Origin of the sequence: Paraburkholderia phytofirmans, assembly GCF_046028095.1 — a bacterium.
In the GTDB taxonomy this organism is placed as follows: Bacteria; Pseudomonadota; Gammaproteobacteria; order Burkholderiales; family Burkholderiaceae; genus Paraburkholderia; species Paraburkholderia phytofirmans_A.
The window spans coordinates 1-57,671 of the sequence record NZ_JAQQDJ010000022.1 but is presented as its reverse complement, the minus strand read 5'-3'; the positions used below and the strand labels follow the sequence as shown (position 1 = coordinate 57,671).

General features: G+C 62.2%; 49 protein-coding genes (1 of these 49 running past the window's edge). 33 read left to right on the top strand and 16 right to left on the bottom strand.

The window, feature by feature from the left end; translation table 11 throughout:
- From PQR54_RS36720 to PQR54_RS36710, 3 genes are all read right to left on the bottom strand, one after another.
- A protein-coding gene (locus tag PQR54_RS36720) for an MFS transporter (RefSeq protein WP_408254599.1) crosses the window boundary here: on the bottom strand, positions 1–24 show its 5' end (the start). Its footprint begins 1,221 nt before the window's first position; the window shows 24 of its 1,245 coding nt (coding positions 1–24); its start codon is at positions 22–24; its stop codon lies off the left edge, out of view.
- Positions 21–596 (bottom strand): flavin reductase, encoded by a 576-nt coding sequence (locus PQR54_RS36715; protein ID WP_408254596.1) that lies wholly within the window; start codon positions 594–596, stop codon positions 21–23. The genes PQR54_RS36720 and PQR54_RS36715 overlap by 4 nt, the downstream gene beginning before the upstream one ends.
- A gap of 194 nt (positions 597–790) precedes the next feature.
- Positions 791–2,182: an LLM class flavin-dependent oxidoreductase gene (locus PQR54_RS36710; protein WP_408254593.1), complete on the bottom strand. Its 1,392-nt coding sequence runs from the start codon at positions 2,180–2,182 to the stop codon at positions 791–793.
- 238 nt (positions 2,183–2,420) lie between these two features.
- On the opposite strand from PQR54_RS36710, the gene PQR54_RS36705 reads away from it, so the two are divergent.
- Positions 2,421–2,990, top strand: a complete 570-nt coding sequence (locus tag PQR54_RS36705; RefSeq protein WP_408254591.1) for a helix-turn-helix domain-containing protein — start codon at positions 2,421–2,423, stop codon at positions 2,988–2,990.
- Positions 2,991–3,127: 137 nt separating this feature from the next.
- Here the strand turns inward: PQR54_RS36705 and PQR54_RS36700 are convergent, their stop codons facing one another.
- Entirely contained in the window at positions 3,128–3,490 is a 363-nt protein-coding gene (locus PQR54_RS36700) for a BON domain-containing protein (RefSeq protein ID WP_408254640.1), read from the bottom strand.
- 315 nt (positions 3,491–3,805) lie between these two features.
- Positions 3,806–5,611, bottom strand: coding sequence for an acyl-CoA dehydrogenase (locus PQR54_RS36695; RefSeq protein ID WP_408254589.1), 1,806 nt, complete (start codon positions 5,609–5,611; stop codon positions 3,806–3,808).
- Between the two features lie 269 nt (positions 5,612–5,880).
- Here PQR54_RS36695 and PQR54_RS36690 point away from each other — a divergent pair, with 269 nt between their 5' ends.
- The 3 genes from PQR54_RS36690 to PQR54_RS36680 all read left to right on the top strand — a co-directional run bounded on the left by PQR54_RS36690 (position 5,881) and on the right by PQR54_RS36680 (position 8,924).
- A complete protein-coding gene (locus PQR54_RS36690; RefSeq protein ID WP_408254586.1) occupies positions 5,881–6,654 on the top strand; it encodes an SDR family oxidoreductase in 774 nt (257 codons plus the stop codon).
- An 86-nt stretch (positions 6,655–6,740) separates the two neighbouring features.
- Positions 6,741–8,438 (top strand): long-chain fatty acid--CoA ligase, encoded by a 1,698-nt coding sequence (locus PQR54_RS36685; RefSeq protein WP_408254583.1) that lies wholly within the window; start codon positions 6,741–6,743, stop codon positions 8,436–8,438.
- Positions 8,439–8,609: 171 nt separating this feature from the next.
- A complete protein-coding gene (locus tag PQR54_RS36680) occupies positions 8,610–8,924 on the top strand; it encodes a hypothetical protein (RefSeq protein WP_408254581.1) in 315 nt (104 codons plus the stop codon).
- A gap of 132 nt (positions 8,925–9,056) precedes the next feature.
- Here the strand turns inward: PQR54_RS36680 and PQR54_RS36675 are convergent, their stop codons facing one another.
- A complete protein-coding gene (locus PQR54_RS36675; RefSeq protein ID WP_408254579.1) occupies positions 9,057–9,968 on the bottom strand; it encodes a LysR family transcriptional regulator in 912 nt (303 codons plus the stop codon).
- 113 nt (positions 9,969–10,081) lie between these two features.
- Between PQR54_RS36675 and PQR54_RS36670 the strand changes: the two genes are divergently transcribed.
- The 10 genes from PQR54_RS36670 (at position 10,082) to PQR54_RS36625 (ending at position 22,368) form a co-directional block, all read left to right on the top strand.
- Positions 10,082–11,218 (top strand): tartrate dehydrogenase, encoded by a 1,137-nt coding sequence (locus tag PQR54_RS36670; protein ID WP_408254577.1) that lies wholly within the window; start codon positions 10,082–10,084, stop codon positions 11,216–11,218.
- 97 nt (positions 11,219–11,315) lie between these two features.
- Entirely contained in the window at positions 11,316–12,611 is a 1,296-nt protein-coding gene (locus tag PQR54_RS36665) for an MFS transporter (protein WP_408254575.1), read from the top strand.
- Positions 12,612–12,741: 130 nt separating this feature from the next.
- Positions 12,742–13,872: a VIT1/CCC1 transporter family protein gene (locus PQR54_RS36660; RefSeq protein ID WP_408254572.1), complete on the top strand. Its 1,131-nt coding sequence runs from the start codon at positions 12,742–12,744 to the stop codon at positions 13,870–13,872.
- 463 nt (positions 13,873–14,335) lie between these two features.
- Positions 14,336–15,514, top strand: coding sequence for a quaternary amine ABC transporter ATP-binding protein (locus PQR54_RS36655; protein WP_121310421.1), 1,179 nt, complete (start codon positions 14,336–14,338; stop codon positions 15,512–15,514).
- The gene (gene choW / locus PQR54_RS36650; protein WP_168790707.1) at positions 15,507–16,409 is read left to right on the top strand and encodes a choline ABC transporter permease subunit; all 903 of its coding nucleotides are present in this window, start codon (positions 15,507–15,509) and stop codon (positions 16,407–16,409) included. Before PQR54_RS36655 ends, choW begins: the two co-directional genes overlap by 8 nt.
- Before the next feature lie 7 nt (positions 16,410–16,416).
- A complete protein-coding gene (locus PQR54_RS36645; protein ID WP_408254568.1) occupies positions 16,417–17,415 on the top strand; it encodes a GlxA family transcriptional regulator in 999 nt (332 codons plus the stop codon).
- 98 nt (positions 17,416–17,513) lie between these two features.
- Positions 17,514–18,449: a choline ABC transporter substrate-binding protein gene (locus PQR54_RS36640; protein WP_408254566.1), complete on the top strand. Its 936-nt coding sequence runs from the start codon at positions 17,514–17,516 to the stop codon at positions 18,447–18,449.
- A gap of 321 nt (positions 18,450–18,770) precedes the next feature.
- Positions 18,771–21,236 (top strand): DUF6531 domain-containing protein, encoded by a 2,466-nt coding sequence (locus PQR54_RS36635; protein ID WP_408254563.1) that lies wholly within the window; start codon positions 18,771–18,773, stop codon positions 21,234–21,236.
- Complete coding sequence (locus PQR54_RS36630) at positions 21,233–21,748, top strand: hypothetical protein (RefSeq protein ID WP_408254560.1); 516 nt, start codon at positions 21,233–21,235, stop codon at positions 21,746–21,748. Before PQR54_RS36635 ends, PQR54_RS36630 begins: the two co-directional genes overlap by 4 nt.
- A gap of 188 nt (positions 21,749–21,936) precedes the next feature.
- A complete protein-coding gene (locus PQR54_RS36625) occupies positions 21,937–22,368 on the top strand; it encodes a hypothetical protein (protein WP_408254557.1) in 432 nt (143 codons plus the stop codon).
- Between the two features lie 94 nt (positions 22,369–22,462).
- Here the strand turns inward: PQR54_RS36625 and PQR54_RS36620 are convergent, their stop codons facing one another.
- A complete protein-coding gene (locus PQR54_RS36620) occupies positions 22,463–23,545 on the bottom strand; it encodes a GlxA family transcriptional regulator (protein WP_408254556.1) in 1,083 nt (360 codons plus the stop codon).
- A 280-nt stretch (positions 23,546–23,825) separates the two neighbouring features.
- Between PQR54_RS36620 and PQR54_RS36615 the strand changes: the two genes are divergently transcribed.
- The 7 genes from PQR54_RS36615 (at position 23,826) to PQR54_RS36585 (ending at position 32,427) form a co-directional block, all read left to right on the top strand.
- Positions 23,826–25,220, top strand: coding sequence for an L-serine ammonia-lyase (locus PQR54_RS36615; protein WP_408254553.1), 1,395 nt, complete (start codon positions 23,826–23,828; stop codon positions 25,218–25,220).
- A 56-nt stretch (positions 25,221–25,276) separates the two neighbouring features.
- Positions 25,277–26,521 (top strand): sarcosine oxidase subunit beta family protein, encoded by a 1,245-nt coding sequence (locus PQR54_RS36610; protein WP_408254550.1) that lies wholly within the window; start codon positions 25,277–25,279, stop codon positions 26,519–26,521.
- A 28-nt stretch (positions 26,522–26,549) separates the two neighbouring features.
- On the top strand, positions 26,550–26,900 hold the full coding sequence (locus PQR54_RS36605) for a sarcosine oxidase subunit delta (protein WP_408254548.1): 351 nt from the start codon (positions 26,550–26,552) through the stop codon (positions 26,898–26,900).
- A complete protein-coding gene (locus PQR54_RS36600) occupies positions 26,897–29,899 on the top strand; it encodes a sarcosine oxidase subunit alpha family protein (RefSeq protein WP_408254545.1) in 3,003 nt (1,000 codons plus the stop codon). The genes PQR54_RS36605 and PQR54_RS36600 overlap by 4 nt, the downstream gene beginning before the upstream one ends.
- Positions 29,889–30,545 (top strand): sarcosine oxidase subunit gamma, encoded by a 657-nt coding sequence (locus tag PQR54_RS36595; protein ID WP_408254542.1) that lies wholly within the window; start codon positions 29,889–29,891, stop codon positions 30,543–30,545. Before PQR54_RS36600 ends, PQR54_RS36595 begins: the two co-directional genes overlap by 11 nt.
- Positions 30,546–30,602: 57 nt before the next feature.
- On the top strand, positions 30,603–30,866 hold the full coding sequence (locus tag PQR54_RS36590; protein ID WP_408254539.1) for a hypothetical protein: 264 nt from the start codon (positions 30,603–30,605) through the stop codon (positions 30,864–30,866).
- A 142-nt stretch (positions 30,867–31,008) separates the two neighbouring features.
- Positions 31,009–32,427, top strand: a complete 1,419-nt coding sequence (locus PQR54_RS36585) for an MFS transporter (protein WP_408254536.1) — start codon at positions 31,009–31,011, stop codon at positions 32,425–32,427.
- A 45-nt stretch (positions 32,428–32,472) separates the two neighbouring features.
- Here PQR54_RS36585 and PQR54_RS36580 read toward each other — a convergent pair whose 3' ends face one another.
- The 5 genes from PQR54_RS36580 to betI all read right to left on the bottom strand — a co-directional run bounded on the left by PQR54_RS36580 (position 32,473) and on the right by betI (position 38,025).
- On the bottom strand, positions 32,473–32,874 hold the full coding sequence (locus PQR54_RS36580) for a cupin domain-containing protein (protein ID WP_408254533.1): 402 nt from the start codon (positions 32,872–32,874) through the stop codon (positions 32,473–32,475).
- Between the two features lie 17 nt (positions 32,875–32,891).
- Positions 32,892–34,058 carry a class C beta-lactamase gene (gene ampC, locus PQR54_RS36575; protein ID WP_408254530.1) on the bottom strand — a complete coding sequence of 389 codons (1,167 nt, stop codon included), beginning with the start codon at positions 34,056–34,058 and terminating at the stop codon, positions 32,892–32,894.
- Between the two features lie 157 nt (positions 34,059–34,215).
- Entirely contained in the window at positions 34,216–35,901 is a 1,686-nt protein-coding gene (betA, locus tag PQR54_RS36570; protein WP_408254526.1) for a choline dehydrogenase, read from the bottom strand.
- 12 nt (positions 35,902–35,913) lie between these two features.
- A complete protein-coding gene (gene betB / locus PQR54_RS36565) occupies positions 35,914–37,383 on the bottom strand; it encodes a betaine-aldehyde dehydrogenase (protein ID WP_408254523.1) in 1,470 nt (489 codons plus the stop codon).
- A gap of 54 nt (positions 37,384–37,437) precedes the next feature.
- The gene (gene betI / locus PQR54_RS36560) at positions 37,438–38,025 is read right to left on the bottom strand and encodes a transcriptional regulator BetI (protein ID WP_408254520.1); all 588 of its coding nucleotides are present in this window, start codon (positions 38,023–38,025) and stop codon (positions 37,438–37,440) included.
- Between the two features lie 299 nt (positions 38,026–38,324).
- Here betI and fdhA point away from each other — a divergent pair, with 299 nt between their 5' ends.
- Positions 38,325–39,524, top strand: coding sequence for a formaldehyde dehydrogenase, glutathione-independent (gene fdhA, locus PQR54_RS36555; protein WP_106280837.1), 1,200 nt, complete (start codon positions 38,325–38,327; stop codon positions 39,522–39,524).
- 193 nt (positions 39,525–39,717) lie between these two features.
- Here fdhA and PQR54_RS36550 read toward each other — a convergent pair whose 3' ends face one another.
- On the bottom strand, positions 39,718–40,713 hold the full coding sequence (locus PQR54_RS36550; RefSeq protein ID WP_408254517.1) for a GlxA family transcriptional regulator: 996 nt from the start codon (positions 40,711–40,713) through the stop codon (positions 39,718–39,720).
- Between the two features lie 442 nt (positions 40,714–41,155).
- On the opposite strand from PQR54_RS36550, the gene PQR54_RS36545 reads away from it, so the two are divergent.
- The 10 genes from PQR54_RS36545 (at position 41,156) to PQR54_RS36500 (ending at position 53,681) form a co-directional block, all read left to right on the top strand.
- Positions 41,156–42,430: a serine hydroxymethyltransferase gene (locus PQR54_RS36545; protein WP_408254514.1), complete on the top strand. Its 1,275-nt coding sequence runs from the start codon at positions 41,156–41,158 to the stop codon at positions 42,428–42,430.
- Positions 42,431–42,448: 18 nt separating this feature from the next.
- On the top strand, positions 42,449–43,420 hold the full coding sequence (locus PQR54_RS36540; RefSeq protein WP_106280831.1) for a dipeptidase: 972 nt from the start codon (positions 42,449–42,451) through the stop codon (positions 43,418–43,420).
- Positions 43,421–43,473: 53 nt separating this feature from the next.
- Positions 43,474–44,010 carry a DUF5943 domain-containing protein gene (locus PQR54_RS36535; protein WP_408254511.1) on the top strand — a complete coding sequence of 179 codons (537 nt, stop codon included), beginning with the start codon at positions 43,474–43,476 and terminating at the stop codon, positions 44,008–44,010.
- Between the two features lie 60 nt (positions 44,011–44,070).
- A complete protein-coding gene (locus PQR54_RS36530; RefSeq protein WP_106308202.1) occupies positions 44,071–46,134 on the top strand; it encodes an NADH:flavin oxidoreductase in 2,064 nt (687 codons plus the stop codon).
- 2 nt (positions 46,135–46,136) lie between these two features.
- Positions 46,137–48,050: a (Fe-S)-binding protein gene (locus PQR54_RS36525; protein ID WP_408254509.1), complete on the top strand. Its 1,914-nt coding sequence runs from the start codon at positions 46,137–46,139 to the stop codon at positions 48,048–48,050.
- A 4-nt stretch (positions 48,051–48,054) separates the two neighbouring features.
- Entirely contained in the window at positions 48,055–49,236 is a 1,182-nt protein-coding gene (locus tag PQR54_RS36520; RefSeq protein ID WP_408254507.1) for an electron transfer flavoprotein subunit alpha/FixB family protein, read from the top strand.
- Positions 49,233–50,018 carry an electron transfer flavoprotein subunit beta/FixA family protein gene (locus tag PQR54_RS36515; RefSeq protein WP_408254505.1) on the top strand — a complete coding sequence of 262 codons (786 nt, stop codon included), beginning with the start codon at positions 49,233–49,235 and terminating at the stop codon, positions 50,016–50,018. Before PQR54_RS36520 ends, PQR54_RS36515 begins: the two co-directional genes overlap by 4 nt.
- A 73-nt stretch (positions 50,019–50,091) precedes the next feature.
- Positions 50,092–51,405: an aromatic ring-hydroxylating oxygenase subunit alpha gene (locus PQR54_RS36510; protein WP_408254503.1), complete on the top strand. Its 1,314-nt coding sequence runs from the start codon at positions 50,092–50,094 to the stop codon at positions 51,403–51,405.
- 33 nt (positions 51,406–51,438) lie between these two features.
- Positions 51,439–52,686: an FAD-binding oxidoreductase gene (locus PQR54_RS36505; RefSeq protein WP_408254502.1), complete on the top strand. Its 1,248-nt coding sequence runs from the start codon at positions 51,439–51,441 to the stop codon at positions 52,684–52,686.
- A 137-nt stretch (positions 52,687–52,823) separates the two neighbouring features.
- Positions 52,824–53,681, top strand: coding sequence for a glycine betaine ABC transporter substrate-binding protein (locus tag PQR54_RS36500; protein ID WP_408254500.1), 858 nt, complete (start codon positions 52,824–52,826; stop codon positions 53,679–53,681).
- A gap of 97 nt (positions 53,682–53,778) precedes the next feature.
- On the opposite strand, the gene purU is transcribed toward PQR54_RS36500, so the two are convergent.
- The 3 genes from purU to PQR54_RS36485 all read right to left on the bottom strand — a co-directional run bounded on the left by purU (position 53,779) and on the right by PQR54_RS36485 (position 56,032).
- The gene (gene purU, locus PQR54_RS36495) at positions 53,779–54,654 is read right to left on the bottom strand and encodes a formyltetrahydrofolate deformylase (protein ID WP_408254498.1); all 876 of its coding nucleotides are present in this window, start codon (positions 54,652–54,654) and stop codon (positions 53,779–53,781) included.
- Between the two features lie 138 nt (positions 54,655–54,792).
- Positions 54,793–55,707, bottom strand: coding sequence for a choline sulfate utilization transcriptional regulator (locus tag PQR54_RS36490; RefSeq protein ID WP_408254495.1), 915 nt, complete (start codon positions 55,705–55,707; stop codon positions 54,793–54,795).
- Between the two features lie 88 nt (positions 55,708–55,795).
- Complete coding sequence (locus PQR54_RS36485) at positions 55,796–56,032, bottom strand: hypothetical protein (RefSeq protein WP_408254493.1); 237 nt, start codon at positions 56,030–56,032, stop codon at positions 55,796–55,798.
- Between the two features lie 1,418 nt (positions 56,033–57,450).
- On the opposite strand from PQR54_RS36485, the gene PQR54_RS36480 reads away from it, so the two are divergent.
- On the top strand, positions 57,451–57,671 hold a 221-nt coding region (locus tag PQR54_RS36480; RefSeq protein WP_408254490.1), incomplete at its 3' end, for a hypothetical protein.

The window sequence follows — 57,671 nt, the reverse complement described above, 5'->3', positions numbered from 1 at the left end:
CGGGTTTGCCGAGGCTTCTTTCATGCGAGTTTTGTGCGGTACATCGTGCGGTAGCCGGCCGATTCGGCAGCGAGCGCGTCGCTGGCTTCGGCCGCATGCGTCGCGTGCAGGGAGCGCGCGCCGACACGGTGATAGCGGCGGCCGTAGTAGATCAGCGCGTCGCCTTCGACATGCGTATGCGCCGCTTTCACCGCGCAGAAGAACACCGTGTGCGTGCCGACTTCGGTCACCGATTCGATCTCGCAGTCGAGCGAAGCGAGCGCGCCATGCAGGACCGGTGCGCCCGTCGCGAGGGTGTCCCATTGCGCGGCGGCAAAGCGTTCCGCTACCGGCAGCGTGCTGGTGGCGAAGTGCGCGGCAAGCGTCTGATGTTCGGCGCTGAGCACGTTGACGCAAAGTTTGCCGTTGGCGCGGAAAGCCGCGTTGTTGCGGCTGCCGCGATTGATGCAGACGAGCAGCGTGGGCGGTTCGTCGGTCACCCCGCACACCGCGGATGCGGTGCAGCCGGCCAGACCCGCCGCGCCGTCGCTCGTGATGATGTTGACGGCGGCGCCGAGACCGGCCATCGCGTCGCGGAAGGTGCTCCTGTCAAGCATGTGAGCCTCTGCGAAAGAATCGCCGTGCCGCTGCATGGCGGCGCGGACGGCATGAAGTGAGAATCTGCATGACAGTGCTATCGATAAGGATCACCTGGAACCAGAGCGACGACGCAAACGGGCAGGCGGCATCTTGCGGCTTCGCGCCCGGCAGCCGAACATGCGTAACTGAAGTGTGCATCGCGGCGCTGGCATCAGGCATCGCTCGAGACGGGCGCCGCGGCACAAGCCGGCGAGCGAAACTTCGCCGCCGTATGGTTTGCAGGCAGACGCGCGTGACCGAACAGCTTCTCCCGCAAGGTGCCGTCACGATACGCTCGCTTGTAAGCGCCGCGTTCCTGCAGAATCGGCACGACGTGCGCAATAAAATCTTCGAAGCATTCCGGCGCGACCGTACGCGATAGATTGAAACCATCCACGCCCGCTTCTTCGGTCCACGCGATCAACTCGCTCGCCACTCGTTCGGCCGAGCCGACCAGCGGCGCCTGACGGCTGCCCAGCACCATCTGTTCGAGCAGCTTGCGTTTGGTCCACTGCGGACCCGCCGCGCGCGTCATGGCTTCAACGTTCGATACGATGGCCTGGCTCTTGCCGGTTTCGATCGGCTCGTCGAGGTCGTAGCGCGCGAAGTCGATGCCGAGCGACGCCGCCGCATGCACGAGCGCCGCCTCGGAGCTGACATAACGGCGGTACTCCGCGTACTTTTCTTGCGCCTCGCTGTCCGTGCGTCCGGTGATGACGGTTTGCCCGAGCAGCACCTTGATGTCGTCGGCTTGGCGGCCGCCTGCAACCGCGTGCGCGCGAATATCGTCGACGATCGCCTTCACGGCCGGCCTCGCCTGGCCGTTGACGAACACGCACTCCGCGTGCGCCGCGGCAAACCGTTTGCCGCGCGCCGACGATCCCGCCTGATACAGCACCGGCGTGCGCTGCGGCGACGGCTCGCTCAGATGCATCGCGTCGACCCGATACTGTTTGCCGCGATGGTGGATCACGTGGACCTTCGACGCGTCCGCATACACGCCCTGAACCTTGTCGCGCAACACCGCGCCGTCTTCCCAACTGCATTCCCACAGTTTGTAGACCAGTTCCATGTATTCGTCGGCGAGGTCGTAGCGGTCGTCGTGCGCCATCTGGCCGCTCAGGCCGATCGCGCGCGACGCGCTGTCCAGATAACCGGTGACGATGTTCCAGCCCACCCGGCCGCGCGTCAGATGATCGAGCGTCGACATGCGCCGCGCGAATAGATATGGCAGCTCGACCGTGAGATTGGACGTGACGCCGAACGACAGATGACGCGTCACCGCGGCCATGGCGGGGATCAGCAGTGTCGGATCGTTGACCGGCACCTGCACGGCGCCGCGAATGGCGGCGTCGGGGTTGCCGCCGTAGACGTCGTAGACGCCGGCGACATCGGCGAAAAAGATGCCGTCGAACAGGCCCGCTTCGAGCGTGCGGGCGTAGTCGGTCCAGTACTGCAGATCCGTATAGCGCGCGGACTGATCGCGCGGATGGGTCCACATGCCTTGCTGGATGTGGCCGACGCAGTTCATGTCAAAAGCGTTGAGAACGATTTCCTTCGGCATGGTGTCTTCCGGCTGGGTGGACGAATGCTTACGGCTGGCGTTCGAATCGCGTGCGCTCGTGCGGCTTGCTGTCGCGATCGTTCGTTTAATATAGTGGACGAAAAATCACTATGCAAGATATTGATTTCGGCCTTTAATGAGCGGCGAGGCGAGCGCGGACCTCGGCGTCGATGCTCACACCGCCTCGATATAATTTGCGGTGCCCGATTTCCTCACTCTCTAACGCGTCCATCTTTCCATGTCCGAATCCGCTGCCATCGATCTGACCCAGGCGATCTCCTCGCGCGTGAAGACCGAGCGCGAGGCGCGCAACTGGTCGCTGAGCGAACTGGCGGAACGCTCGGGCGTGTCGAAGGCGATGATCAGCAAGATTGAACGCGGCGAGGCGAGTCCCACGGCGACCGTGCTCGGGCGTCTGTCAGGCGCGTTCGGCCTGACTTTGTCGACCTTGCTGGCGCTCGCGGAGCAGACTGGCGAACGACTCGTGCGGCATGCGGACCAGTCAGTCTGGCAAGACCCGGAGACCGGCTACACGCGACGGCGCATCTCGCCACCTACAGGCGGCGTGCTGGAATTGCTGGAGATCGAATTGCCGCCGGGCGTGAAAGTGCCGTACCCGCCGGATGCTTTCGTGTTTCAGCATCAACAGATCTGGGTGACGCTTGGCGTGTTGACCTTTAGGGAAGGCCAGCAGGTTTATCGGCTGGAAGCGGGGGATTGTCTGCAGCTTGGCGCGCCGCTCGAATGTGAATTCTTCAACGCGGGCGAAGACGTGTGCCGTTACGTGGTCGGCCTCGTTCGACGATAGGCGCTTCCACGTACGTTTCAATGGACGCTTCAATAAGCGTTTCAAATACCAGGACCGCAGGCAACGCCTCACACTCGCATCGAGCGACGAGCGGCGTTGCCTGTGATCACCGGCAAGTCATCGGGTGAGCCGGGCGCTTAACCTCCGCCGCCGCCTTGCGTGCCGATCGTGAGCTTGTTGTTCACCGACTTCACGCCGGCAACACTCTTAGCCACTTCCTCTGCCTGCGGAATCTGCGCGCCGTCGGGCACCGATCCGGTCAGCGTCACCGCGCCGCCACGGGCCCGGACGAACACGTTCGACACGTCAAAACCCTGCGCCTTCGATAGAGCCTTGCGCACTTGCAGACCCAGCGCGCGGTCCGTCTTCTTGACCGTCTTGGCACTGGGCGCCGACGTGTCGCCGGACGCCATCGCGTCGCTCGACTGCGCATAGGCGCTGGCCGCCGTTGCCAAACACAATGCGATGCCGAGCGCCTTCAAAAGATTGACTGTTTTCACGTTTTCTCCATCCTCGAAAAGTTGATGTCGCTTCGTTGCATGCAAAAAACCACGCGCTTGCGAGCACTTCTTCGCCCACGAGGAGCACCCTGTCTTGTAGAAGAGTGATGCCGCGACGCTCCCGGCGCGCTTAAACAATACTCCAGCCGAAGCGCTCATGCTGGAAAAACTGCCCGGAGCGCCGCATTGGCAGCCATTCCGGCAATCATGGCGACGGCTTGTGTTGCGCACGTGTGACGGCAATGTTCCACATATCGGGTTGGCCGTTTGCTAATGTGCGTCGACGCGCGCCAAGGCGCGTCAACGCGGCGACGCCTAGAACCATTGCGGCGCCATGCCGAGCGTGGTGTCGTCGAGTGTGCGAAGCGTGGCGAGCATCAACGTGACGCGCGGCAGTTCCCAGCGAAAGAACCACTGACACGCATGCAGCTTGCCGCGATAGAAGTCCGCGTCTGCTTCGTTAAGCGAAGCAGGCAGCGCGGCGCTTGCGACGATCGCCTGACGCAGCCATGTCCACGCAATCACGATATGACCGAAGGCTTCGAGAAACGCATTCGCGTTGGCGAGCGCGCGTTCGCTTTCATGGGCCAGCGTGGGCAGCAACGCCTCGACTGTGGCAGTCAGATCGGTCCATGCTTCGCCGAGCGCATCGGCATGCGCGTGCAATGCGGGGTGTTCGCGCGCCGTGCCGATAGTCTGCTGGATTTCGTGGGCCAGTTGTTTGAGCGCCGCGCCCTGTTTCATCGTCACCTTGCGGCCGAGCAGATCGATGGCCTGGATGCCATGCGTGCCTTCGTGAATCATGTTCAGCCGGTTGTCGCGATAGAACTGCTCGACCGGATATTCACGCGTGTAGCCGTAGCCGCCGTGAATCTGGATCGCGAGACTATTCGCTTCGAGACACCATTGGGACGGCCAGGATTTCACCACCGGCGTGAGCAGATCGAGCAGCAGGCCCGCATCGGCGCGCGCGGTTTCGCTCTCGCCGGTGTTCTGTTCGTCGACGAGACGCGCCGCGTACAGGCACAACGCGTAAGCGCCTTCCACATAGGCTTTTTGTGCGAGCAGCATGCGGCGCACGTCGGCGTGTTCGATTAGCGGCAATTGCGGATCGAGCGGATTTTTGTTGTCGGGGCGGCGTCCTTGCGGCCGTTCGCGCGCGTAATCGAGTGACGCGAGATAGCCGCGGTAGCCGAGCATGACCGCGCCGAGTCCGACGCCGATGCGCGCCTCGTTCATCATATGGAACATATACGCGAGACCGTGATGCGGCTCGCCTACCAGTTCGCCGATGCATTCGCCATGTTCGCCGAACGACAGCATGGTCGACGTCGTGCCGCGCCAGCCCATCTTGTGAATCAGTCCGGCAAGGGCGACGTCGTTGCGCGCGCCGAGGCTGCCGTCTTCGTTGACATGGAACTTCGGCACGGTGAAGAGCGAAATGCCCTTGACGCCCGGCGGCCCGCCGGGAATGCGCGCCAGCACCAGATGCACGATGTTCTCGCTCAACTCGTGGTCGCCGCCTGAGATGAAAATCTTGTTGCCGCGAATCGAATAGGTGCCGTCCGCATTGGGCGTGGCGCTCGTGACGAGATCGGACAGGCTCGAACCTGCTTGCGGTTCCGTCAACGCCATGGTGCCGAACGCGCGACCCTCGAAGAGCGCTTGCAGATACTTGCGCTTTTGCGTTTCGCTGCCGAAGCGCTCGATCACGTTTGCGTTCGCCGTGGTTAGCATCGCATACGACGCGGTCGCAATGTTCGCACTCTTGAAGAGCGACAAGCAGGCAAACGAAATCACCGACGGCAACTGCATGCCGCCCCATTCGTAGTCTTTGCCCGCGGCGAGAAAGCCGGTGGCGCGCATGGCGTCGAGTGCGTCCTTCACCTCGGCGGGCAGGGTGACGCGTTGACCGTCGAAGTGCGGCTCGTGTTCGTCCGAGACACGGTTGTGCGTCGCGAACTTTTCCACGGCGACCGTATGCGCGGTATCGAGCGCGGCGTCGAAGGTCTCGCGGCTGTGATCGGCGTGACGCGCGCGGCGTCTTAGCGCCTCCGCTTCGAGTACTTCGAACAACTGAAACTCGAGATCACGTGAGTTGATGATCTGCGCATCTTGCATGAGAGAAGACCCGTGAAAAAGTAAGCCGCTATGCGGAACAGCGACGTAAGGCAAAGCGTAAAAGCGCCCTCGAACATATCGGCCCGGTGCGGCTGAAAGGCGCGGCATTCGGGTAATTCCCGATGCTTCGCCACTCGACGATACGCGTCAGTTTATATTGAAAGCGAATGATCGTGCTTTTATTTACAGGCCGAATTCCGGCACGTATGATGGGCGCAAAACACGGCATACCGATCTGCATGGCAGAACAAATCTGGAGGAGCGACGCAATGTCTGTGAAGGACCTGTTTCAACTGGACGGCAAGGTGGCACTCATCACCGGCGGCTCGCGCGGCCTCGGTCTGCAAATGGCCGAGGCACTCGGCGAAATGGGCTGCCGCGTCGCCATCACCGCGCGCAAGGGCGACGAACTAGCCGAAGCGAAAACGCATCTGCAACAACTCGGTATCGAAGTGCAAACGGTAGTCAACGATCTGCAGCGCTTCGAAGGCATCCCCGGTCTCGTGGATGAAGTACTGGGCGTGCACGGCCGCATCGATATTCTAGTCAACAACGCGGGCGCGACATGGGGCGCACCCGCTGAAGACTATCCCGATGATGCGTGGCACAAGGTCATGAACCTGAACGTCAACGCGCCGTTCTTTCTCGCTCGCGAAGTCGGCAAGCGCAGCATGATTCCGCGGCGCGCGGGCAAGATTATCAATATCGCTTCGGTGGCGGGCTTGAAGGGTTCGCCGCCGGGCATGAATACGATTGCGTACAACACGTCCAAGGCCGCCGCGATCAATTTCACGCGGGCGCTCGCCGCGGAGTGGGGCAAGTACAACATCAACGTCAATGCGATCTGCCCGGGCTTTTTTCCTTCGAAGATGACGGCGGGTTTGCTCGATAAGCTCGGAGAAACGATCGTCTCGCATACACCCTTGCAGCGTCTGGGCGGCGAAGAAGATCTCAAAGGTCCGATCGTGTTTCTTGCGAGCGAAACGTCGCGCCATGTCACCGGCCAGGAGTTCGCGGTGGACGGCGGCGCGATCATCGTCTGAGCGTCACGCGGGTCCGACGCGGCGCTGTGAACGAAGCGCGCGGCAGCAAGCCGACGCGCACCGACAGTAGAAAGCTGGAGACGCTGATGAACGAACGCCATCACCCGCATTGGCCGCCGCAACTGCCACTGCACTTGACGCTGCCCGAGACCAATCTGTTCTATAACGCCGAAGTCTCGGCGGCGCGTTATCCCCACAAGCCGTTCATCATCTTCTACGACACGGCGGTCACGTTCGCCGAATTCAAGGACGAAGCCGAACGAATCGCGGGTTTTCTGCAACAGGAGTGTCAGGTCAAGGCCGGCGACCGCGTGCTGCTGTATATGCAGAACAGCCCGCAATGGATCATCGCTTACTACGGCATCCTGCGGGCGAACGCGGTGGTGGTGCCAGTCAATCCGATGAACATGAGCGCCGAATTGGCGCACTACGTGGAAGACAGCGGCGCGACCACGATCATCGCGCCGCAATGCCTGTTCGCGAATGTCGAGCCGTTGATCGGCAGCGGACCTGGAAAGGGCATCGAGCACGCAATCGTCGCCACGTATAGCGATTATCTGAAGAAACCCTCGCCGATACCGGTGCCTGAATTCGTCGCCGCGCCACGCAAGACGTTCGCAATTGCCGGCGTTACCTCGTGGCAAGAAGTGCTCGATCGACACATTGCGCCGGGGCCGCTCACCACCGGTCCCGACGATCTGTGCGTGATGCCTTATACGTCCGGCACCACCGGCAAGCCCAAAGGCTGCATGCATACGCACCGCAGCGTGATGAGCACGGCGCTCGGCGGCTGCGTCTGGTTCTCGTCGCCGCCGGACGGCGTTTATCTATCCGTACTGCCGCTTTTTCACGTGACCGGCATGCAAGGCGGCATGAACAGCGCGGTCTTTTCCGGCATGACCATCGTGCTGTTGCCGCGCTGGGATCGCGAGGCCGCCGCGCTATGCATGCAGAAATATCGCGTTACCGCATGGCAGTCCATCTCAACGATGATGGTCGATTTCCTCTCGAACCCGAAGCTCAACGAATACGATCTGTCGAGCCTCACCGGTACGCGCGGCGGCGGCGCGGCGATGCCGGACGCGATTGCCAGAAAGCTCAAGGCGCTGACCGGGCTCGATTACGTCGAAGGCTACGGCATGACGGAGACGATTGCCGGCACGCACATCAATCCGCCGCATCGGCCGAAACCGCAGTGCCTGGGCATTCCCGTGTTCGACGTGGACTCGCGCGTGATCGATCCGGTCTCGCTCGCGGAACTGCCGCAAGGCGAAACCGGCGAGATCGTCACGCATGCGCCGCAAGTCATGCAGGGCTACTGGGGTAATCCGAAGGCGACGGCGGAAGTGTTCATCGAACTCGACGGCAAGCGGTTTCTGCGAACCGGCGATCTAGGCCATATCGACGAAGACGGTTATTTCTTCATGACCGACCGTCTCAAACGTATGATCAACGCATCCGGTTACAAGGTATGGCCGGCTGAAGTCGAGGCGCTGATGTACCGGCATCCGGCGATTCACGAGGTCTGCGTGATCGGCGTGAAAGACGAGAAGCGCGGCGAGACCGTGAAGGCGCTGGTGGTGCCCGACGCGGCGCACGCGGGTACGATTACTGCGCAGGAGATCATCGACTGGGCGCATGAGCAGATGGCCGCATATAAAGCCCCGCGCATAGTCGAGTTCGTGACGTCGCTGCCGAAGTCGGGTAGCGGCAAGATCTTGTGGCGCAAGTTGCAGGAAGAGGATGCGGCGCGCGTCGCCGGCTCACGAGATTCGTCTGCTTGATGCAACACGTGCTCGTGGCGCTGAACTGACTCTTTTGATAGTTTGCCTGTAAGCTTTGAGCGCGAGTCCGTACTGAGTGTCGTGCGCGGCTCGCGGTGGTGAACAGAAGACTCACAGACAAGCTTGAATGCGCTTGAATGCTATTACCAACTTTCGAGAGGGGAATTGAAGATGAAGAGCTTTGCCATGAAACAGATCATGCTCGGCCTCGCCGTTACCGCCATGGTCGCCGGCACCATTCCGCTCGCCGCGGCACAAGGCGCCAGCGACGCGGCCATGTCCGCTGCGCCCGCCGCGGCGAGCAGTGCGAAACCCACCAAAGCGGAGCGTAAAGAGGCGCGCAAGCAAGCCCGAGCCAAGAAGAACGCAGAACTGAAGAAACTCGAAGACGCAGGCTATCAGCCGTCCCAGAACGACCCGAACTATCCGGACAAACTGCAGAAAGCGCAGAAGAAGGCCGGCGTCGGAGCAGGCGCGAGCCAGTAATCGCCCAAACAGCCATCGCCCAGGCAGCCTCGCGACGTGACTAAACGTCGCGCGGCTGCCGGTACGGATCGAGTCCGCGAACCATGCGGCGCGACTCAGCCCATTTCAGCGGCACCTGTTCAACGACCTCACTCAACGCGTGCCGAGCGTCTCGACCAGCATGTCGACAAACGCCTTGACTCGCGCCGTCATCTGTAACTGCTGCGGATACACTGCGTAGATATCCGCGCCCGGCGTGCGGTAGTCGGGCAGGACGTGGACCAGCCGGCCATCGGCGAGATACTCCGCGATATCCCATTCGGCGCGCATCAGAATGCCTTGGCCGTCCAGCGCCCACTTCACCGCGATTTCGCCGTCGTTGGTGGTCAGGTTGCCGCGCACGCGCACCGTCTCGGTCTTTTCGGTGGCGCCGCGTCCGCTGGTCAGACGCCAGACGCCGTAAGCGTCGCCGCCCTGGCGAATGCCGATGCAATTGTGTTGCGCCAACTCCGCCGGACTGCGCGGCGCCCGCCGCTCGGCAAGATAGCGCGGCGAGGCGCACAGCAGGCGCCGGTTCGACGCAACCCGGCGCGCGATCACGCGGGCATCCGGCGGTTCGCCGAAACGCACGCACACGTCGAAGGCGTCGTCGCTGAGCGGCGGCGGATCGACCGAAAGCTGCAACTGCACGTCCACCTCGGGAAAGCGCCGCACGAACTGCGAGATCAGCGGAGCCACGTGGCTGCGGCCGAAACCGAGCGTCGCATTCACGCGCAGCAGCCCTTTCGGCGCCGCTTGCGAACCGCCGAGCAATTGCGCGAGGTCGTCCATCTCGCTCAGAATGCGCCGCGCTCTCGTCAGATACAGTTCGCCCTCCGGTGTGAGGCTCATGCGCCGTGTCGTGCGGTTGACGAGCGAGACGGCCGCCCGCGATTCCATCTGCGCCAGATGCTTGCTCACGGCAGCCGTGCTCAGTCCGAGTTCGCGAGCGGCTGCCGTGAGGCTGCCGCTCGCAGCGAGCGTCGAGAAAAAGGCGAGATCGTCCGGCTGGATCGACGAGGTCATGAAGCGGCCTATTGTTAACCTGAAGTTAAGGATGCTTTGAGTCTAGCAGCGTTTTTCCGGGCCGTGGCCGTTCTACGATGCGCTCCATGCTTTCAACACCATGGAGACACCCAATGAAGACCTATCGCATCGCAACCATTCCCGGCGACGGCATCGGCAAGGAAGTCGTACCCGCTGGCCGGCGAGTTCTGGAAGCCATCGCCGCGCGCAGCGACGCGTTTGGTTTCGAGTTCGAGGATTTCGACTGGGGCGGCGACTACTACCGCGAGCATGGCGTGATGATGCCGGCCGACGGACTCGATGCGATTCGTCACAAGGACGCGATTCTGTTCGGCTCGGCGGGCGACCCGGATATTCCTGATCACGTGACGCTGTGGGGTCTGCGCCTGAAAATTTGCCAGGGCTTCGATCAGTACGCGAACGTGCGCCCCACGCGCATCCTGCCCGGCATCGACGCGCCGTTGAAGCGCTGCGGACCGAAGGATCTCGACTGGGTGATCGTGCGCGAGAACTCTGAAGGCGAATATGCCGGCGTGGGCGGCCGCGCGCATCAGGGCCATCCGATCGAAGTCGCCACCGACGTCTCGATGATGACCCGCGCGGGCGTCGAACGCATTCTGCGTTTCGCGTTCCAGCTCGCGCAATCGCGGCCCCGCAAGCTGCTGACGGTGATCACCAAGAGCAACGCGCAACGTCACGCCATGGTCATGTGGGACGAGATCGCCGTGCAGGTCTCGAAGGAGTTTCCGGACGTGCGCTGGGACAAGGAACTCGTCGACGCCGCAACCGCGCGCATGGTCAACCGGCCGGCCACGCTCGACACGATCGTCGCAACCAACCTGCACGCCGATATTCTCAGCGACCTGGCCGCGGCGCTCGCCGGCAGTCTCGGCATCGCGCCGACCGCCAATCTCGACCCCGAGCGCCGCTATCCATCCATGTTCGAGCCGATTCACGGCTCCGCGTTCGACATCATGGGCAAGGGTCTCGCGAATCCGGTCGGCACCTTCTGGTCGGTGGTGATGATGCTTGAGCATCTCGGCGAGCACGCCGCCGCACAGCAATTGATGGCGGCAATCGAGCGCGTCACGGCGGATCTGTCGCTGCATACGGGCGACCTGGGCGGCACGGCCACGACCGTGCAGGTGACCGATGCCGTGTGCGCGATCCTGGCGGCGGAGTCGACCAATGCGATCAATGCGTCTACCTCTGCACCAGTCGAACCGGCTGCGAGCGTCAAGGCCGCCTGAAGCGCCACGCGCAAAAAGTCACACAAAACCATAACGCCCGGACGAACCCGTCACGGGCGATCTCACTGCATCGAGCAGAGATTGAGTGGAGACAGGTATGAACAATGAACTGCAAGCCCGAGTGGTGCGCAAGCTGACCTGGCGCATCCTGCCATTTGTGATGCTGCTTTACTTCGTCAGCTTTCTCGACCGGGTGAACGTCGGCTTCGCGGCCATCACCATGAACAAGGATCTCGGCCTCACGCCGACCATGTTCGGGCTCGGCGGCGGCATTTTCTTCCTCGGCTATTTTCTGTTCGAGGTGCCGTCGAATCTCATCCTCAACAAGGTCGGCGCGCGCATCTGGATCGCACGCGTGATGGTGACGTGGGGGCTGGTTTCGGCGGCCTCGGCATTCGTGGCGGGGCCGACCTCGTTCTATACGCTGCGCTTTCTGCTCGGCGTGGCTGAAGCCGGATTCTTCCCCGGCATCATCCTGTATCTGAGCCAGTGGTTTCCCGCCCGCCAGCGCGCCGTCGCGGCCGCCGCGTTCATGGCGGCCGCGCCGCTCTCGACGGCTATCGGCTCGCCGATTTCCGGCGCGATCATGCAGATGCCCGCGTTGTTCGGCCTGAAGGACTGGCAGTGGCTTTTCGTTATCGAAGCGATTCCCGCCGTGCTGCTCGGCTTCGTGGTGTTGAAGGCGCTCACCGATTCACCGGACAAAGCCAAATGGCTCGCCGCCGACGAAAAAGCGTGGCTCATCGCCACCTTGCGCGAAGAGCGCATGGGACGCGAATCGCAGGCTGGTCATGCCGCCGGTGCGCTCGCCGCACTGCGCGACTCGCGTGTGTGGATCATGTCGATGATCTATTTCGGCACCTCCGCGGGACTCTACACGCTCGGCTTGTGGGCGCCGCTCATCATTCGCCAGTACGGTTTCAGCGCGCTCGGCACGGGCGCATTGAATGCGATTCCGAGCGTGCTGGCGGTGCTCGGCATGGTGGTGTGGGCGCGTCATTCGGACCGCCGCGGCGAGCGTACCTGGCACGTGGTAATTCCTTGCGTGGCGGCGGCTATCGGGCTCGCCTGGGCCGGCCTCGCGGATACGGCGGTTGGCGTCGTGCTGGCGCTCGTGGTGGTGAACGTCGGCATCAGCGCGGCGAAGGCGCCGCTGTGGGCGATGCCGAGCACCTTTCTCTCGGGTGCGGGGGCGGCTGCCGGCATCGCCATGATCAATTCGATCGGCAACCTGGGCGGCTTCGTCGGACCGTTCGCGATCGGCTGGCTCAAAAGCGTGACGGGTGGCTATGCCGCCGGGCTCTATGTGGTGGCGGCGAGTCTCGCGGTTTCGGCTCTGCTTACGTTGGCGGTCGGCCGGCGCGGGTATCGGACCGCGCACGCGGCGCAATGATCCAGCCCGCTCGAATGGTCATGAGAAGCGTTGTCGTTCTCGCTCACGACGCGCTTTAGGGCTTTGCTCTTTTGCGTATCTGAATCGATTACGCTTCGATGCTGGGGACTCGATAGACGGGCACAGCACCATGGCATCCAGACGCGAAGTAAAACGATACAAAGCCAATCTCTCCGATGAGCTGCACAGCGCCGCGCTGTACGAAACACTCGCGAAGGCCGAGAAAGACGACACTCGCAAGCAGGTCTACAGCGAGCTCGCCAGGTCTGAGCGCGATCATGCGCAAGTCTGGGCCAATAAGCTGAGAGCCAACGGACTTGATCCGAAGGGCACCGGCCAGGCCGTCAAAACGCGTTTGATGAAAGGACTGGTCCGCCTGTTCGGCGCGGGCTTCGTGCTGCCCACGCTGGCGGCCGCGGAATACGCCGATCGCAACAAATATCAGGGGCAGCCGGACGCGGGCCGCATGTCGGCCGACGAACATCATCACGCCGCGATGGTGCAGGCGCTGGCTCATGGCGGCGGCGACGCGAGTCTCGCGCCGGGCGCGCGGATCGCCGCGGCCGAGTCGTGGCACAAGGGCGCGGGATCGGGCAACGACTTGCGCGCCGCCGTGCTCGGCGCCAACGACGGCCTCGTCTCGAACTTCTGCCTGATCATGGGCGTGGCCGGCGCGGGCACCGGCAACAAGGCGATTCTGTTGACGGGGCTGGCGGGGCTCATCGCCGGCGCGTGTTCGATGGCGCTGGGCGAATGGCTCTCGGTGACCAATGCGCGCGAACTGGCCAGCACGCAGATCGCAAAAGAGGCGCAAGAGCTCGAAGAATCGCCGGAAGCCGAAGAGCACGAACTCGCGCTGATCTATCGCGCCAAGGGTCTCGACGCGGGCGAGGCCAAACGGGTCGCCTCGCAAATGATGCGCGACAAAAGCAAGGCGCTCGACACGCTCACTCGCGAAGAACTCGGACTCGATCCGGCGGAGTTGGGCGGCAATCCATGGTCCGCGGCGGGCGTGTCGTTCTGCCTGTTCTCAGTGGGCGCGATTTTTCCGGTGATGCCGTTTCTGTGGACGCATGGATCTAACGCGATCGTGCAATGCGTGCTGCTCAGCATGCTGGCGCTCGCGTCGATCGGCGTGTTCACGTCGCTTTTCAATGGACGCAGCGCGGGGTACTCCGCGTTGCGGCAGGTCGTGATCGGACTCATCGCGGCTGCGTTCACGTTCGGGGTGGGGCGGTTGCTGGGCGTGTCGGTGTCGTGAGCGCTTACCCTGGCGAGCGCATCTCGCTGTTGAACGGCGGGAGCAACGGTCTTTTTAACCGAGCTTTCGGGTTCGCGCGCTTGCTGCGCCGCGGCAACGAGGCCTGAACACTGCCGCGAACAGCGTTTTCTGCGTCGCATCGCCTCCACTTGCTCTAACGCGACACGCTTCAAAGCGCTCCTCGACACCCGGCAAACCCTTGCCCCACAAGGCTCCGCACCCCGCTGGCCAGCGTGCCAAAAAAGCGGGTGTCGCATTTCCACATGTGCCTGTCGCAAATAGTCGGCTAGCGATACTTTTTTCTGGCAACTATGTATGCACAGCGCGGACGGGCGTTTGTCACCGCAATAACTACCTTGCATGGGCCGAAGTAAGCGCTAAAGCGCTAACTCTGGCCGAAGCGTTGCATGGGACCAGAGTAAGCGCTAAAGCGCTAACTCTGGCCGACATAGGAGAGTATTCAATGAATTCCCCCAAGGTCGTGGTCGAAGGGTTGTGCAAGGTGTTCGGCACCAACCCGAAACAGGCGATCGGCATGCTGGCAGGCGGCGCGACGAAAGAGGAAGTGTTCGCGCGCACCGGTCAGATTGTCGGCGTCCACAACGTGTCGTTCGAAGTCAAGGAAGGCGAGATCTTCGTGCTGATGGGCCTGTCGGGCTCCGGCAAGTCGACGCTGATCCGCCTGATCAATCGCCTCGTCGAGCCGACGGCCGGCAAGGTGCTGATCGACGGCCGCGACGTGGCCAGCGTGCCGCGCTCCGAGCTGACGGCGCTGCGCCGCAAGGACATGAGCATGGTGTTCCAGTCCTTCGCGCTGATGCCGCAGCGCACGGTGCTCTCCAACGCGGCCTTCGGGCTCGAAGTGGCGGGCGTGGGCCGCAAGGAACGCGAGAAGCGCGCGATGACCGTGCTCGAGCAGGTCGGCCTCGCGCCGTTTGCGCAGAAGCTGCCCGCGCAACTCTCCGGCGGGATGCAGCAGCGCGTGGGTCTTGCGCGGGCGCTGGCGGTCAACCCGTCGCTGATGATCATGGACGAGGCGTTCTCCGCACTCGATCCGCTCAAGCGCAAGGAAATGCAGAACGTGCTGCTCGATCTGCAACGCGAACAGCAGCGCACCATCCTGTTCGTGTCGCACGATCTGGAAGAGGCGATGCGCATCGGCACCCGCATCGCGATCATGGAAGGCGGCCGGGTCGTGCAGGTCGGCACGCCGCAGCAGATCATCACCAATCCCGCCGACGATTACGTGCGCGCGTTCTTCGAAGGCATCGACACCAGCCGTTATCTGACCGCCGGCGATCTGATGCAGACCGATGCCGTGCCGCTCATGCAGCACTCGCCGCAGATCGACGCATCGAGCGTGGCCGCCACGCTCAACGGCAGCGCCGACTACGCGTTCGTGCTGGACAGCGAGCGCAAGATTCGCGGCTTCGTGTGCCGCGACGCGATGGGCAGCGCCTCGCCGCAGGTCAACCAGATCGAATGCATCCGCCGCACCACGCCGCTCGACGATGTGGTCGAACGCGTGGTGGCGAGCCGCGCGCCGCTGCCGGTTGTCGAAGCCGACGGCTCCTACTGTGGTTCGGTCAACAAGACGAACGTGCTGAACGTTCTCACGCGCCATCGGAGTTCCCATGTCTGAAGTCATTCCACTTGGCGCCTGGGTCGATCACGGCGTTCACTACCTGCTCGACCACGACGCAAAAACTTTCGATTCGATCGGCAAGGTGATCGAGAGCTTTGCCGCGGTGATCGAACACAGCTTGCAAGCAGTGCCGATGTGGGCGCTGATGGCGTTCTTCGTCGGTATCGGCCTGTGGCGGGTGGGCTGGCGTTTCGCGCTGTTCACGCTGCTCGCCATGCTGCTGATCTACGGCACCGGGTTCTGGGATCAGATGGTGATCACGCTCGGCCTGACCTTGTCGTCGACGTTGATCAGTCTGCTGCTCGGCGTGCCGCTCGGCATCTGGACCGCGAAGAGCCGTACCGTCGAGATGATCGTGCGGCCCGTGCTGGACCTGATGCAGACCATGCCCGCGTTCGTGTACCTGATTCCGGCCGCGATGCTGTTCGGTCTCGGCCGCGTGCCGGGGATTCTCTCCACGGTGATTTTCGCCATGCCGCCGGCGGTGCGTCTCACGTCGCTCGGCATCAAGCATGTGAACCGCGAGATCGTCGAAGCAGGGCAGGCTTTCGGCTGCACGCCGTTGCAACTGCTCTACAAGGTGCAGTTTCCGAATGCGCTGCCGTCCATCATGACCGGCGTCAACCAGACCATCATGATGGCGCTCTCCATGGTGATCATCGCGTCGATGGTGGGCGCGGGCGGACTCGGCAACGACGTGCTGGCCAGTATTCAGCGGCTCGACATCGGGCTCGGCTTTGAAAGCGGACTTTCGGTGGTGATGCTCGCGATCATTCTGGACCGCATCACGGAAAGCTTCGGCCGCTCGCCGGGCACGGCGCGCGCGCCGCTGCTGTCGGGCCTGCGCAGCGTCATGAAAGTGCGCCGCGAGCCGGCTGCGCAACACGGCTGAGCCGCCTATGAAGCGCGATGCGCTCACGCCTGTCGAGCCCGAGGCCGATTCGCCGCTGTCCGGGCTCGCGCACGTCGGCTTTCTGACGCTGCCGAATTTTTCGATGATTGCGTTCACCAGCGCGGTCGAGGTGCTGCGCATGGCCAACTATGTGGGCCGCGCGCAGCACTACCGTTGGTCGGTGATCACGCCGGACGGCGAGCCCGCGCGAGCGAGCAACGGCATCACGGTGAAGCCCACCACGACGCTCGCTGAAGCGGGCATGCCGGATGTGCTGATCGTCTGCGCCGGCTGGCACGTGCGCGATTACGTCGACGACACGGTGATCGCGCTGCTGCGCGGCGTCGCGGAAAAGGGCGTACCGCTCGGCGGCATTTGCACGGGACCGTATGCGTTGCTGGCCGCGGGCCTGCTCGACGGCTATCGCTGCACCGTGCACTGGGAAGACATGTCGCCGTTGCACAAGAGCTACCCGCACGTGCGTTTCGCCGATGAACTGTTCGTGATCGACCGCGATCGCATGACCTGCACCGGCGGCACCGCGCCGCTCGACCTGATGCTGAAACTGGTGGGCATGCGGCTGGGTCATGCGGTGGCGGCGCAGGTGTCCGAGCAGTTCATCGTCGAACGGATTCGCGGTTCGACCGATTACCAGCCTATTCCCGTCGACGCGCGGGTCGGTTTCTCGCGCGCGGAGCTCGTCGAGGTGGTGCGGCTGATGGAAGCGAATATCGAGGAGCCGTTATCGCTCGACGAACTCGCGCGGCTCGTGCATCTGTCGCAGCGGCATTTGCAGCGCATGTTCAAGATGTTCCTGAGCGTGTCGCCCACGCACTATTACCTGACGCTGCGGTTGCGGCGCGCGCGCGAGCTGCTGCGTAATACGGATGCATCGATTGCGCGCGTGACGACCGTGTGCGGCTTTCATTCGGCGTGTCATTTCAGCAAGGCGTATCGCGCGCAGTTCGGTCACGCGCCGAGTGTCGAGCGGCGCTTGTCCGCTTAGTTTCCGCTTAGTTTCTGCTTAGTTCCGCGTAACGAGCGGCGTTAAAACTATCCGCTTCATCCAATTCAGTCAAACATCAATCACCCTGAGGGAACGCCATGAAACGTTTGTGGGCTGCGTCGTTGTGCGCGCTGTCTGTGTCGTCTGTGCTGGCCGCGGAACCTGCCACTTGCCGCGACGTGCGATTCGCCGACGTCGGCTGGACCGATATCGCGGCGACTACCGGGCTGGCATCGACGGTGCTCGAAGGGCTCGGCTACAAGCCGACCAAGACGATTGCTTCCGTGCCGATCACGTTCGCCGGCGTGAAGAGCAGGCAGATCGACGTGTTCCTCGGCTACTGGTCGCCGACCATGGATCCGATGATCGACCCGTTCAGGAAGTCCGGCCAGCTCAGCGTGTTGCCCACACCGAACCTGACCGGCGCGAAATACACGCTGGCGGTACCGGATTACGCGTATCAGTCCGGCATCAAGACGTTCGCCGACATCGCGAAGAACTACGACAAGCTCGACGGCAAGATCTACGGGATCGAGCCGGGCAACGACGGCAATGCGTTGATCAAGAAGATGATCGACACCAATCAATATGGACTCGGCAAGTTCAAGCTGGTGGAGTCGAGCGAGGCGGGCATGCTGGTCGAGGTGAACCGCGCGGTTCGCGACAAGAAGCCGATCGTGTTTCTAGGCTGGGAGCCGCATCCGATGAACGTGCAGATGAAGATCGATTACCTGTCCGGTGGCGATGCTGTGTTCGGCCCGAACTATGGTGAAGCGAAAGTGCTGACGGTCACGCCGAGCGACTATTCGGCGCGCTGTCCGAACGTCGCCAAGCTGGTGTCGAATCTGCAATTCACGACCGACATCGAGAATCACGTGATGCTGCCGATCATGAACAAGACCGATCCGAACAAGGCCGCGCGCGAATGGCTGAAGGCGAATCCGGCGGTGCTGGACAAGTGGCTGGCGGGGGTGAAGACGTATGACGGGAAGGATGGATTGCCGGCTGTGAAGGCGTATGTGGCGGGGAAGTGAAACGGGATATTTAGAATGCGGCGACCAGGGGGCTCTCGCTCGCGGAGGCCTCTGACGTCGTTTCGTTTTCTTCCGGCGCCAACAACTCAGCACTCGACCGGCATTCTTGTGTGTTGATATCGGATCAGGCATTTCCGCGGTGCGGTTCGGTGTCGTCTGACAGCTGCGATTCGAAGTTCCTACGACGTACGTCAGTGCTTGTCGACTTGCGGCTAAGTCAGTGCAAGGTTGCCGTAATTTTAGGAGTTGTCGGATTTTTCGTTTGTTGCAGTCCCTATAGGGTGCTTGGGCTTTAACCAAGTACAACGAATAGGGACAACCATGATAAGAAACAGAATTAAAGAGAGTCCGGCCGGGATGGCGGCGCGCCTGCTCGCCGCATTCATGCTGCTCATGATGGCGTTCGGAGCGAACGCGGCTGATTGCAATGCGGTATGGGCGGCCACCGGTGCAAAGCCAGGTTCGTCCAGTTGCAGGTGGGATGCCTACTCTGGCGTGCCAGGCGGCATGCAGTACTACAACTGCGTGAGTTTGCCGCTTATCGACGCTTGGTGCGCGACACCCGCGGACGATCAGCCTGAGGCCAGTTGTCCGGTTGCTGACCCGGTGTATCCCGGCAGCGGAGCGGTCACGTTGACGGAGGCCGATTTTGTCAGCGGTGACGACATTCCGATGCTTTTCGCGCGGACGTATCGTTCGAAGTCGCTGACAGCATCGGCAACGGCGATGGGGCCGGTCTGGTTCCATAGCTGGCAGCGTAACCTCGGACTAGCGAATGCCAATAACGGCAGCACGTCAACGGTGCTGGCCTATCGGGAGAGTGGCGAGCCCGTCACTTTCGTCTGGTCGGCTGGTACCTGGCGCACCAAGGCCTTCACTGGTCTGGCGCTGGCGCAGAGCGGTTCTGGATGGACACTCACCGACCTCAACACAGAGACCGTTGAATCGTACTCCGGCCAAGGTGTGCTGCTGGCTGAACGCACGAAAACAGGCTTTGTTCGCACGCTGAGCTATGACGGTTCCGGCCTGCTGACCACTGTTACGCAGCATGCCGAAGGCACGGATGCCAGCAAGGACATCACGCTTCGGCTCGACTACGACGATAAACGTCGTCTGTCGCGTCTCAATGATCCACTAGGTGGTCTGACCCAGTACGGATACGACGCGAATAGCAATCTTGTTTCGGTCACGTGGCCGGATGGATACGTGCGCCGCTACGTCTACGACGACACGCGGTTCAAGAACGCATTGACAGGAGAGATCGACGAGTCGGGCAATCGCATTGCGACGTGGAGCTACGACGTTCAAGGTCGTGCGGTGGCCGTGAATCATCCCAATGCTGTACAGAACGTGCAATTGGCCTATAACGCGGGCTCGACCGTTATCACCGGTAGCAAAGGTTCCACCACGCTGAGTTTGTCGTCGATCGGCGGCATGCTCCGGCCGACCGGGAGCGCCTCGACCGCAGGCAATACGAGCTCGGGGTGGGATGCGTCAGGCAATTTGCTGAAAGACACGGACTCGGGTGGTGGCACGTCCGAATACAGCTACGACGATACCGGGCGTCCGGTTCGGGCTACGGTGAAGAGCGCGGGCGGCACATCGATCACGACGATCCGTTACTCCGACGCGAGCGGTCTGCGTCCGTCGATGATCGCATCGCCGAGGTTGATCCAGTCTTTCGTGTACGACGCGAGCGGCAATGTCACAGGGATAAGTGAGACGCCGACTACCGACGCGACCGGCTCCAGCGCTTTCGATGCAACAAAGGCTGGCGGCGTGACCACCGCGTACGGCATGACCTACGACGCCAACAACCGGCTCGCGTTTGTGATGCAACTGGCGGACGGAAAGTCCGCGGCTCAGTGGAAGGTCAATCGTGACTCAACTGGCAATGCGTTCGCCATTATCGTGCTGGGAGACATTCCACAGGCGACTGAGTTCATCTCGCGCGACGCGGCACACCGTGTCCGGTACGGTTATAACCCAACGGGTGATTTTTATCTCCGTTATGACCGGCGCGGACGCATCGACAACTTCAAGTTCAATGAATATGCGAGTCCGGCGAACGGCGGAATTCGACGCGTGTTCAAGGCGAGATTCGGGTACTCGCCAGACGGACGGGTTGTATCACGCACAGGTACGGTCGCAAAGGACGGCAGCGCTCTTGACCTGAACGATGGCACGGACATTCCGATCTCCAGCGAAGAAACCAATCAGTGGATCGATAACTATAACTATGGCGACTCGCCGGTCGGGCCGCCTGCGAATCTTCAGGGCGCGCGTCGACTTCTTGGCGATAACTTCCTGGGTACGTCAACTGTTTGCAGCGGCTGTCATTTTTCGGCTGGACTGATCGACGGCACGGTACGTGGCATCGCGATGGTCTACCGGCTGTTGCAGAACCCGGTCGTGCGCTATGGCATCGGGCAGGGCGCTAGAAAAGTAGCGGAAAACTGGGATCGCATCAAGCAGATGTGTAAGCCTGCCGCGGAGACGGAGGTGGATGGGATTCCGCCGGGGCGGATCACTTCGGAATATGAGGACATCACTACCGGCAACAGCGTCCGCAATATCAAGACTGACGTTGAGAAAGCGGAGTTCGAAGCTAATCTGGTGGAGAGTGGCTACGCGCAGACGCTGAGCAAAGATGGAAAGGCCGACATCTTTACAAAAGATGGCGCCCGGTACACAGTCAGGAACGAATCGAACTCTGGATATCCAACCGCTGAATATGTGCCGGCTGGCGCATCACGAGGGACCATTAAGATACGGCTTCCGTTATGACCAAACCAGACTTCATCTCAGATTCGGCGACCTTTTATCCCCTGTGGGAGCGTGCGAACGCGCGCGTGCAAGAGTTGGCATCAGCCTTGCCAGCCGAGCTACTCTATTTTGATTCGATTGATATATCGACACAGAAATTTTTTGAACTTGTACGAGCGTTGCTGGCCTTCGAGGGCGCGAGCGATTTTGTCACCTTGGTGCTGAAGCCGGACCCTTTCAATTATTTTAATTTCCACTTTCACAAGTACCCCGGTTTCGTGCATCTTGCGGAACAATCCGATGACGATTTCTTTGAATCCTGGCAACAGGACCCGGGCGACAGCCCAGCAGATTGCTTATGGGCCAATTCTGAGCGTTATGCGGTTCTGCCAGCACCTGGAACATGGTTCATGTACGCGGACAGAAAATGGGAAATGGGCGTGCTGACAGGACCGCCTAATGTTATTGAGTTTGCCCGGGGCTTTTATCCGTTTTTTCTCCAACCTCGCGAAGGGTTCAGAATCGTTGAATAGCTCGCGCTAGATCGGGAAAGTCAGCCAAGGCGGAAACGACGCAACAATTTGCTCCGTTTCCGCGTCCCACGTTTGCGACCAAGCCTGCGCAAGATCATTCGCGGGCGATCTGTGAGAGCTAATGGGCAACATAGAATACATTAAAGACCTCGAAATATTCACACCGCTTTGGCGGCGCGCGCGAGTGTATGGCACGAGTTGCCGTCACCCCGGCCTCGGAGTTGTTGCACTACGACTCATCAAACCTTGGGACGCAAGTTTTTCATGATCTTATCCGGAGCATTGCGGCGTTCAACGGAGCCGGAGAGTTCGCTGTTGTGGTTCTCAGTCCGGACCCGTTCAGCTACTTCAATATGCATTTCGGCAAGTACCCGGGATTCATAGTCGAACCGCAACATTCCGACGACGATTTCTTCGAAATACTGATGAAGGACCCTGGCGACAGTCCGGCTGATGCGATCGGTTTTTATTCGGAGCAGTATGCAGTCTTGCCCTTATCGGGAGAATGGTTCTTCTACGCCGATCGAGGATGGGAAGGCGGAACCGGCGTTCTCGGTGGTCCTCCGGATGTCATGAACTTTGCTCGGCAACGTTTCGGGTTTTACGAGAACCCGCGCTGAGTTTTTGATTTTTCGCCGCGCGCGCGTGTCCCGATCAACAGATCCGGACAGGCGCCGAAAGAGTAGCTGGCAAAGCTACGTCGCATCGCCAACTTCAAATCGCCTGCGCCCGCCCCGGAAACGTCTCATCATAGTCCCCGCTTTCTTCCGCCTCAGCCGCCGTGCCGCGCTGCTCGCGATACATCATCGGCGGCAAACCGAATTGCTTGCGGAATTCGCGGCCCAGATGCGAAGCATCCGAAAACCCGCAACTCGAAGCAATATCCGCCACCGTCTTATCCGAACTCGTCAACAGCCACGCGGCAGTGCGCAACCGCACCTGCTTCGCGTAGGCCTGCGGCGCCTTGCCCGTTTCCGCCTTAAATAGCCGTTCCAGCTGACGCGGCGAAAGATCGAGCTTTCCCGCAAGTTCATCGAGCGACAGCGAGCGCCCCACATGCTGCTCCATCAGCAGAATCGCGCGCTTGACCTTCGGATGCGTGGCCGGCGCGAGTCCCGGCGGATGCGGCTGCGGCGCGTTGCCTTTCTGCATGTCGTCGACGAGCAGAATGCGCAGCGCCTTCTGCACCGTGGCGGTTTCGAAGTGACGCAACAGGATCGCGGCGGCCACGTCGATCGACGCGCGTCCGCCGGAACACGTAATGCGCCGCCGGTCGATCACGAACAGCCGGTCGGCGATCAACGCTTCCTCGTTCACCGACGGAAAGCGCTCGATGAAATCCCAGTAGTGAAACCAGCTCACGCAAATGCGGTAACCGTCGAGCACGCCCGCGCGCATCAGCGAGAACACGCCGGTGCACATGCCGACGAGCGTCGCGTCCGTGGCGGCGGCGCGCCGGATAAAGGCGAGCGTGGCGTCGTTCGCGGCCGGCCCGAAATGCAGCAGGCCGCCCACCACCACGACGTAATCGAACGGCTCGGCGGTGTCGAACGTCTCCCACGGCGTGATCTGGATGCCGCAACTCGCGCGCACCGGAGCAAGGGTTTCCCCTATCACGCTCCACGAACAGCGCACGGGCTTGCTGAAATCGCCTTCGTCCGCGGACAGGCGCAGCAGGTCGACGAAACCCGAAAACGCCGTCAGCGTGAAGTTCGGCAACAGAATGATGCCGAAGCGGATGCGCTGCTTCGAAGTACCGTCGATCGATTGAAGGGGAAGCGGTTCAGCGGAATTCATGCATGCAGCCAGCAAGGGAAAGGGTTGGATCAAGCATAGCACCGGGGATCGGACGCGCTGTCGCGCTCGGTGAAGGCCTGCCGTCAGCATCGCGAGCCGTACCGCCGACGCCTGTCGCAAATGCGTCAGAAGTCTTCGTAAATACGCCGCGGACCTTTGCCGGCGCGCCCATTGACGCCACTATCCCACTGCCATGCCGTTTTTATTCTATCGGTTCAATTTGACCTGCGGTGCAATAGAGGCCAATCCACCCAAGGCATCGCAACGCACAAGGCACGCCATGAACGTCAGCGTCTTCGATCTGTTCAAGATCGGTATCGGTCCTTCAAGCTCGCACACCGTGGGGCCGATGATCGCTGCATGCCGCTTCGCGTCGCATATCGAAGACGCCAATCTGCTCGGCTTCGTGTGCAGCGTGAAAGCCGACCTGTTCGGCTCGCTCGGCGCGACCGGCAAGGGCCACGGCACGGACAAGGCGGTGCTGCTGGGACTCGAAGGCAATCTGCCCGATTCCATCGACCCGGACCTGATCGAGCCGCGCCTGCAAGCGATCCGCGCGACAAAACAACTGGTGCTGCTCGGCAAGCATCCCGTCAAATTCGACGAGCGCGAGCATCTGGGCTTTTTCCGCAAGCTGATGCCGGGTGCGCCGGGCTCGGGCATCGTGCATCCGAACGGCATGCGCTTTCAGGCCTTCGACGAAAACGGCCAACTGCTGGTGGAGAAGGAGTATTACTCGATCGGCGGCGGCTTCGTGGTGAATCGCGAAGGCGATCGCGTGAACGGCGTGCGCGCCGGCGCGGACGTGCCGTATCCGTTTCGTACCGGCGACGATCTGATGCGCGTCTGCCGCGAAACCGGATTGTCGATCGCGCAGGTCACGTTGCGCAACGAATGCGCGACGCGTCCCGAACAGGAAGTGCGCGAAGGCTTGCTGGCGATCTGGCGCACCATGTCCGCGTGCGTCGAACGCGGCTGCAAGGTGCGCGGCGAGTTGCCCGGTCCGATGCACGTGAAGCGCCGTGCCGCCGATCTGTGCGGACAGTTGCGTTCGCGCTCGGAAGAGTCGCTGCGCGATCCGCTCTCCATGCTCGACTGGGTCAACCTCTACGCCATGGCCGTCAACGAAGAAAACGCGGCGGGCGGCCGCGTCGTCACGGCGCCGACCAACGGCGCGGCCGGCGTGATTCCGGCGGTGCTGCACTACTACGTGAAGTTCATGCACGCGTCGAACGACGAGGGCATCGTCAACTTCCTGCTGACGGCCGCGGCGATCGGCATCATCTACAAAGAGACGGCGTCGATCTCCGGCGCCGAAGTGGGCTGCCAGGGCGAAGTGGGCGTGGCCTGCTCGATGGCCGCCGCGGCGCTCGCCGCCGTGATGGGCGGCACGCCGACGCAAGTTGAAAACGCCGCCGAAATCGGCATGGAACATAACCTCGGCATGACCTGCGATCCGGTCGGCGGACTCGTGCAGATTCCGTGCATCGAACGCAACGCAATGGGCGCGATCAAGGCGCTGAACGCCGCGCGCATGGCGATGAAGGGCGACGGCCAGCATTACGTGTCGCTCGACAACGTGATCAAGACAATGCGCGAAACCGGCGCCGATATGAAGACGAAATACAAGGAGACGTCGCGCGGCGGGTTGGCCGTGAACGTCATCGAGTGTTGAATCCCGCATTATCAAACACGAAACACCAGCATAGACAGCACCGACAAGGACCCACGATGAGCCGCTATTCGATATTCAGCCTGTTGCGCAACGGGATGTCGTATCACGAGAACTGGGAGCGACAGTGGAAGAGCCCCGAGCCCAAACGTGAATACGACGTCGTGATCGTCGGCGGCGGCGGGCATGGTCTTGCCACCGCGTATTACCTGGCGAAGGAACATGGCGTGCGCAACGTAGCCGTACTGGAGAAGGGCTGGATCGGCGGCGGCAATACGGCGCGTAATACGACGATCGTGCGCTCGAACTATCTGTGGGACGAGTCGGCTGCGCTCTATGAGAAAGCGATGAAGCTGTGGGAAGGGCTCTCGCAGGATCTGAACTACAACGTCATGTTCAGCCAGCGCGGCGTGATGAACCTTGCGCACACGCTGCAGGACGTGCGCGACACCGAGCGCCGCGTGAATGCGAACCGGCTGAACGGCGTGGACGCCGAATTCCTCACGCCCGCGCAGATCAAGGAAATCGAGCCGACCATCAACTTGAATAGCCGCTATCCGGTGCTCGGCGCGTCGATTCAGCGCCGCGGCGGCGTGGCGCGTCACGATGCGGTGGCCTGGGGCTTCGCGCGCGGCGCGGATCAGGCGGGCGTCGATATCGTGCAGAACTGCCAGGTCACGGGCATTCGCCGCAACGGCAGTCAGGTGGTCGGCGTGGACACCACGAAGGGTTTCATCAAGGCGAAGAAAGTCGCGATCGTGGCAGCGGGCAATACTTCGACGCTCGCCGACATGGCCGGCGTGCGGCTGCCGCTGGAGAGCCATCCGTTGCAGGCGCTGGTATCGGAGCCGATCAAGCCGGTGGTCAACACGGTGGTGATGTCGAACGCGGTGCACGCGTATATCAGCCAGTCCGACAAGGGCGATCTGGTGATCGGCGCGGGCGTGGACCAGTACACGGGCTTTGGACAGCGCGGCAGTTTCCAGATTATCGAAGGCACGCTCGAAGCAATCGTCGAAATGTTCCCGGTGTTCTCACGGGTGCGGATGAACCGTCAGTGGGGCGGCATCGTGGATGTCTCGCCGGATGCATGCCCGATCATCAGCAAGACCGACGTGAAGGGGCTGTACTTCAATTGCGGCTGGGGCACGGGCGGCTTCAAGGCGACGCCGGGTTCCGGATGGGCGTACGCGCACACCATTGCGAAGGATGAGCCGCATCCATTGAACGCGGCTTTCTCGCTGGAGCGTTTCTATACCGGCCACCTGATCGACGAACACGGCGCCGCCGCCGTTGCCCACTAACGCCACGCACTGGAACGAGGACAAAGAAATGTTATTGATCGAATGCCCGTGGTGCGGGCCCCGCGCCGAAACCGAATTTTCCTGCGGCGGCGAAGCGGACATTGCCCGTCCGCTCGACACCGAAAAACTCACCGACAAGGAATGGGGCGACTACCTGTTCATGCGCAAGAATCCGCGCGGCGTGCATCGCGAGCAATGGATGCACACGCAAGGCTGCCGCCGCTGGTTCAAGGCGCAGCGCGACACGGTGAGTTATGAGATTCAGGGCTACGAGACGTTCGAGCGTCCGTTGCTCGCCATGGATAGCGCTGAGGCTAACCCGCAAAACACGGCACAAAACAAGGCACAAAACACGGCACAAGAGGGCAAGGCATCATGAGCCAGAAAGACCGACTCCCGAACGGCGGCCGCATCAATCGCGCCCAGCCGCTGACGTTCACCTTCAACGGCCGCCAGTACCAGGGCTATCAGGGCGACACGCTGGCTTCGGCGCTGCTCGCGAATGGCGAGCATTTCGTCGCGCGCAGCTGGAAATATCATCGGCCGCGCGGCATCGTCACGGCGGGCGTGGAAGAACCGAATGCGGTCGTGCAACTCGAAACGGGCGCGTACACGGTGCCGAATGCGCGCGCGACCGAAGTCGAGTTGTATCAGGGCCTGGTAGCCACCAGCGTGAACGCGAAGCCGAGCATCGAGAAAGACCGCATGGCGGTGAACCAGAAGTTCGCGCGCTTCATTCCGGCGGGCTTCTACTACAAGACCTTCATGTGGCCGCGCAAGTTCTGGCCGAAGTACGAAGAAGTGATCCGCGACGCCGCCGGTCTCGGCAAGGCGCCGGAACATACTGACGCGGATCGCTACGACAAGTGCTTTGCGCATTGCGACGTGCTGGTGGTGGGCGGTGGCCCGACCGGCCTCGCGGCCGCGCATGCCGCCGCATTGTCCGGCGCGCGCGTGACGCTGGTCGACGATCAGCCGGAACTCGGCGGCTCGCTGCTCTCGTGCCGCGCGGAGATCGACGGCAAGCCGGCGCTCCACTGGGTGCAGAAGATCGAAGACGAATTGCGGCAGATGCCCGAAGTGAAGATCCTGTGCCGCAGCACGGCATTCGGCTATCAGGACCACAATCTCGTGACGGTGACGCAGCGGCTCACCGAACATCTGCCGGTATCGCAACGCAAGGGCACGCGCGAACTGATGTGGAAGATCCGCGCGAAACGCGTGATTCTCGCGACCGGCGCGCACGAGCGTCCTATCGTGTTCGGCAACAACGATCTTCCGGGCGTGATGCTGGCGTCGGCCGTGTCGACGTATCTGCATCGCTATGCGGTGCTGCCGGGCCGCAACGCGGTGGTGTTCACCAATAACGACGACGGCTATCAATGCGCGCTCGATCTGAAAGCAGCCGGCGCTCAGGTGACGGTGGTCGATCCGCGCGCGAGCGAGTCGAAAGGCACGCTGCCTGCTTTGGCACGCCGCTACGGCGTCAAGGTGTTGAACGGCGCGGTGATCACGGCGGCGCACGGCAAACTGCGCGTGGCGTCGGCGGATGTCGCGTCGTATTCGAACGGACAGGTCGGTGCGAAGCAAAGCGAACTCTCGTGCGATCTGCTCGCGATGTCCGGCGGCTGGAGCCCGGTGCTGCATCTGTTCGCGCAGTCGGGCGGCAAGGCGCACTGGCATGACGAGAAGGCCTGCTTCGTGCCGGGCAAGGCCATGCAACCGGAGACGAGCGTCGGCGCCTGTGCCGGCGACTTCACACTCGGTCAGGGCATCCGCTTTGCAGTCGATGCCGGTGTCGACGCGGCGCGCGCGGCGGGCTTCATCGTCGCGCGGCCCAATCCGGTGCAGGTGGCCGAGATCACGGAAGCGAAGATGCAGCCGCTGTGGCTGGTCGGCGGCCGCGAGATGGCTACGCGCGGGCCGAAGCAGTTCATCGACTTCCAGAACGACGTGTCGGCCGCGGATATTTTCCTCGCGGCGCGCGAGGGCTTCGAATCGGTCGAGCACGTCAAACGCTATACCGCGATGGGTTTCGGCACCGACCAGGGCAAGCTCGGCAATATCAACGGCATGGCGATTCTCGCGCAGGCGCTCGGCAAGACGATTCCCGAGACCGGCACCACGACCTTCCGTCCGAACTACACGCCGGTCACTTTCGGCACGTTCGCCGGCCGCGAGCTGGGCGAGTTTCTCGATCCGGTGCGCAAGACGGCGGTGCACGAATGGCATGTGGAAAACGGCGCGGCCTTCGAGGACGTCGGCAACTGGAAGCGTCCGTGGTACTACCCGAAAGCGGGCGAAGACATGCACGCGGCGGTGGCGCGTGAATCGCTGGCGGTGCGAACGAGCGTCGGCATTCTCGACGCCTCGACGCTCGGCAAGATCGACATTCAGGGCCCGGATTCGGCGAAGCTGCTGAACTGGGTCTACACGAATCCGTGGAACAAGCTGGAAGTCGGCAAGTGCCGCTACGGCCTGATGCTCGACGAGAACGGCATGATCTTCGACGACGGCGTGACCGTGCGCCTCGCCGACCAGCACTACATGATGACGACCACCACCGGCGGCGCGGCGCGCGTGCTGACGTGGCTCGAACGCTGGCTGCAGACGGAATGGCCGGACATGCGCGTGCGGCTCGCGTCGGTGACGGACCATTGGGCGACTTTTGCCGTGGTCGGTCCGAATAGCCGCAAGGTGCTGCAGAAGGTCTGCCAGGACATCGACTTCGCGAACGCGGCATTCCCGTTCATGAGTTATCGCGAAGGCACGGTAGCGGGCGCAGCCTCACGCGTGATGCGCATCAGCTTCTCGGGCGAACTGGCTTATGAAGTGAACGTGCCGGCGAACGTCGGGCGCGCGGTGTGGGAAGCGCTGATGGCCGCGGGTGCCGAGTTCGACATCACGCCGTACGGCACCGAAACCATGCACGTGCTGCGCGCGGAGAAGGGCTACATCATCGTCGGCCAGGATACGGACGGCTCGATGACGCCGTACGACCTCGGCATGGGCGGGCTCGTCGCGAAGTCGAAGGACTTTCTCGGCAAGCGTTCGCTGACCCGTTCTGACACGGCGAAGGCCGGGCGCAAGCAACTGGTCGGCCTGCTCTCGGACGATCCGTCGTTCGTGATACCGGAAGGCTCGCAGATCGTCGCGGGTCCATTCCAGGGCGAGACGGCGGCGATGCTCGGCCACGTCACGTCGAGCTATTACAGCCCGATCCTGAAGCGTTCGATCGCAATGGCGGTCGTCAAGGGCGGTCTAGACAAGATCGGCGAAACGGTCACGATTCCGCTTTCGAGCGGCAAACAGATTGCAGCGAAGGTCACCAGTTCGGTGTTCTACGACAGCGAAGGAGCACGTCAACATGTGGAATGAAACGAGAGGGACGGCGTCGGTCGTGGATCGTGCTGTCGGCAAGCAGACCGGCGTGTGGCAGGAGTCGCCGCTGGTAGGCACGGACGCGCTGCTGAAGAAGCATCAGGCGACGGCGAGCGCGGCGTTCAGATTGAACGAGCGGCCGTTTCTGGAACTCGTGAACGTGCGCGGCGATACGCGTGACGCCGCGTTCGTGCGCGCCTTTGAAAGCGTGCTCGGCTGCCGTCCGCCCGAGAAGGCGAACACCGTGGCGCGCGGCGACGGCTACGACGTGATGTGGCTCGGACCCGACGAGTGGCTGGTGCGCTCGGCCACCGCGCACGACGCGACGCGCACCGCGCCGTTGCAGGCGAAACTCGGCGCGGCGTTCGCGGGCGTGTTTGCTTCGGCGGTGGATATCGGCAGCGGTTATACGGTGCTCGAAATCAGCGGCACGCGCACGCGAGAAGTGTTGTCGCGCGGTTGTCCGCTCGATCTGCACCCCAAGCTGTTCGGCGAAGGGCAGTGCGCGCAGAGCCACTATTTCAAGGCATCGATGACGCTTCTACCCACCGGCGCGAGCAGCTTCGACATCGTCGTGCGCCGCAGCTTCGCGGACTACTTCGTGAAGATGATGCTCGACGCGGCCGAGCCGCTGATGTCGTAAAGCGCGGCGAGCGGTCCGGTTCGAACCGCTCGCGCGTTTCATCCCTCGATATTCGCCATGACGTCGACACGTCTAGCCACCGCGCGCCTCACCGAGCGCGCGTGCCACGAAGGCGATGCCCATGCCGCGCTCGCGCTGCTCGATCAGAGCATCGTGCTGCGGCATCGGCGCATTGCGCTGATCCGTTATCTCCTCGCGCAGCAACTCGGCGCGCCGTTGCAGGCGCGTCATCATGAATACGTCGAACGAATCGCCGCACGCTTGAGCGCGGAGGCGCTCGAGCGCATTGCCGGCGCCGCGCGGGCGCGTCTGCGGGCCTGAGCCCCACGATCCGCGCGTGTGGAACGGCGCACCCGTTCCATCCCGATGACGTATTTCTTCTATGTGGCCGATTTATGTCGGCTTCTACTGAAAACATTCAGGAGTACCCACGCGGCAAGCGCCGCATCCACCAGGGGATGACATGTCCACCGCCTATCCGCCGCGCGCGAGCGCAGCCGCACGACTCGAACGACTGCCGTTCTCCGGTTACCACCGGACCATTTTCATCATCATCGCCATCGCGTTCTTTTTCGATTCCGTCGATCTCGGCACGATGACCTTCGTGCTCGGTTCGATCAAGACGGAATTCGGCTTATCGACCGCAACGGCGGGGCTGGTGGCCAGCGCGAGTTTCTTCGGCATGGTGATCGGCGCGGCAATTGCCGGATTGCTGGCGGATCGCTTCGGACGCCGGCCTGTGTTTCAGTGGAGCATGGTGTTGTGGGGACTCGCGTCGTATCTGTGTTCGACGGCGCAGAGCGTGGAAGCGTTGATCTTTTATCGCGTGCTGCTCGGCTTCGGCATGGGCATGGAGTTTCCGATCGCGCAGACGTTGTTGTCGGAGTTCGTGCCGGCTGCGTCGCGCGGCCGTCTGATCGCGCTGATGGACGGTTTCTGGCCGCTCGGCTTCATTACTGCGGGCGTGGTGTCGTATTTCGTCCTGCCGACCTTCGGCTGGCGCACGGAATTCGCGCTGCTCGCGGTTCCCGCTGTATTCGTGTTGATCGTGCGCCGCGTCGTGCCGGAGTCGCCGCGCTGGCTCGAACATCGCGGACGTCTCGGTGAGGCGGACAAGATTCTCGCCGAGGTCGAAGTGAAGGTGATGAAAGCGGCCGGGCTGAGCCAGTTGCGCGCGCCTGTCATGCTCGCAGAACCGCCGGCCGCCAAGGGCACGGGAGCGTTCCGCGAGATCTGGAGCATGGCTTACCGGCGTCGCACGATCATGGTGTGGACGCTGTGGTTTTTCGCGCTGCTCGGTTTCTATGGGCTGACGTCGTGGCTCGGCGCGTTGATGCAGCAGGCAGGCTTTGCGGTGACGAAGTCGGTGCTGTACACGGTGCTGATTTCGCTTGGCGGGATTCCCGGGTTTATTTGCGCGGCGTGGCTGGTCGAACGTTGGGGCCGTAAGCCGACTTGCATCGCGTCGCTTGCGGGCAGCGCGGTGATGGCCTACGTCTATGGACAAACCGCGCTGCATGCGCAGACGCCGACCTTGTTGATCTGCGCCGGGTTGGCAATGCAGTTCTTCCTGTTCGCGATGTGGGCGGTGCTGTACACCTACACGCCGGAGTTGTACGGGACCGGTGCGCGCGCGACGGGTTCGGGCTTCGCGTCGGCGATCGGCCGCGTGGGTTCGCTGATCGGACCTTATGTGGTGGGCGTGGTGTTGCCGATGTTCGGCCAGGGCGGCGTGTTCTCGCTCGGCGCGATGTGTTTTGTGATCGCGGCGGCAGCGGTGTGGATTCTGGGCATCGAGACGCGCGGGTTGGCGCTCGAGACGCTGGTGTCGGAGGCGGTTGAGACGGATGCGCGGGGAGTGTTGAGTCCGGTGCGGGAGTGAGCGCGTGACTCAGGGTGCAGTCCATTGAACTGCACCCCTGGTCGTTCAATTCCGAGCGCGAATATTAAACGGCTTCCCAGGCACCCAGGCCCACGTCGCCAGCACTTTCGCGCCCGCCGGTCCGGCTCTCGTCACGTGAACGACATTCGCCGGCATCCGGTAACTCTCGCCGGCGTGGACAACTAGCGGCGGTCTACCCTCGACCTGCACCGTGATTTCACCTTTGAGCACATAGGCGACCTCCGGCCCGGTTGCCTTGTGCTTCGGCTTGGCGGCATTGGGTGGGAATTCGGCGATACCCATGCCCATTTCGCGATCGGTTCCCGGCACGGGAACGCGTTGAAGCACCACGGTCTCTTTGGCGTCGAGCGCCTTTTCGCTGGCATTGGCCGAAGGCAGATTGATGAGGACCGCAGCGATCAGCGGCACGCAACGCAAGCTGTTCATGAGCGAGTCGCCCCTATTCAATGTGCGGCTTCAGTAAGCGCCGTCAGAATCTTATAAGCAGCAGCCACCCGATCCTCGTTCGGGAAGTTCTTGTTGGCCAGCATCACAATGCCCAACTGCTTCTCGGGCACGAAAGCCACATACGCGCCGAACCCATTGGTCGAACCGGTCTTGTTGATCCAGACGTTCGAACGAGGCGCGAGCGGCGGCTTGATTTCGACCGCGGGCGTCGCATTCAAAACCATCGCCGATGAATTGCCCGCCAGCAAGGTCTTCAGTGCGACCGGATACGCGTATTGCTCCCAGATCAGATCCTGGGTCAACACACCTGCCTTGAAGTAGCCGGTGTGCGTGTCCGTGATCGCGCGCTGCAGCTTCGCGTCGAGCTGAAGCAGATTCATGTTGGCCTGCATGAAGCGCGTCATGTCGGCGGCGGTGGATTTGACGCCATAGGCTTCGGCGGACAGCACGCCGGGCGCCACGCGGATCGGCGCGCCGTCTTTCTTGTAGCCCTGCGCGTAGTCCGGCATCCGTGCTGGCGGGATGTCGATATAACTGTTCTTCAACCCCAGTGCGGGAAACATGCGCTGTTCCATCAACGCCGTGAAATTCTGCCCCATGCTCTTTGCGGTGATCAATCCGAGCGTGCCGATGCCGGGATTGGCGTAAGTCCGGCAGGTGCCCGGCGCGCAACTGGGCTGCCATGCCTTGAAATACTGCATGAGTTCGTCGTTGTTATGGATTTCCTCCGGCACCTGCAAGGGCAGGCCGCCGGGCGTATGCGTGCCCAGATTGACGAGCTTCACGTTGCCGAACCGACTACCCTGAAGCACGGGCAAGTACTTGCTCGTCGTATCCGACAGGGAAAGATCGCCGCTGACCTGCGCATACGAAGCGAGCGTCGCCGTGAAGGTCTTGCTGATCGAGCCGAGTTCGAACAGCGTGTCGCGCGTTACGGGCTTGCCGGTTTCCGTCGACGCCACGCCGTAGTTGTACACATAAGGCTTGCCCTCGACGACGACACCGATCGCCATGCCATGAATGCCGTCTTTCGCCATGAGCGGCTGGATCGCCGCGTCGACCGTCCGTTTGATGCTGTCTTGCGTGGTATCGGCTGCGTGGCTCATGGGAGCGGCCAACGCAAAGGCCACGGTTGCCGTGAGGCAGAGGGCTTTGAACTTCATCTCTCGCGTTTCCTTGAATGTCTGTCGGCAGAGGCGCTCCAAAAAGATTCTTTGAAACGCCTTGAGGCCGCACTATCCGGCTTTTGCCAGACACTGACAATCGACGATAAGTTGCGCGAGGGTAAAGAAAATCTTATGCGCAGACAACGGCGTTACGTTAAACCGTCGCGGTCTCCGGCTTCCTCGACGCCACGCCATTCGCCACGAAGTAGGGCGTGTCCACCCGCGCCAGCGGTTCGCGTCCACGAATCCGGTCGGCGATCTTCTCGGCCAGCATGATGGTCGGCGCGTTCAGATTGCCAGTCGTGATGCGTGGCATGATCGACGCATCCACCACGCGCAGCGCTTGCATGCCGTGCACGCGGCCCTCGTTATCGACCACCGCCATCTCGTCATAGCCCATCTTGCACGAACACGACGGATGAAACGCCGTCTCCGCGCGCATGCGCACGAACGTGTCGAGCTGTTCGTCGGTAGTCAGTTCTGCGCCGGGATTCAGTTCGCGGCCGCGATAGCGGTCGAGCACCGGTTGCCGCATGATCTCGCGCGTGATGCGAATGCCGTCGCGGAACTCGCGCCAGTCGAGCGGATCGGCCATGTAGTTGAACAGGATGCTCGGGTGCGCGTTCGGATCGCGCGACGTGAGCTTCACGCGGCCGCGGCTCGGCGAGCGCATCGAGCCGACATGCGCCTGAAAGCCGTGCATCTTGATCGCATTCGAACCGTTGTAATTGATCGCGACCGGCAGAAAGTGATACTGAATGTTCGGCCACAGATCGTCGTCGCGCGTGCGGATGAAGCCGCCGGCTTCAAACTGATTGCTCGCGCCGATGCCTGTGCCCTTGAGCATCCATTCAAGTCCGATAGCCGGTTGATTCCACCACTGCAACGCCGGGTAAAGCGAAACGGGTTCCTTGCACTCGTACTGGATGTACATCTCCAGATGGTCCTGCAGGTTCTCGCCGACACCAGGCAGATCGTGAACGAGCGGCACGTCGAGTTCGCGCAGCCATGTCGAGCGGCCCACGCCTGAGCGTTGCAGTAATTGCGGCGACGCAATCGCGCCGCTGCACACCAGCACCTCGCGACGCGCCTGCGCGTTAACCGCATTGCCATGATGCAGATACGCGACGCCGACCGCGCGCTTGCCCGAGAACAGCACGCGATCCGTCACGGCATGCGTGACGATGGTCAGATTCGGCCGCGCCTTCGCGCGATCCAGATAACCGCGCGCCGTGCTGGCGCGCCGGCCGTTCGCCGTGACCGTGCGATCCATCGGGCCAAAGCCTTCCTGCTGATAGCCGTTCAGATCGTCGGTGCGTGGAAAGCCGGCCTGCACACCGGCTTCGACCATCGCCGCAAAGAGCGGGTTGTTGCCGGGCTTGCTGGTGGTCACGTGCACAGGACCGTCGCCGCCGTGGTACGCGTTCGCACCGGCATCGCGTGTTTCGGCCTTGCGGAAATACGGCAGGCAATCCAGATAGGTCCAGTTTTCCAGGCCGGCGTGCGTGGCCCAGCCGTCGTAATCGAGCGCATTGCCGCGGATATAGCACATGCCGTTGATCAGCGACGATCCGCCGAGCCCCTTGCCGCGCCCGCATTCCATGCGCCGGTTGTTCATATGCGGCTCGGGGTCCGTTTCGTACGCCCAGTTGTAGCGGCGTCCTTGCAGCGGAAAGGCGAGCGCGGCCGGCATCTGCGTGCGGAAGTCGAAGCGGTAGTCGGGGCCGCCCGCTTCGAGCAGCAGCACGGTCACGTCCGCGTCTTCAGTCAGGCGCGAAGCGAGCACGTTGCCCGCCGAGCCCGCGCCCACGATTATGTAGTCGTATTCGTTCGCAGCCATCGCGCGCTCTCTTTAGAACACCGGTTGATATGGGCCGAGTTCGACCTGCACGGACTTGATGCGCGTGTAGTGCTCGAGCGTGGTGATGCCGTTTTCGCGGCCCACGCCCGACTGCTTGTAGCCGCCCACCGGCATTTCCGCGGGCGACTCGCCCCACGTATTGATCCAGCAGATGCCTGCTTCCAGCCGATGAATCACGCGATGCGCGCGCGCCAGGTTCTCGGTTACGACGCCCGCGGCGAGACCATAGGCGGTGTGGTTCGCGCGAGCGATGGCTTCGTCTTCGTCGTCGAAAACGAGAATGCTCATCACCGGCCCGAAGATTTCTTCGCGCACGATGCGCATGTCGTCATGACAGTCGGCGAACACGGTCGGCTCGACGTACTGGCCATTAGCGAAATGGCCCTCGGTGAGACGTTCGCCGCCAGCCACGAGCCGCGCGCCTTCCTGCTTGCCGCTTTCAATGTAGCCCAGCACTTTGTGCAATTGCGCGGCGCTCACCAGCGGGCCGAAGTTGGTGGCGGCGTCGGTGGGCGCGCCCACGCGAATGCGCTTGACGCGTTCCAGCACCAGGGCCTCGAAACGTTCGAGCACGCCGCGTTGCACGAACACGCGCGTGCCGTTGGTGCACACCTGCCCGGAGCTGAAGAAGTTGGCGCTCATGGCGATGTCGGCGGCGCGTTCCAGGTTTGCGTCGTCGAACACGAGCAGGGGCGACTTGCCGCCGAGTTCCATCGTCACTTCCTTCAGCGACGACGCGCCCGCCATCGACATCACCTTCTTGCCCGTTTCCACGCCGCCGGTGAACGAAATTTTCTCGATCTCCGGATGCGCGGCGAGCATTGCACCGACGCGTCCATCGCCTTGCACGACGTTGAATACACCTGCGGGCACGCCGGCTTCGGTATAGATCTCGGCGAGCTTCAGCGCCGACAATGGCGTCATTTCGCTCGGCTTGAAGATCATGGCGTTGCCGGCCGCGAGCGCGGGCGCCGACTTCCAGCACGCGATCTGGATCGGGTAGTTCCATGCGCCGATGCCCGCGCAAACGCCGAGCGGTTCGCGCCGCGTATAGACGAACGATGTGGGCCGCAACGGAATCTGCTGTCCCTCGATCGCAGTGGCGAGCCCCGCGTAGTACTCGATCACGTCCGCACCGGTGACGATATCCACCGCGAGGGTTTCCGCAATCGGCTTGCCGGTGTCGCGCGTTTCGAGCGCGGCGAGTTCGTCGTTGCGCTCGCGCAGAAGCTCGACGGCGCGGCGCAGAATGCGCGAACGCTGCATGGCCGTGAGCGCGGCCCATTCGCGTTGGCCTTGCTGCGCGGATCGTACGGCGCGATCGACGTCGGCCGCCGAGGCCTGCTGTACGCTCGCGAGCGTTTCGCCGGTGGCGGGGTCGAGCGTGTCGAAGGTTTCGCCGCTGGTGGCGTCGACATAGCCTCCGCCGATATAGAGACCTTGCGTTGCGAATACCGCCATGACTTGCTCCTTTCTGAAGATGTCGCCGGTCTGATCGTGCGCTTACTCGTGTGCTTACTCGCGCGATGCGAGGACCAGATCGATATAGTCGTTGGCCACGCGCAACGCGGCTTTGGTGTCGAACGGCTCGCCCGACAGCGCGCCGCGCAGCCACAGCCCGTCGATCAGCGCCGCGAGGCCGCTCGCCGCACGGCGCGCCGCGGCTCGCGGCATGGCCTTGGAAAAATCCGCGCACAGATTCGAGTTCAGGCGACGCGTGTTCACATATTGGAGCCGCCGCAATTGAGGCTTGTGCATGCTCTCGGACCAGAACGCGAGCCAGGTTTTCATGACCGGGCCGCTGGTCTGCTCGGCGTCGAAATTCGCGGCGACCACCGCGCGCAATTTCGAGCGCGGGTCCGCTTTTGCGGCTCGGCGCCGACGCGACGTGGCCTGCCATAAATCGCGCAGCACGTGACGCATGGTGGCTTCGAGCAAGCCGTCCTTGTCGCCGAAATAGTGGCTGACGATGCCGGTGGAAATGCTCGCGCGCTGCGCCACCGAAGCCAGCGTGGCGCCCGCGAGACCGGTCTGGTCGATCGTGTGAAGCGTGGCGTCGATCAACTGCGCGCGGCGGATTTCGCGCATTCCGAGTTTGGGCATGGTGTGGGCGCTTTTGCTGGCGTTGGCTCCAGGCGGGCTGCCGAAGACGCAAGCGGCCCGCTCAAATGGATTCGAATGGCCATGGTAGGTTTTTTATATTGAACGGTCAATCAATAAAAAGTTGAGTGCGTCAGGATAGACAAGGGCTTTGCCCGTCGTGTCGGTTCCGGCCAAACCCATGTCGCGTTCGGCACATGCGCTTTGTTCAGCGGGCGCTACGCTCGGTGAACGGCGTGCTTAAACGAACCGGGCAAATCGGTCGAACCGGGCGCGCCGCTCACAAGACATGGAGACAGACAATGAGCAGCAATCGCGGCGTCGTGTATCTAGGGCAGGGCAAGGTGGAAGTGCAGTCGATCGACTTTCCGAAGATGGTCGATCCACGTGGCCGGTCGATCGGTCACGGCGTGATCCTGAAGGTGGTGAGCACCAATATTTGCGGCTCGGATCAGCACATGGTGCGCGGCCGCACGACCGCCGAAGTCGGCCTCGTGCTCGGCCATGAGATTACCGGCGAGGTGATCGAGGTGGGCCGGGACGTGGAAACGCTGAAGATCGGCGATCTGGTTTCGGTGCCGTTCAACGTGGCCTGCGGACGCTGTCCGACCTGCAAGGCGCAGCATACCGGCGTGTGTTTGAACGTGAATCCGTCGCGCGCGGGTGGCGCTTATGGTTACGTGGACATGGGCGGCTGGATCGGCGGCCAGGCCGAATACGTGCTGGTGCCGTACGCCGACTTCAATCTGCTGAAATTCCCCGACCATGCGCAGGCCATGGCGAAAATCCGCGACCTCACGTGTCTGTCCGACATTCTGCCGACCGGCTATCACGGGGCGGTGATGGCAGGCGTCAAGCCCGGCGCTACCGTGTATATCGCGGGCGCGGGTCCGGTGGGCATGGCGGCTGCCGCTTCGGCGCGCTTGCTGGGCGCGGCCTGCACCATCGTCGGCGATATGAACGAGGAGCGTCTCGCGCATGCGCGCAAGATGGGCTTTCAGACCATTGATCTGTCGAAGGACGCCACGCTCGGCGAGCAGATCGAGCAGATTCTCGGCAAGCCCGAAGTGGACTGCGCGGTCGACTGCGTCGGCTTCGAAGCGCACGGCCACGGCAGCAGTGGATCGCACGAGGAAGCGCCCGCCACCGTGCTCAACTCGCTGATGGAAATCACGCGGGCCGCGGGCGCGATCGGCATTCCAGGCCTGTACGTCACGGACGATCCGGGCGCCGCCGATGCCGCCGCGCGCAAAGGCAGCCTCAGCATCCGTTTCGGTCTGGGCTGGGCCAAGTCGCACTCGTTTCATACCGGACAGACGCCGGTCATGAAGTACAACCACAATCTCATGCAGGCGATCTTGTGGGACCGCTTGCCGATCGCGGATATCGTCAACGTGACCGTCGTATCGCTCGACCAGGCGCCTGATGGTTATCGCCAGTTCGATGGCGGCGCGCCGAAGAAGTTTGTGATCGATCCGCATGGCTTGCTGAAGGCGGCTTGATCGCGGCATGAAGTGGCGGCGGGACTGCATGCGCAGTCTCGCGCTGCGCTGCACTGCGCCGTCGTTTCCGCGGAAAGGTGAGCAGCTGAAGCCGAAGTGGTCGACCCACAAAAAAACGCGTTGAACGGAAAACCGCTCAACGCGTTTGTACTTGCGGCGGCCGCGCACTCAAGCCGTCAATCGATCAATCGTCTCAAGCCGCCAGCACCGGCACTGCCGCGAGCGACGGCGCCTGCTTACGTCGTTCGCGCGTCGGCGCCGTGCCGAACGCGTCGCGATAACTCTTCGAGAAGTGGCACGCCGACTGGAAGCCGCATGCCATCGTGATGTGCATGATCGACATATCCGTTTGCAGCAGCAACTCTCTCGCGCGCCGCAAGCGCAGCGTCAGGTAGTAATGCGTCGGCGTCATGCCCAGATGTTCGCGAAACAACCGTTGCAATTGGCGCTGAGACATACCGGCGAGCCGCGCGAGTTCTTCGCGCGAGAGCGGCTCTTCGATATTGTTCTCCATCAGCGAGATCACTTCGAAGAGCGACTTGTTGGCCGAGCCTAGCCGCGCCACCAGCGGCATTTTCTGTTGTGCGCTGGTATCGCGCACGTGTTCGACGATGAACTGCTCGGCGATCTGCGTGACGCGTGCCGTGCCGACGCGCGGCGCGATCAGGTTCAGCATCATGTCGAGCGGCGCGACGCCGCCCGTGCACGTCACCCGGTCGCGATCCACCACGAACAGTTCTTTCAGAAAGCGCGTGTCGGGAAACTCTTCCTTGAGCGCCGACATGTTCTCCCAGTGAATCGCGCAGGCATAACCGGCCAGCAGGCCGGCGCGCGCCAGCGCATACGTGCCGGTGCACAGGCTGCCGAGTACGCAGCCCAGCCGCGCGAAGCGGCGCAAGGCGGAAAGATGCGCGGGCGTGGTGGCGCGCTGCACGTCGATGCCGCCGACCACGAACACGATGTCCGGTTGCCCGACGCATTCAACCGGTCCCGTATCGACCGATAAACCATTGCTGGCCATGACCGGCCCGCCGTCGGGACTCACGATCGACCAGCGGTAAAGCGTTTGGCCCGTGAGATAGTTCGCCATGCGCAGGACTTCGATGGCGTTGGTGAACGCAATCATGGTGAAGTTGGGAAGCGGCATGAAGGCGAAATGCGACAACGACGCCGTGCGATCGGTGGACATGGGAGGAATGATTCCTTCGAATCTGTAATGTCACGTCGCCGTGGGGAGCAGCGACTTCTTCAATTTTGAGGACTAGGGCAACTACCGTGCCATCAGGCTAAACCCTCGGTTGGCCCCTCTTCGACTCGGATAGCTAACCAAGTGGCACCACAACGGAGCCGCGGCGGTCTGCTTGCGCACCTGAAGCGCGCACGGCGTTCGCGTGCAGTGCAACATGATCGCGAGCTCAGCACGCTCGTTCGGCAAATGGAGAAAGCGCGGGAGCGCCGACTTGTGAAAAAAGGACGCGTATGGCGGAAAAGGCAAAGAACGCGTCTGAATTCATAAATTGACCGGCGAGGCGAGCGTCAAGAATAGACGCAATGCACACCGGTAGTGGCAGGGCCGAAGCAAGGCCCAATGGCGGCTTCCGGTCTCCCGTCAACGATTCCACGGACCTTCCATGTCGAACCCGAATCCTTTCTTCGAAGCAACGCTCGCCACGCGCGATACGGCGGTGCGCGGCGCTATTCTGAAAGAGCTCGAGCGCCAGCAGTCGCAAGTCGAACTGATCGCGTCGGAAAATATCGTGTCGCGCGCGGTGCTCGAAGCGCAGGGCTCGGTGCTGACCAACAAGTATGCGGAAGGCTATCCGGGAAAGCGTTACTACGGCGGTTGCGAATACGCCGACGTGGTCGAAACGCTGGCGCTCGATCGCATCAAGCAACTCTTCAACGCGAAATTCGCCAACGTGCAGCCGCATTCCGGCGCGCAGGCGAACGGCGCCGTCATGCTCGCGCTGGTGAAGCCGGGCGACACGGTGCTCGGCATGTCGCTCGACGCGGGCGGCCACCTCACGCACGGCGCCAAGCCGGCCATGTCCGGCAAGTGGTTCAACGCGGTGCAGTACGGCGTGAATCGCGACACGATGCTGATCGATTACGAGCAGATCGAAGAACTCGCGCAGCAGCATAAACCCGCGCTGCTGATCGCGGGTTTCTCGGCTTATCCGCGTGCGCTGGATTTTGCACGGCTGCGCGCGATCGCCGACAGCGTCGGCGCAAAGTTGATGGTGGATATGGCGCACATCGCCGGAATCATCGCGGCGGGTCGCCACCAGAATCCGGTCGAGCACGCGCACGTGGTCACGTCGACCACGCACAAGACACTGCGCGGTCCGCGTGGCGGCTTTGTGCTGACGAATGACGAAGACATCGCGAAGAAGATCAACTCAGCCGTATTCCCCGGCTTGCAGGGCGGTCCGCTGATGCATGTGATCGCCGGCAAGGCGGTCGCGTTCGGCGAGGCGCTGGAGCCGGGCTTCAAGACGTATATCGACAACGTGCTCGCCAATGCGCAGGCGCTCGGCGAGGTGCTTAAAGCAGGCGGCGTCGATCTGGTCACGGGCGGCACGGACAACCATCTGCTGCTGGTCGATCTGCGGCCGAAGGGCCTCAAGGGCAACCAGGTCGAGCAGGCGCTGGAACGCGCGGGCATCACCTGCAACAAGAACGGAATTCCCTTCGATACCGAGAAACCTACGGTCACTTCAGGTATTCGCCTCGGCACACCCGCGGGCACCACGCGCGGCTTCGGCGTCAGTGAGTTCCGCGAAATCGGCCGGCTGATCGTCGAGGTGCTCGATGCGCTGCGCGATCATCCCGAAGGCCATGTCGCCACCGAACAACGCGTGCGCCGCGAGATTTTCGCGCTGTGCGAACGCTTTCCCATCTACTGAGTACGCCTGGAGCAAACGATGAGCACATTGCACGACAACAGCATCATCATCGACGGTCTGAACATTTCGAAGTTCGAGCGCTCGGTATTCGAAGATATGCGCAAGGGCGGCGTGACCGCGGTGAATTGCACGGTCTCGGTCTGGGAAAGCTTCCAGAAAACCGTCGACAACATCGCCGAAATGAAACAGCAGATCCGCGAGTACGGCGAGATTCTCACGCTAGTGCGCACCACGGACGACATCTTCCGCGCGAAGAAAGAGAACAAGACGGGCATCATTTTCGGCTTCCAGAACGCGCATGCTTTCGAGGACAACCTCGGCTATATCGAGGCGTTCAAGGACCTCGGCGTGAACGTGGTGCAGCTTTGCTACAACACGCAGAACCTCGTGGGCACCGGTTGCTATGAGCGCGACGGCGGCCTGTCCGGCTATGGCCGCGAAGTGATCCAGGAGATGAACCGCGTCGGCATCATGGTCGATCTCTCGCATGTGGGCGGCAAGACTTCTTCTGAAGCGATCGCGGCGTCGAACAAGCCGGTGTGCTACTCGCATTGCTGCCCGTCGGGTCTGAAAGAGCATCCGCGCAACAAGAGCGACGAGCAACTGAAAGAGATCGCGGACGCAGGCGGTTTCGTCGGCGTGACGATGTTCGCGCCGTTCCTCAAGCGCGGGCCGGATGCGACCGTCGAAGACTATATCGAAGCGATCGAGTACGTGGTGAACCTGATTGGTGAAGATCAGGTCGGCATCGGCACCGATTTCACGCAAGGCTACAGCACGGAGTTCTTCGACTGGATCACGCACGACAAGGGCCGTTATCGTCAGTTGACGAACTTCGGCAAGGTGGTGAATCCGGAAGGCATCCGCACGATCGGCGAGTTTCCGAACCTCACGGCCGCAATGGAGCGCGCCGGCTGGAGCGAAACGCGCATCAAGAAGATCATGGGCGAAAACTGGGTACGGGTGTTCGGCGAAGTCTGGAAGGTGTGACCTTCCAGCGCTGACGAAACCTCACTCGCACACATAAAAAACGGAGCCTCCACATGCAACCCCAACTGCCTATCGACGTCGACGCGAACACCGGCGTCTGGACCACCGACGCGCTGCCCATGCTGTACGTGCCGCGCCATTTCTTCACCAACAATCACACCGCCGTGGAAGAAGCGCTCGGCCTCGATACGTATGCCGAGATTCTCTATAAAGCCGGCTACAAGTCGGCGTATTTCTGGTGCGACAAGGAAGCGAAGCAGCACGGCCTTGCCGGCATGGCGGTATTCGAGCACTACCTGAAGCGTCTGTCGCAGCGCGGCTGGGGCATCTTCACGATCACCGAAGCCGACCCGTCGAGCTCGCACGCGCGCATCGAACTGCATCACTCGTCGTTCGTGCTCGCGCAGCCGGACAAGGTGGGCAAGCTTTGCTATATGTTCGCCGGCTGGTTCGCGGGCGCGATGGACTGGGTCAACGATACCGCGCCAGACGCTTCGCGCAAGGGGCCGCCGTCGCATTCGAGAGAAGCGCAATGCGCGGCCGAGCATCACGACCACTGCGTGTTCGAAGTATCGCCGCGAGCGTCGTAACCGCTTTCATAACGGCGCACGGCACAGCGCAACAAGCCATTCATTCCGAGGTCGATCGCGATGCGTTACCCGAACCTTTTCAAGCCTCTCACGCTGAACAAGCTGACCTTGCGCAACCGCATCGTCAGCACCGCGCACGCGGAGGTGTATGCGGAACCGGGCGGCTTGCCCGGCGACCGTTATATCCGTTACTACGAAGAGAAGGCCAAGGGTGGCGTCGGCCTCGCGGTATGCGGCGGCTCGAGTCCGGTGTCGATCGACAGCCCGCAAGGCTGGTGGAAATCGGTGAATCTGTCGACCGACAAGATCATCGACCCGCTCGCGCGGCTCGCCGAAGCGATGCACACGCACGGCGCGAAAATCATGATTCAGGCCACGCACATGGGACGCCGCTCGGCGTTTCACGGCGAGCATTGGCCGCATCTGATGTCGCCGTCCGGCGTGCGTGAGCCGGTGCATCGCGGCAACGCGAAGATCATCGAAGTCGAGGAAATCCGCCGCATCATCAGCGATTTCGCGGCGGCTGCGAAACGCGTGAAAGACGCGGGCATGGACGGCGTGGAAATCTCGGCGGCGCACCAGCATCTGATCGATCAGTTCTGGAGCCCGCGCACCAACTTCCGCACCGACGAGTGGGGCGGCTCGCTCGAAAACCGCCTGCGTTTCGGCACGGAAGTATTGAAGGCCGTGCGTGAAGCAGTCGGCGCGGACTTCTGCATTGGCTTGCGCATGTGCGGCGACGAGTTCCATGAAGACGGGCTCGATCACGAACAATTGAAGGAAATCGCTCAAGCCATGAGCGAAACCGGCCTGATCGATTATCTCGGCGTGATCGGCTCGGGCGCGGACACGCATAACACGCTGGCCAACTGCATGCCGCCAATGGCGCTGCCGCCCGAACCGTTCGTGCATCTCGCGGCCGGCATCAAGTCGGTGGTGAAGCTGCCGGTCATGCACGCGCAAAGCATTCGCGACGCGGGCCAGGCCGAGCGCCTGCTTGCCAGCGGCATGGTCGATCTGGTCGGCATGACCCGCGCGCAGATTGCGGATCCGCATATGGTCATCAAGATCCGCGACGGCCGCGAGGACGAAATCAAGCAGTGCGTCGGCGCGAATTATTGCATCGACCGCCAGTACAACGGGCTCGACGTGCTGTGCGTGCAGAACGCCGCGACCTCGCGTGAAGAAACGATGCCGCACGTGATCGCCAAAACGCGCGGACCGAAGCGCAAGGTCGTCGTGGTCGGCGCGGGTCCGGCGGGACTCGAAGCGGCACGCGTGGCGAAATCGCGCGGTCACGACGTGGTGCTGTTCGAGAAGAACGACTACGTAGGCGGTCAGATCATGCTGGCCGCGAAAGCGCCGCAACGCGAACAGATGGCGGGTATCGTGCGCTGGTTCGACATGGAAACGAAGCGTCTCGGCGTGGACCGGCGCCTCGGTGTCGCCGCCGACGAGAAAACCATCATGGCCGAGAAGCCGGACATCGTCGTGCTTGCCACGGGCGGCTCGTCGTTCACGTCGCAAGTGGCGGCGTGGGGCGTCGACGAAGGACTCGCCGTGAGTTCGTGGGATGTGCTCTCGGGCAAGGTCGAGCCGGGCAAGAACGTGCTGGTGTACGACGGCGTGAGCACGCATGCCGGCGCGGGCGTGGCCGATTTCATGTCGAGCCGCGGCTCGAACGTCGAGATCGTGACACCGGACGTGAAGGTCGCGGACGACGTAGGCGGCACCACGTTCCCGATTTTCTATCGCCGGCTCTACGCGCAAGGCGTGATCCATACGCCGAACTACTGGCTCGACAAGGTCTACGAGGAAGACGGCAAGAAGATCGCCGTGATCCGCAACGAGTACACCGAGGAGCAGGAAGAGCGCGCGGTCGATCAGGTGGTGATCGAAAACGGCAGCACGCCGAACGACGAGTTGTACTGGAAGCTCAAGCCGGAGTCGGTCAATCGCGGTCAGGTGGACGTGCATAAGCTGTTCGCATCCGAGCCGCAGCCGTCTTTGAGCGAAGAACTCGGCAATGGCCGCTTCCTGCTGTTCCGTGTCGGCGACTGCATTTCCATGCACAACATTCACGGCGCGATCTACGACGCGCTGCGCCTTTGCAAGGATTTCTGACGATGAGCCCCGTGTTTGTCATCACCGTCCTGCTGTGGTTGTCGGTGGCTGGTCTGGCGTTTGCGCTCGTCAAACGCGCCGCGTATTGGCGCGAAGGCCGAGCGACGGCGGCGGGCGCGTACGGCTGGACCAATCTGCTGTCCATTCCCAAGCGCTACTTCGTGGATCTCCATCATGTGGTGGCGCGCGATCCGTACATTGCCAAAACGCACGTGGCGACTGCGGGCGGCGCGATTCTCGCGATGGCTCTGGTGTTCGTCAACTATGGGCTGGCGATCTACTCGCCGTGGCTCGACAAGCTGATCTTTCTTGCCGCGCTGGTGATGCTGGTCGGTGCGGTATTCGTCTGGCGTCGGCGTCATGGCGCGAAAGCGGTGCCGGCCAGGCTCTCGCGCGGGCCTTGGGATCATTTGCCGCTGTTGCTCGGGTCGTTCGCACTCGGTCTCGTGCTGTTGATCGCGCTGCCTGCTGGTGCGATGTCCGGCGCGCTGGCGATCATCGTCGCTCTGCTGATCGCGGCCGGCGCGTTCGCGATGACGTTCGGCGCGGCGCGCGGCGGGCCCATGAAGCATGCGCTCGCCGGTCTGCTGCACCTCGCGTTTCATCCGCGTCAGGAGCGTTTTGCCGAGCGCAATGATAGCGACGTGGTGCCGCCGACCGCATTGAAAGCGCCGCTGCTCGACGCGAAGGAATACGGTGTCGGCAAGCCGGTCGAGTTCCGCTGGAACCAGCTGCTCAGTTTCGATGCGTGCGTGCAGTGCGGCAAGTGCGAAGCGGCCTGTCCCGCGTTCGCCGCCGGTCAGCCGCTCAATCCGAAGAAGCTTATTCAGGATCTGGTCACGGGCATGGTGGGCGGTACGGACGCGGAATACGCGGGCAGTCCCACGCCGGGCATTCCGGTCGGCAAGCATGCCGGCGCGCCGGACAAGCCGCTCATCTCGACGATGATCGAAGCGGACACGCTGTGGTCCTGCACGACCTGCCGCGCTTGCGTGCAGGAGTGCCCGATGCTGATCGAGCATGTGGACGCGATCGTCGATATGCGCCGCAATCAGACGCTGGTGGAAGGCAGCGTGCCGGGCAAAGGCCCGATCACGCTCGCGAATCTGCGCGAGACGGGCAGCTCGAACGGTTACGACATCGGCGCGCGCTACGACTGGGCCGTCGATCTGCAGGTGCAGGTCGCGCAGCCGGGGCGTCCGGTGGACGTGCTGCTGATTGCCGGCGAAGGCGCGTTCGACATGCGCTATCAACGCACGCTGCGCGCTTTGATCAAAGTACTGAATCGCGCGGGCATCGACTACGCGGTGCTCGGCGGCGTTGAAACCGATACCGGCGACACGGCCAGGCGTCTCGGCGACGAAGCCACCTTCCAGCAACTCGCGCTGAAGCTGATCGGCACGCTTTCGCAGTACTCGTTCCGCAAGATCGTCACCGCCGATCCGCACGTGCTGCATAGCCTGCGCAACGAGTATCGCGCGCTTGGCGGTTTCTACGAAGTGCAGCATCACACGGCGCTGATCGAGCAACTGGTCGCGAGCGGCAAGCTGACGCCGCGCGCGGTCGCCGCCTTCGCGGACCGCAAGATCACGTATCACGACCCGTGCTATCTGGGCCGCTATAACGGTGAGACCGAAGCGCCGCGCAAGCTGTTGAAGAGCATCGGCATCAAGGTCGTGGAGATGGAGCGTAACGGCATGCGCGGACGCTGTTGCGGCGGTGGCGGCGGCGCGCCCTTGACCGACATTCCGGGCAAGCGGCGTATTCCGGATATCCGTATCGACGACGCTAAAACCGTCGGCGCGGAGATCGTCGCGGTGGGCTGTCCGAATTGCACGGCGATGCTCGAAGGCGTGGTCGGACCGCGTCCGGAAGTGCTGGACGTCGCCGAACTGGTTGCAGCGGCGCTGGAGTAATGCGATGAACACCCTCAAACGAATCGATCCGCGCCGTCCGTTCACGATCACGGCAGACGGACTCAAACGCATCACGCTCGGCGCAATCGGTGCGGCCGGTTCAATGGAAACGGCCACGCACGGCAGCGGCGCCTTGCACCGCGAACAGGCCAAACCGCGCCGCAGCACGGCGGCGCCGCAGCGCGTGATACTCGTGGCCGCGCATGCGGACCGCGGCGCATTGGACGATCACGCGCGCCAGACATTGGCCGCAGCGGCCTTGATAGCCGACGCCGCGACCGAAGTCGTGCTGCTGGTATTCGGCGAGTTCAGCGGCGATGCCGCCACGCTCGGCGCCGACAAGCTGATCGAGTTGCCGATGTTCGATCGCCGCAAGTTTGCGCCGCTGGACGAATTGAACGCACTGGCTGCGTGCGTCGCGGCCTACACGCCGGTGCATATCTTCCTGCCCGACAACGCAACCGGCGACGGCGATCTCGGCCGCCGTTACGCCGCCGCCGCGAACGCAAGCGTCGCGGCGCATGTCGTCGAGATCGATGCCGCGCATGTAGCGAGCTATGTTCAGGCGAATACAGCGTTCGCGGCGCGTGCCTTGCCTGAAGTGGTATTGCTTGCGGCCAACGCGGTGGATCCGAAGTTGCCGTTCGTTGGCGCCGGCGAACGGGTCATGTGGCGTTTCGACGGCGAACCCGCTTCGCAGCAAGGCCAAGGCGCGGTACGCGATCTCGGCATCGAGGAAATCGACGCCGCGCAGCTCGCACTCGAAGAAGCCGACTTCATCGTCTCGGCCGGCAACGGCGTGAGCGATGTGCCGGCCTTCGAGCGTCTCGCGGCCACGCTGGGCGCGGCGATCGGCGCGAGCCGCGTCGCTGTGGACGACGGCAAGTTCACGCGCGACAAACAGATCGGCGCGACCGGCAAGACCGTCGAGGCGAGCGTGTATATCGCCTTCGGCATTTCCGGCGCGGTGCAGCATCTGCAAGGTATCAAGGATTGCCGGCATGTGATCGCGGTGAACCTCGACGCCAGCGCGCCGATCGCCAAGCGCGCGAATCTCACGGTGATCGCGGACGCGCAGGAAACCATCGCGGCGCTCAACGAAGCGGCGGCCGCTGCGCGCACGGCACGCGGAACCGGTGCGGCGCTGCTGAATTCAACTGCTGTCGCCGAAGGAGCGCTCGCATGAAGATCGCCGTCCTCGTTTCCGTGGGCCGTCATCCGGTGAGCGGCACCGCGCGCTACAGCCGCAACGACGCCGCCGCGCTGACCCTGGCGCTCTCGCTTGCCAGAACACACAACGCAACGCTCGACGTTTTGCATGCAGGCGATCCGTCCAATCCCGCGTTGAAAGAATATCTGGCGCTCGGCGCACGTTCCGTGGAAGTGCTCGAAATCGCCACAACGCCTGAATTGCAAGCCGACGCAGCGGCACCGCTGGCCGCCCGTCTGCGTGGCTACGACCTCGTTGTGACCGGCACGCGTGCCGAAGGCGCATTCGACAGCGGCATGCTGCCGTACCGCGTCGCCAATGCGCTGGAAATGCCGTTGGTCGGCGCCGCCGTCGATATCACGCTGCGCGACGGCTGCGCGGAAGTCCGCCAATTCATGCCGAAGGGTTTGCGCCGGTGCGTGGAAGTGCGGCTGCCCGCGCTGATCGCCGTGCATCCGCTCGCCAACGCCGCGCCGACCTACGCCTATGCCCGCTTGCGCGAAGGCACGATTCGCCCGGTCGCGACGCCCGCCGCCGCCAACTCCGCCAACCCCGACAACCTCGCCTGGACCGTGCGCCCGGCGGCCGCCAAACCGGTGCGGCTCGCCGCGGCCGAAAAGCGCTCGGGCCACGCCCGCATGCTCTCGGCCACGACGACCGAAAGCCGTGGCGGCAGCGTCGTAATTGAAGGAAGTTCTGTCGAAAAAGCACAAGTGATTCTGGCGTATTTGCGCGAGCATCAACTCGTGGATTACTGATTTCCGGTTCGGGCCAGCACGCGACCAGGAGGGCCTGGCGCGGCGCCAGACGTGACATGCAACGGAGCACACAATGAAAGTTTCGGCAGACGTTCGCGCAATGATCGAACGCCGCAAAAAGAATTACACGCTGGAAGCGCCGTTCTACACGAGCGAGGCGATTTTCGCGCTCGATATGGACGCGATCTTCCGGCAGCACTGGATCCAGGTCGCGGTGGAACCTGACGTGCCGGAACCGGGCGATTACATCACGGTGGAGATCGGCAACGATTCGATCCTGATCGTACGCGACGACGACATGCAGGTGAGGGCGTTTCACAACGTGTGCCGCCATCGCGGCGCGCGCCTGTGCAATACCGACAAAGGCTCGCTCGGCAATATCGTCTGCCCGTATCACAGCTGGACGTACAACCTGAACGGCGACCTGATGTTCGCCGAACACATGGGCGATCAGTTCGACCGTTGCAAACACAGCCTGAAGGCCGTGCATGTCGAGAATCTGGCGGGCCTCATTTTCATTTGCCTCGCCGACAATCCGCCCACCGACTTCGGCGTGATGCGCGCCGCGATGGAACCGTATCTGCAGCCGCACGATCTGGCCGGCTGCAAGATCGCGGCCTCGATCGACATTATCGAAGACGGCAACTGGAAGCTCACGATGGAGAACAATCGCGAGTGCTATCACTGCGTCGCGAACCATCCGGAGCTGACCGTTTCGCTCTATGAATACGGTTTCGGTTATCAACGCACGCCGGCTAACGAAGAGGGCATGGCCGCTTTCGAAGAGACCGTGGCGCGCCGCACCGCGCAATGGGAAGCGATGAAACTGCCGTCGGCGGAAATCGAACGGCTGGCCGATCTGGTCACGGGTTTCCGCACGCAACGCCTGCCGCTCGATCGCGACGGCGAATCGCAGACGCTCGACGCGAAAGTGGCGTCGAAGAAACTGCTCGGCGGTTTCGAGCAGGCCGACCTCGGCGGACTGTCGTTCTGGACGCAGCCCAATTCGTGGCATCACTTCATGAGCGATCACATCGTCAGCTTCTCGGTGATTCCGCTTTCGGCGGGTAAGACGCTGGTGCGCACGAAGTGGCTCGTCCACAAGGACGCGCGCGAAGGCATCGATTACGACGTGAACAACCTCACGGCCGTGTGGCGCGCCACCAACGACCAGGACCGCGCGCTCGTCGAATACTCGCAGCGCGGCGCGACCAGCAGCGCGTATGAGCCGGGTCCGTATTCGCCCTTCACGGAAGGTCTCGTCGAAAAGTTCTGCGAGTGGTACATCGCGCGCATGGCTGATTACAGCAATGCGCCCCAAGCCCATGAGACCGGCGATACCACGCCGGCTTCGCACGGCGAAAAAGTCGTGTCCTTCATGCGCTGAGCGCGACGCTGCAACCAGGAGTCGGAGAAAACAATGATGCGCGATCAGGCGACGTTTCAACTGAGCCCCGAACCGGCTCCAGATCACGCTGCGAGCCGCGTCACGCAGCCGCGGTTCTGGGAGACGTTGCCGCCACGCTGGAATAGCGATACCGACGACACGCTGGTGTGCTGCCAGGTTCGTCAGGAAACGCACGACGTGAAGAGCTTTTTCTTCCGTGCGCCGTCCGGGCGGGTGTTCGTGTTCGAGCCGGGGCAGTTCATTACGCTGGAACTGGAGATCGACGGTGAATCGATCAACCGGTGCTACACGATTTCGTCGCCGCCCACGCGTCCGCATACGATCTCGATCACGGTGAAGCGCGTGCCGGGCGGCAAAGTGTCCAACTGGTTGCACGACAATCTGCATGCGGGCAATGAGGTTCGTGTGCTGGGGCCGTCGGGCGAATTCACCTGCGCGCGGCATCCGGCGCGCAAGTTCCTGTTTCTCTCCGCCGGTTCGGGTATTACACCGCTGATGTCGATGAGCCGCGCGCATCACGAACTCGGTGAAGACAGCGACATCGTGTTCGTGCACAGCGCCCGCACGCCGGACGACATCATCTTCGCGCGCGAGCTCGATCTGATCGCATCGAATCAGACCCATTTCCGCACGGCGTTCGTTTGCGAGCGAGTTGGCGCACGCACGAACTGGCCCGGCGTGACTGGCTTTCTGACCTTGCCGTTGCTCAAGCTCATCGTGCCGGACTATCTGGAACGCGAGATTTTCACCTGCGGACCCGCGCCGTATATGCAAGCCGTGCGCAATCTGCTGGACGAAGGCGGCTTCGACCGCAGCCATTATCACGAGGAAAGTTTTTCCTTCGAGACCGTCAGCGAAGTGGCCGCGCAATTGACCACCGCGCATGTTGCGGATGCATTGCAGAGCATTGGCGCGCCCGTCACTGCGGACAGCTTCATCGAGGCCCGCGAGGAAGCGCCGGGATTCGCGCCCGCACCCGTTTCCATCGAGACCGAAACCCGCTTCAAGGTGAGTTTCGCCAAAAGCAATCGCGAGATCGAATGCGGCAGCGGCCAGCACGTGCTCGACGCGGCGAAGAAAGCGGGCGTGCGCTTGCCCGCGTCGTGTACACAGGGCATGTGCGGCACCTGCAAGGTCAAACTGGTGTCGGGTGAAGTCGCGATGAAACACGCTGGCGGGATTCGCCAGCGCGAGATCGATCAGGGCATGGTGCTGCTGTGCTGCAGCAAGCCGTTGAGCGATCTGGTCGTGGATAAGTAAGACGAGAAGAAGATGGGTCCAGTGGCGCGAAGTCGCGTGCGGACAACTGGATGTCGGAAAACAACGCTACCCGGCAATTCTGGCTGGCGATTCTAAATGCTCATTGGGTTGTTTTGACGGCAAAAGGGAGAACGGCGATGAGACTGATCAAAAAGATATTCGTGTTGAGCGCCTTGAGCGCGGCGCTGGCGGCAAGCAGCGTGAGCGTGTCGGCCGATAGCAAGCCGACCATCAAGATCGGTTACGTGGAAGGCTGGGACGATAGCGTCGCGACTTCGAACGTGGCCGCGCGCGTGATCGAAAAGCGCCTCGGCTATCAGGTCACGCTCGTGCCGGTCGCGGCCGGCGTGATGTGGCAGGGCGTGGCGCGCGGCGACCTCGACGCGACGCTGTCGGCGTGGCTGCCGGTCACGCACGGTGCGTACTGGAACAACTTCAAGGACAAGGTGGTCGACCTTGGGCCGAACTTCAACGATGCGAAGATCGGGCTGATCGTGCCGGATAACGTCGACGTGAAGAGCCTGGGCGATCTGGAAGCGAAGAAGGCGGAGTTCGGCTCACGCATCGTTGGTATCGACGCTGGCGCGGGCGTGATGCAGAAAACCAGCGAGGCGATCAAGGCCTACGGACTCGATTATCAGTTGATGCCGAGTTCCGGCAGCGCGATGACCGCCGAACTGGCGCGTTCGGAAGCGGCGAGCAAGCCGATTATCGTGACCGGTTGGAAGCCGCACTGGATGTTCGCGAAGTACAAGCTCAAATTCCTCGACGACCCGAAGAAGGTGTTCGGCGAAGCGGAGCACGTGGATAGCGTCGTGAATCCTGAACTCGAGAAGAAGGCGCCGCCGGTCGTCGCGTTCCTCAAGAAGTTCCAGTGGAAGCCGGGCGAGATCGACAGCGTGATGCTGGCGACGCAGAACGGCGAGAAGCCGACCGCCGCGGCCGATGCCTGGATCAGCGCGCATGGTGACCGGGTGGATAGCTGGGTGAAGTGATTCTGCTGCATGTGCTCGTGTGAAAGCGTTGCCGCTTTGATGAAGCGGCAACGCCTTAAAAAACGTGAACGCCGCTTTCTAGCGGCGTTTTTTTCGTTTACTGGAGCACGACAGTCCGATCGCCGTTGATAAACACGCGCCGCTCGATAAACGCCTTGACGGCCCGCGCTAGCGTAATGCACTCGACGTCTCGCCCAGTGGCAAGCAGACGCTCCGGGCTATACGAATGATCCACGCGCTCCACCACCTGTTCGATGATCGGACCTTCGTCCAGATCGTCGGTGACGAAATGCGCGGTCGCGCCGATCAGTTTGACGCCGCGTGTATGCGCCTGGTGATACGGCTTGGCGCCCTTGAAGCCGGGCAAAAACGAGTGGTGGATATTGATCGCTCGCGCGGCCAGCGCGCGGCTCGTTTCTCCGGAGAGAATCTGCATATAGCGCGCGAGAATCATCAACTCGGCACCCGAAGTCTCGAACAGTTCGAGCAAACGCGCTTCCTGTTGCGGCTTCGTGTCGGCGGTGATCGGCAGATGGTGGAAGGGCAGACCGTGCTGCTGCGCCAACGGTTCGAGGTCACGATGGTTCGAGCCGATGCCGACAATGTCCATCTTCAGCTCGCCCATGCGCCAGCGGAACAGCAGATCGGCGAGACAGTGTTCGAGTTTCGACACCATGATCAGAACCTTCGGCCGCGTGCCGACGTCGTGCATCGCCCATGTCATACGGAAACGCTCGGCGATCGGCTCGAATTCGCGCTTGAGCGCGGCGACCCGCAGCGTCTCCTGACTGTCGACACCATGAAACACGCAGCGCACGAAAAAGCGCTCGCTGAGGTCGTCGTCGAAAACGGTCAGTTCGTCGATATAGCAATGATGCCGGTCGAGAAAGCCGACGACGGCGGCAACCTGGCCCGCCGCGCTCGGACAGGCGACGGTGAGAACCAGCTGATCGGGACGGGAATCGACGGACATGCGCACTCCACCTGGAAGATAGAACGATGCCGCGGGGCGCGGCATGCATCTTCGCAGTAGAGCAAATCAGGTGGGCACGCGGATAGAAGCTAACCGCCGTCGCGCTGGAACGGGAGCGTCAGGCCGGCGCGCAGGCGCTTATTCCGCGTCGAGCCCGCATTCGCCGAGCAGCCAGTGGCGAAAGGCGCTGACCACGGGTGTCGCCGCGCGTTGCGTGACGAGCAGATAGCCGCGCTCCGTGACGACCGGCGGCTCGAACAGTTCGACGAGTTGCCCGGTGGCAAGCAGTTCGTCGACCAGCGGTGCCCAGCCCAGCGCGACGCCCTGGCCCATGATCGCCGCGTGGGCCACCAGCGTAAAACTGTTGAACGTGATGCCGCGATGCGCGGCGGGCGCGTCGAGTTCGTGCGCGGCGAACCAGTCGGCCCATGACAGCCAGCGCGCCGGCTGGGTCGGCTCGAGATGCAGCAGCGGCAGATTCAGCAGATCAGCGGGCGCGCGCAATGACGGATGCGCTGCGAGAAACGCCGGGCTGCACACGGGCGTGACGCGCTCGGGAAACAGCTTGACCACGCCGCGCGCGGTCCAGTCCGCATGTTCATCGCCGAACGCAATGGCGATGTCCGCCTGATCGTGCGACGGATCGAATACGCTTTGCGACGTGATGATCTTCACGTCGACGTCCGGCATCAGCGCCTTGAACTGCGATAGACGCGGCATTAGCCAATAAGTGGCGAAGCCGAAGTCGGTGGAGAGTGTGAGCGTTTGTGGCGTGCGCCGCGCGCGGATTTCGCTGGTGGCGAGGCGGATCGTGTCCAGCGCGTGGCGTACCGCTTCGAAGAGCCGTTCGCCGTCTTCGGTGAGCGTGACGCCGCGATGGCCGCGCTCGAACAGCGGCGTGCCCAATGTTTCTTCGAGTTGCACGACGCGTTGACTCACCGCGGGCTGGGTCGAACCCAGTTCGCGCGCGGCTGCCGTGAAGCTGGCCAGACGCGCGGCGGACTCGAACATCGTCAATGCCTGCATAGGCGGCAAGCGGTCCTGTCTCGACATAACACCCTCTTACCGCAACCCGTTAAAAATCAATGACTTAGCGAAGTGTAGTAAAGCCCCGTGACTGTACCACAGAGAGTGTCTTTAGCTAAGCGTCACCGTTCTCCCAATAGCTACCGCTCGCCAGCTTCTCCCCGGCCTCACGGAGCTTGCCCTCGTTGTTCTTTATGTATCTCTTGAGCGCCTCCCGTACAACATCGGCAGTAGTCTTGCCGGTGATAGTTTGGAGTACCGCCAGCTTCTCAAGGTCCGCCACTTCAACCCGAACGTTGAGGGAGCGGGCCGGGTCCTTCTGTGGTCTGCCTCTAGGCATTGTCATCACCATCTGTACGTTTATCCGGCCCCCATTCTAGCAGCGGCCTTGCCAAATTTCCATAGTTATGACTATGAATAAAGGCATGACTTCTCTGTCTAAGACGGCGATTAAACATAGTCATCTTTACGTTTAATATCTGTCTCCACGGGCCGCGCTGACGGTCCCGCGAACTGAACTAGAAAGGCCAACGTAATCGCCGTATTGAGCGCTCAGGCGCGCGGCTAAAGTCACACGTCCAAACGAGGCAGACCTAACATGTACCAAACGCTTTACATTGATATCCCCGGCGCAACCGCCCACACCGCGCACCGCCTGGCAATCGCTACGCTGACTCATTACGGATTCGAGTGCTCAGGCGGTGCTACAACGAAACAAAGCCGAGGCACGGCGCGCGTCAAGATTGTGGCCCGCCACTGTTCTAATGATCATGAGGGCGCTGTGCGGCTCGCTGCGGGCACGCTCCCCGAGGGCACGCGCGTGGGAGTAGATGGCCGTCACCCGTGCCTATGACCCGCGGAGGGTCGTACCGAGCCGTGACCAGGCCCGCGCATAGCGGGTTTTTTCTTGTATGGCCCACAATGTACCAATCAGTTAAAAAGTTGGTCAGTAGACTAGGAGAGAAACATTGTTGCCCCACAGACTAGGAGAGGCAGTGTAGCGCCCGCTTACAAAGTTGGGGGACAGACTAGGAGAGGGGCGTATTAAGTGGATGCCTACATTGTTGAGACGCAGACTAGGAGAGAAGCAAACTCTATAAAGGTGGTTGGCATTTGTGCCGAACGCCTCCGTAACGCCTCGGCCTCACCGCATTCCCAATTTCACCCGCGTGGTTTGTCCCGTGTCCCTTCTAGGAGGAGATACAGGAGAGATCGTGCATATCTTTTTGTAAACAATTTCACAGTTAGGAGAATTAGCAATGACCAAAGTATCAAAACCGAATACACGTTTTCAACTGGACCCGGAGGTTACGCGGGTCGTGAGCTTGCGCGTTAGCCCCGAGACGCTCAAGGCGCTCCGTATTCGTGCCGCTGAGGAGGATATGACCGTATGCGCCATGCTAAAGCGGCAGGCTGAGAAATTGGTAGCCGTACGGTAATGCCTGCTGGATTACAGATTTTCAATGCCTCCGGGCAAATCATGCTTGATACGTCAGACCGGATTGGCCGCGTAAAGGGAATGGTCCGCGCCGAGGGCGTTGCCGGTAGCTATGCGGTCGATATGTCGGACGGTACCCCGTGGTGGAGTTTTCAGCCGGATCAGATGTATTTTCACATTTCCAACGTTACGCCTCCGCCGATTATTACCATAAGCTCTGCAGGTATTTCCTGGACCTATAGCAGTACGTCAGGTTTGAGCTTTCCCAATCCCATTAAGGGCTTGCTAATTTTGGGCGTGTACTAATGACGGTTGCAGATAAGGAGTAAGTCTTGATTAAGACAATAATTAAAAGAATGCGTGCGCAAGTTAAGCGCAAACGAGAGGCTAAGAACCAAAAATATAAAGCGGATTACGCAAAGCGCCTAATTGAGTACGCAGCGGAGAACCCGGACAAGGTTAAGCTAGTTTGGCTAGGGGACGAGCCGAGGCTATTTGATATCAGCCAGCGTAGCAACGTGCAGCAGTATGACGATATGCGGGCGCTATTCCC

Bases quoted from the DNA above. Each gene is read 5' to 3' on its own strand.
- PQR54_RS36670 (WP_408254577.1), top strand. From the start codon at position 10,082: ATGAAGACCTATCGCATCGCAACCATTCCCGGCGACGGCATCGGCAAG.
- PQR54_RS36635 (WP_408254563.1), top strand. From the start codon at position 18,771: ATGATAAGAAACAGAATTAAAGAGAGTCCGGCCGGGATGGCGGCGCGC.
- PQR54_RS36540 (WP_106280831.1), top strand. From the start codon at position 42,449: ATGAGCACATTGCACGACAACAGCATCATCATCGACGGTCTGAACATT.
- PQR54_RS36685 (WP_408254583.1), top strand. From the start codon at position 6,741: ATGAACGAACGCCATCACCCGCATTGGCCGCCGCAACTGCCACTGCAC.
- betB (WP_408254523.1), bottom strand. From the start codon at position 37,383: ATGGCGGTATTCGCAACGCAAGGTCTCTATATCGGCGGAGGCTATGTC.
- PQR54_RS36640 (WP_408254566.1), top strand. From the start codon at position 17,514: ATGAAACGTTTGTGGGCTGCGTCGTTGTGCGCGCTGTCTGTGTCGTCT.
- PQR54_RS36600 (WP_408254545.1), top strand. From the start codon at position 26,897: ATGAGCCAGAAAGACCGACTCCCGAACGGCGGCCGCATCAATCGCGCC.
- PQR54_RS36550 (WP_408254517.1), bottom strand. From the start codon at position 40,713: ATGTCCACCGATCGCACGGCGTCGTTGTCGCATTTCGCCTTCATGCCG.
- PQR54_RS36610 (WP_408254550.1), top strand. From the start codon at position 25,277: ATGAGCCGCTATTCGATATTCAGCCTGTTGCGCAACGGGATGTCGTAT.
- PQR54_RS36655 (WP_121310421.1), top strand. From the start codon at position 14,336: ATGAATTCCCCCAAGGTCGTGGTCGAAGGGTTGTGCAAGGTGTTCGGC.
- PQR54_RS36705 (WP_408254591.1), top strand. From the start codon at position 2,421: ATGTCCGAATCCGCTGCCATCGATCTGACCCAGGCGATCTCCTCGCGC.
- PQR54_RS36520 (WP_408254507.1), top strand. From the start codon at position 48,055: ATGAACACCCTCAAACGAATCGATCCGCGCCGTCCGTTCACGATCACG.
- ampC (WP_408254530.1), bottom strand. From the start codon at position 34,058: ATGAAGTTCAAAGCCCTCTGCCTCACGGCAACCGTGGCCTTTGCGTTG.
- purU (WP_408254498.1), bottom strand. From the start codon at position 54,654: ATGTCCGTCGATTCCCGTCCCGATCAGCTGGTTCTCACCGTCGCCTGT.
- PQR54_RS36660 (WP_408254572.1), top strand. From the start codon at position 12,742: ATGGCATCCAGACGCGAAGTAAAACGATACAAAGCCAATCTCTCCGAT.
- PQR54_RS36625 (WP_408254557.1), top strand. From the start codon at position 21,937: ATGGCACGAGTTGCCGTCACCCCGGCCTCGGAGTTGTTGCACTACGAC.
- PQR54_RS36615 (WP_408254553.1), top strand. From the start codon at position 23,826: ATGAACGTCAGCGTCTTCGATCTGTTCAAGATCGGTATCGGTCCTTCA.
- PQR54_RS36710 (WP_408254593.1), bottom strand. From the start codon at position 2,182: ATGCCGAAGGAAATCGTTCTCAACGCTTTTGACATGAACTGCGTCGGC.
- PQR54_RS36530 (WP_106308202.1), top strand. From the start codon at position 44,071: ATGCGTTACCCGAACCTTTTCAAGCCTCTCACGCTGAACAAGCTGACC.
- PQR54_RS36695 (WP_408254589.1), bottom strand. From the start codon at position 5,611: ATGCAAGATGCGCAGATCATCAACTCACGTGATCTCGAGTTTCAGTTG.
- fdhA (WP_106280837.1), top strand. From the start codon at position 38,325: ATGAGCAGCAATCGCGGCGTCGTGTATCTAGGGCAGGGCAAGGTGGAA.
- PQR54_RS36665 (WP_408254575.1), top strand. From the start codon at position 11,316: ATGAACAATGAACTGCAAGCCCGAGTGGTGCGCAAGCTGACCTGGCGC.
- PQR54_RS36490 (WP_408254495.1), bottom strand. From the start codon at position 55,707: ATGTCGAGACAGGACCGCTTGCCGCCTATGCAGGCATTGACGATGTTC.
- PQR54_RS36715 (WP_408254596.1), bottom strand. From the start codon at position 596: ATGCTTGACAGGAGCACCTTCCGCGACGCGATGGCCGGTCTCGGCGCC.
- PQR54_RS36510 (WP_408254503.1), top strand. From the start codon at position 50,092: ATGAAAGTTTCGGCAGACGTTCGCGCAATGATCGAACGCCGCAAAAAG.
- PQR54_RS36630 (WP_408254560.1), top strand. From the start codon at position 21,233: ATGACCAAACCAGACTTCATCTCAGATTCGGCGACCTTTTATCCCCTG.
- PQR54_RS36485 (WP_408254493.1), bottom strand. From the start codon at position 56,032: ATGGTGATGACAATGCCTAGAGGCAGACCACAGAAGGACCCGGCCCGC.
- choW (WP_168790707.1), top strand. From the start codon at position 15,507: ATGTCTGAAGTCATTCCACTTGGCGCCTGGGTCGATCACGGCGTTCAC.
- PQR54_RS36535 (WP_408254511.1), top strand. From the start codon at position 43,474: ATGCAACCCCAACTGCCTATCGACGTCGACGCGAACACCGGCGTCTGG.
- PQR54_RS36585 (WP_408254536.1), top strand. From the start codon at position 31,009: ATGTCCACCGCCTATCCGCCGCGCGCGAGCGCAGCCGCACGACTCGAA.
- PQR54_RS36595 (WP_408254542.1), top strand. From the start codon at position 29,889: ATGTGGAATGAAACGAGAGGGACGGCGTCGGTCGTGGATCGTGCTGTC.
- PQR54_RS36690 (WP_408254586.1), top strand. From the start codon at position 5,881: ATGTCTGTGAAGGACCTGTTTCAACTGGACGGCAAGGTGGCACTCATC.
- betA (WP_408254526.1), bottom strand. From the start codon at position 35,901: ATGGCTGCGAACGAATACGACTACATAATCGTGGGCGCGGGCTCGGCG.
- PQR54_RS36515 (WP_408254505.1), top strand. From the start codon at position 49,233: ATGAAGATCGCCGTCCTCGTTTCCGTGGGCCGTCATCCGGTGAGCGGC.
- PQR54_RS36580 (WP_408254533.1), bottom strand. From the start codon at position 32,874: ATGAACAGCTTGCGTTGCGTGCCGCTGATCGCTGCGGTCCTCATCAAT.
- PQR54_RS36645 (WP_408254568.1), top strand. From the start codon at position 16,417: ATGAAGCGCGATGCGCTCACGCCTGTCGAGCCCGAGGCCGATTCGCCG.
- PQR54_RS36675 (WP_408254579.1), bottom strand. From the start codon at position 9,968: ATGACCTCGTCGATCCAGCCGGACGATCTCGCCTTTTTCTCGACGCTC.
- betI (WP_408254520.1), bottom strand. From the start codon at position 38,025: ATGCCCAAACTCGGAATGCGCGAAATCCGCCGCGCGCAGTTGATCGAC.
- PQR54_RS36620 (WP_408254556.1), bottom strand. From the start codon at position 23,545: ATGAATTCCGCTGAACCGCTTCCCCTTCAATCGATCGACGGTACTTCG.
- PQR54_RS36605 (WP_408254548.1), top strand. From the start codon at position 26,550: ATGTTATTGATCGAATGCCCGTGGTGCGGGCCCCGCGCCGAAACCGAA.
- PQR54_RS36545 (WP_408254514.1), top strand. From the start codon at position 41,156: ATGTCGAACCCGAATCCTTTCTTCGAAGCAACGCTCGCCACGCGCGAT.
- PQR54_RS36525 (WP_408254509.1), top strand. From the start codon at position 46,137: ATGAGCCCCGTGTTTGTCATCACCGTCCTGCTGTGGTTGTCGGTGGCT.
- PQR54_RS36680 (WP_408254581.1), top strand. From the start codon at position 8,610: ATGAAGAGCTTTGCCATGAAACAGATCATGCTCGGCCTCGCCGTTACC.
- PQR54_RS36500 (WP_408254500.1), top strand. From the start codon at position 52,824: ATGAGACTGATCAAAAAGATATTCGTGTTGAGCGCCTTGAGCGCGGCG.
- PQR54_RS36505 (WP_408254502.1), top strand. From the start codon at position 51,439: ATGATGCGCGATCAGGCGACGTTTCAACTGAGCCCCGAACCGGCTCCA.
- PQR54_RS36590 (WP_408254539.1), top strand. From the start codon at position 30,603: ATGACGTCGACACGTCTAGCCACCGCGCGCCTCACCGAGCGCGCGTGC.